Annotated in this window: 50 protein-coding genes (2 of these 50 only partly in view); 5 read left to right on the forward strand and 45 right to left on the reverse strand. The window is 56.3% G+C overall.

What is annotated here, in order from left to right; all coding sequences use genetic code 11:
- Positions 1-1,414 carry the 5' end (the start) of an excinuclease ABC subunit UvrA gene (gene uvrA, locus FLZ89_RS05055; protein WP_141304548.1) on the reverse strand. 1,502 nt of this gene lie to the left of the window's left edge, so the window shows 1,414 of its 2,916 coding nt (coding positions 1-1,414); the start codon lies at positions 1,412-1,414; its stop codon lies beyond the left edge, outside the window.
- A gap of 388 nt (positions 1,415-1,802) precedes the next feature.
- On the reverse strand, positions 1,803-5,570 hold the full coding sequence (locus FLZ89_RS05060) for a UvrD-helicase domain-containing protein (protein WP_172613450.1): 3,768 nt from the start codon (positions 5,568-5,570) through the stop codon (positions 1,803-1,805).
- A 139-nt stretch (positions 5,571-5,709) separates the two neighbouring features.
- Between FLZ89_RS05060 and FLZ89_RS05065 the strand changes: the two genes are divergently transcribed.
- Together FLZ89_RS05065 and FLZ89_RS05070 are read left to right on the forward strand one after the other, a co-directional pair.
- On the forward strand, positions 5,710-5,967 hold the full coding sequence (locus tag FLZ89_RS05065; RefSeq protein ID WP_141263820.1) for an AbrB/MazE/SpoVT family DNA-binding domain-containing protein: 258 nt from the start codon (positions 5,710-5,712) through the stop codon (positions 5,965-5,967).
- The gene (locus FLZ89_RS05070; protein ID WP_141263819.1) at positions 5,946-6,419 is read left to right on the forward strand and encodes a type II toxin-antitoxin system VapC family toxin; all 474 of its coding nucleotides are present in this window, start codon (positions 5,946-5,948) and stop codon (positions 6,417-6,419) included. Before FLZ89_RS05065 ends, FLZ89_RS05070 begins: the two co-directional genes overlap by 22 nt.
- Positions 6,420-6,465: 46 nt before the next feature.
- Here the strand turns inward: FLZ89_RS05070 and uvrB are convergent, their stop codons facing one another.
- From uvrB to FLZ89_RS05160, 17 genes are all read right to left on the reverse strand, one after another.
- Positions 6,466-8,460 carry an excinuclease ABC subunit UvrB gene (uvrB, locus tag FLZ89_RS05075; RefSeq protein ID WP_141263818.1) on the reverse strand — a complete coding sequence of 665 codons (1,995 nt, stop codon included), beginning with the start codon at positions 8,458-8,460 and terminating at the stop codon, positions 6,466-6,468.
- 98 nt (positions 8,461-8,558) lie between these two features.
- On the reverse strand, positions 8,559-9,329 hold the full coding sequence (locus FLZ89_RS05080) for a hypothetical protein (RefSeq protein WP_141304549.1): 771 nt from the start codon (positions 9,327-9,329) through the stop codon (positions 8,559-8,561).
- Between the two features lie 264 nt (positions 9,330-9,593).
- Complete coding sequence (locus tag FLZ89_RS05085; protein WP_141264108.1) at positions 9,594-11,027, reverse strand: RtcB family protein; 1,434 nt, start codon at positions 11,025-11,027, stop codon at positions 9,594-9,596.
- A gap of 67 nt (positions 11,028-11,094) precedes the next feature.
- Positions 11,095-11,652 (reverse strand): cysteine hydrolase family protein, encoded by a 558-nt coding sequence (locus FLZ89_RS05090; RefSeq protein ID WP_141263816.1) that lies wholly within the window; start codon positions 11,650-11,652, stop codon positions 11,095-11,097.
- A 148-nt stretch (positions 11,653-11,800) separates the two neighbouring features.
- The gene (locus FLZ89_RS05095) at positions 11,801-12,973 is read right to left on the reverse strand and encodes a S41 family peptidase (protein WP_428846041.1); all 1,173 of its coding nucleotides are present in this window, start codon (positions 12,971-12,973) and stop codon (positions 11,801-11,803) included.
- 58 nt (positions 12,974-13,031) lie between these two features.
- The gene (locus FLZ89_RS05100) at positions 13,032-14,165 is read right to left on the reverse strand and encodes a murein hydrolase activator EnvC family protein (protein ID WP_141263814.1); all 1,134 of its coding nucleotides are present in this window, start codon (positions 14,163-14,165) and stop codon (positions 13,032-13,034) included.
- Between the two features lie 25 nt (positions 14,166-14,190).
- The gene (ftsX, locus tag FLZ89_RS05105) at positions 14,191-15,078 is read right to left on the reverse strand and encodes a permease-like cell division protein FtsX (protein ID WP_141304551.1); all 888 of its coding nucleotides are present in this window, start codon (positions 15,076-15,078) and stop codon (positions 14,191-14,193) included.
- Positions 15,068-15,760, reverse strand: coding sequence for a cell division ATP-binding protein FtsE (gene ftsE / locus FLZ89_RS05110; protein ID WP_216363844.1), 693 nt, complete (start codon positions 15,758-15,760; stop codon positions 15,068-15,070). Before ftsE ends, ftsX begins: the two co-directional genes overlap by 11 nt.
- Positions 15,761-15,913: 153 nt before the next feature.
- Positions 15,914-16,984 (reverse strand): Rpn family recombination-promoting nuclease/putative transposase, encoded by a 1,071-nt coding sequence (locus FLZ89_RS05115; RefSeq protein WP_141304552.1) that lies wholly within the window; start codon positions 16,982-16,984, stop codon positions 15,914-15,916.
- A 285-nt stretch (positions 16,985-17,269) separates the two neighbouring features.
- Positions 17,270-18,619, reverse strand: a complete 1,350-nt coding sequence (locus tag FLZ89_RS05120) for a YjiH family protein (RefSeq protein WP_216363845.1) — start codon at positions 18,617-18,619, stop codon at positions 17,270-17,272.
- 157 nt (positions 18,620-18,776) lie between these two features.
- The gene (locus FLZ89_RS05125) at positions 18,777-20,021 is read right to left on the reverse strand and encodes a CynX/NimT family MFS transporter (protein WP_141304553.1); all 1,245 of its coding nucleotides are present in this window, start codon (positions 20,019-20,021) and stop codon (positions 18,777-18,779) included.
- A gap of 420 nt (positions 20,022-20,441) precedes the next feature.
- Entirely contained in the window at positions 20,442-21,734 is a 1,293-nt protein-coding gene (locus FLZ89_RS05135; RefSeq protein WP_141304554.1) for an FAD-dependent oxidoreductase, read from the reverse strand.
- A gap of 23 nt (positions 21,735-21,757) precedes the next feature.
- Positions 21,758-22,678, reverse strand: coding sequence for an electron transfer flavoprotein subunit alpha/FixB family protein (locus FLZ89_RS05140; protein WP_172613451.1), 921 nt, complete (start codon positions 22,676-22,678; stop codon positions 21,758-21,760).
- A gap of 1 nt (position 22,679) precedes the next feature.
- Positions 22,680-23,456: an electron transfer flavoprotein subunit beta/FixA family protein gene (locus tag FLZ89_RS05145; protein WP_141263807.1), complete on the reverse strand. Its 777-nt coding sequence runs from the start codon at positions 23,454-23,456 to the stop codon at positions 22,680-22,682.
- A 29-nt stretch (positions 23,457-23,485) separates the two neighbouring features.
- Positions 23,486-24,622: an acyl-CoA dehydrogenase family protein gene (locus tag FLZ89_RS05150; RefSeq protein WP_141304556.1), complete on the reverse strand. Its 1,137-nt coding sequence runs from the start codon at positions 24,620-24,622 to the stop codon at positions 23,486-23,488.
- A gap of 46 nt (positions 24,623-24,668) precedes the next feature.
- Complete coding sequence (locus FLZ89_RS05155; protein ID WP_253256411.1) at positions 24,669-25,808, reverse strand: acyl-CoA dehydrogenase family protein; 1,140 nt, start codon at positions 25,806-25,808, stop codon at positions 24,669-24,671.
- Between the two features lie 7 nt (positions 25,809-25,815).
- The gene (locus FLZ89_RS05160; RefSeq protein WP_141263805.1) at positions 25,816-27,387 is read right to left on the reverse strand and encodes an acyl CoA:acetate/3-ketoacid CoA transferase; all 1,572 of its coding nucleotides are present in this window, start codon (positions 27,385-27,387) and stop codon (positions 25,816-25,818) included.
- A 276-nt stretch (positions 27,388-27,663) separates the two neighbouring features.
- Between FLZ89_RS05160 and FLZ89_RS05165 the strand changes: the two genes are divergently transcribed.
- A complete protein-coding gene (locus FLZ89_RS05165) occupies positions 27,664-27,921 on the forward strand; it encodes a TIGR04076 family protein (RefSeq protein WP_141263804.1) in 258 nt (85 codons plus the stop codon).
- A gap of 118 nt (positions 27,922-28,039) precedes the next feature.
- A complete protein-coding gene (locus FLZ89_RS05170; RefSeq protein ID WP_141263803.1) occupies positions 28,040-29,467 on the forward strand; it encodes a sigma-54 interaction domain-containing protein in 1,428 nt (475 codons plus the stop codon).
- Between the two features lie 203 nt (positions 29,468-29,670).
- Here the strand turns inward: FLZ89_RS05170 and FLZ89_RS05175 are convergent, their stop codons facing one another.
- From FLZ89_RS05175 to FLZ89_RS05250, 16 genes are all read right to left on the reverse strand, one after another.
- On the reverse strand, positions 29,671-30,621 hold the full coding sequence (locus tag FLZ89_RS05175; RefSeq protein ID WP_141304557.1) for a transketolase family protein: 951 nt from the start codon (positions 30,619-30,621) through the stop codon (positions 29,671-29,673).
- Between the two features lie 22 nt (positions 30,622-30,643).
- Complete coding sequence (locus tag FLZ89_RS05180; protein WP_141304558.1) at positions 30,644-31,459, reverse strand: transketolase; 816 nt, start codon at positions 31,457-31,459, stop codon at positions 30,644-30,646.
- A gap of 86 nt (positions 31,460-31,545) precedes the next feature.
- Positions 31,546-32,394 carry a YitT family protein gene (locus FLZ89_RS05185; RefSeq protein WP_373995601.1) on the reverse strand — a complete coding sequence of 283 codons (849 nt, stop codon included), beginning with the start codon at positions 32,392-32,394 and terminating at the stop codon, positions 31,546-31,548.
- Between the two features lie 89 nt (positions 32,395-32,483).
- The gene (locus FLZ89_RS05190) at positions 32,484-32,735 is read right to left on the reverse strand and encodes a 4Fe-4S dicluster domain-containing protein (protein ID WP_141263799.1); all 252 of its coding nucleotides are present in this window, start codon (positions 32,733-32,735) and stop codon (positions 32,484-32,486) included.
- 52 nt (positions 32,736-32,787) lie between these two features.
- Positions 32,788-34,452, reverse strand: coding sequence for an ABC1 kinase family protein (locus tag FLZ89_RS05195; RefSeq protein WP_141263798.1), 1,665 nt, complete (start codon positions 34,450-34,452; stop codon positions 32,788-32,790).
- A 59-nt stretch (positions 34,453-34,511) separates the two neighbouring features.
- Positions 34,512-35,183, reverse strand: a complete 672-nt coding sequence (locus FLZ89_RS05200) for a hypothetical protein (RefSeq protein ID WP_141304560.1) — start codon at positions 35,181-35,183, stop codon at positions 34,512-34,514.
- 42 nt (positions 35,184-35,225) lie between these two features.
- A complete protein-coding gene (locus FLZ89_RS05205; RefSeq protein WP_141304561.1) occupies positions 35,226-36,617 on the reverse strand; it encodes a radical SAM protein in 1,392 nt (463 codons plus the stop codon).
- A gap of 151 nt (positions 36,618-36,768) precedes the next feature.
- Positions 36,769-37,876 (reverse strand): peptide chain release factor 2 gene (gene prfB, locus FLZ89_RS05210; RefSeq protein ID WP_141263795.1). Its coding sequence is split into 2 segments (ribosomal slippage): positions 36,769-37,806 and positions 37,808-37,876, totalling 1,107 coding nucleotides; the frame shifts between segments, so codons are not numbered across the junction.
- A 307-nt stretch (positions 37,877-38,183) separates the two neighbouring features.
- Positions 38,184-40,871, reverse strand: coding sequence for a preprotein translocase subunit SecA (gene secA, locus FLZ89_RS05215; protein ID WP_172613681.1), 2,688 nt, complete (start codon positions 40,869-40,871; stop codon positions 38,184-38,186).
- A gap of 128 nt (positions 40,872-40,999) precedes the next feature.
- Complete coding sequence (locus tag FLZ89_RS05220) at positions 41,000-41,689, reverse strand: hypothetical protein (protein WP_141263793.1); 690 nt, start codon at positions 41,687-41,689, stop codon at positions 41,000-41,002.
- Between the two features lie 153 nt (positions 41,690-41,842).
- Positions 41,843-42,367, reverse strand: coding sequence for a ribosome hibernation-promoting factor, HPF/YfiA family (gene hpf, locus FLZ89_RS05225; RefSeq protein WP_141263792.1), 525 nt, complete (start codon positions 42,365-42,367; stop codon positions 41,843-41,845).
- 117 nt (positions 42,368-42,484) lie between these two features.
- Positions 42,485-42,682: a cold shock domain-containing protein gene (locus tag FLZ89_RS05230; protein ID WP_054936189.1), complete on the reverse strand. Its 198-nt coding sequence runs from the start codon at positions 42,680-42,682 to the stop codon at positions 42,485-42,487.
- Positions 42,683-42,959: 277 nt separating this feature from the next.
- On the reverse strand, positions 42,960-43,685 hold the full coding sequence (locus FLZ89_RS05235) for a ComF family protein (RefSeq protein ID WP_141304563.1): 726 nt from the start codon (positions 43,683-43,685) through the stop codon (positions 42,960-42,962).
- A 13-nt stretch (positions 43,686-43,698) separates the two neighbouring features.
- The gene (locus tag FLZ89_RS05240) at positions 43,699-45,501 is read right to left on the reverse strand and encodes a helicase-related protein (protein ID WP_172613452.1); all 1,803 of its coding nucleotides are present in this window, start codon (positions 45,499-45,501) and stop codon (positions 43,699-43,701) included.
- A 77-nt stretch (positions 45,502-45,578) separates the two neighbouring features.
- Positions 45,579-46,649: a sensor domain-containing diguanylate cyclase gene (locus tag FLZ89_RS05245; protein WP_141304564.1), complete on the reverse strand. Its 1,071-nt coding sequence runs from the start codon at positions 46,647-46,649 to the stop codon at positions 45,579-45,581.
- Between the two features lie 13 nt (positions 46,650-46,662).
- Positions 46,663-47,157, reverse strand: coding sequence for a hypothetical protein (locus tag FLZ89_RS05250; protein WP_141263789.1), 495 nt, complete (start codon positions 47,155-47,157; stop codon positions 46,663-46,665).
- A gap of 54 nt (positions 47,158-47,211) precedes the next feature.
- Between FLZ89_RS05250 and FLZ89_RS15635 the strand changes: the two genes are divergently transcribed.
- The gene (locus FLZ89_RS15635; RefSeq protein WP_172613453.1) at positions 47,212-47,376 is read left to right on the forward strand and encodes a hypothetical protein; all 165 of its coding nucleotides are present in this window, start codon (positions 47,212-47,214) and stop codon (positions 47,374-47,376) included.
- On the opposite strand, the gene FLZ89_RS05255 is transcribed toward FLZ89_RS15635, so the two are convergent.
- The 10 genes from FLZ89_RS05255 to FLZ89_RS05300 form a co-directional block, all read right to left on the reverse strand.
- Complete coding sequence (locus FLZ89_RS05255) at positions 47,366-48,811, reverse strand: phosphoglucomutase/phosphomannomutase family protein (RefSeq protein WP_253256412.1); 1,446 nt, start codon at positions 48,809-48,811, stop codon at positions 47,366-47,368. The two genes, FLZ89_RS15635 and FLZ89_RS05255, sit on opposite strands and share 11 nt — an antisense overlap.
- Positions 48,812-48,863: 52 nt before the next feature.
- Positions 48,864-49,628 carry a DUF421 domain-containing protein gene (locus FLZ89_RS05260; protein WP_141263787.1) on the reverse strand — a complete coding sequence of 255 codons (765 nt, stop codon included), beginning with the start codon at positions 49,626-49,628 and terminating at the stop codon, positions 48,864-48,866.
- A 227-nt stretch (positions 49,629-49,855) separates the two neighbouring features.
- Positions 49,856-50,095: a hypothetical protein gene (locus tag FLZ89_RS05265; RefSeq protein WP_172613454.1), complete on the reverse strand. Its 240-nt coding sequence runs from the start codon at positions 50,093-50,095 to the stop codon at positions 49,856-49,858.
- A 10-nt stretch (positions 50,096-50,105) separates the two neighbouring features.
- Positions 50,106-51,155 carry a glycosyltransferase family 4 protein gene (locus tag FLZ89_RS05270; protein ID WP_141263785.1) on the reverse strand — a complete coding sequence of 350 codons (1,050 nt, stop codon included), beginning with the start codon at positions 51,153-51,155 and terminating at the stop codon, positions 50,106-50,108.
- A gap of 174 nt (positions 51,156-51,329) precedes the next feature.
- Positions 51,330-51,761, reverse strand: a complete 432-nt coding sequence (gene fabZ, locus FLZ89_RS05275; protein WP_141263784.1) for a 3-hydroxyacyl-ACP dehydratase FabZ — start codon at positions 51,759-51,761, stop codon at positions 51,330-51,332.
- Positions 51,762-51,842: 81 nt separating this feature from the next.
- Positions 51,843-53,444 (reverse strand): murein biosynthesis integral membrane protein MurJ, encoded by a 1,602-nt coding sequence (gene murJ / locus FLZ89_RS05280; protein WP_141304565.1) that lies wholly within the window; start codon positions 53,442-53,444, stop codon positions 51,843-51,845.
- 12 nt (positions 53,445-53,456) lie between these two features.
- A complete protein-coding gene (csaB, locus tag FLZ89_RS05285) occupies positions 53,457-54,560 on the reverse strand; it encodes a polysaccharide pyruvyl transferase CsaB (RefSeq protein WP_141304566.1) in 1,104 nt (367 codons plus the stop codon).
- The gene (locus FLZ89_RS05290) at positions 54,548-56,458 is read right to left on the reverse strand and encodes a DUF5693 family protein (protein WP_141304567.1); all 1,911 of its coding nucleotides are present in this window, start codon (positions 56,456-56,458) and stop codon (positions 54,548-54,550) included. Before FLZ89_RS05290 ends, csaB begins: the two co-directional genes overlap by 13 nt.
- Positions 56,459-56,598: 140 nt before the next feature.
- Positions 56,599-57,546 (reverse strand): aminopeptidase, encoded by a 948-nt coding sequence (locus FLZ89_RS05295; protein ID WP_141304568.1) that lies wholly within the window; start codon positions 57,544-57,546, stop codon positions 56,599-56,601.
- A 13-nt stretch (positions 57,547-57,559) separates the two neighbouring features.
- Positions 57,560-57,671, reverse strand: the end of a protein-coding gene (locus FLZ89_RS05300) for an AroM family protein (RefSeq protein WP_141304569.1). Its footprint extends 560 nt past the window's final position; 112 of the gene's 672 nt are visible here — the last part of the coding sequence; its start codon lies beyond the right edge, outside the window; it ends in the stop codon at positions 57,560-57,562.

Genomic DNA, 57,671 nt, shown 5'->3' on the forward strand with positions numbered 1-57,671 from the left:
CATCCAGCAAGAACTGCAGCCGGGCCAGGATTTCTTTTAAAATCTGGCGGGCGATTATCTCCTCGCGTTCGCTTAAATTTAAACTGCGCAAAAACCCGGCAGCCGCCCGGACATTCAGGGCCGCGACTTCGCAGATGTTAAGCCCCCCCACCCGGACGGCCAGGGCTTCCGGTTTCAGCCGCGCCCCCTTGCAGGCCGGGCAGGGCTGCTGGCTCATATAGTTTTCAATCTCCGCCCGCGACCACTCCGACTGGGTTTCCTGGTAGCGCCGCTCGAGATTGGGGATGACCCCCTCAAAGGGAGCTTCGTAAGTGCGCCGGTCGCCAAAACGGTTGGTGTAGCGGAATTTAATCCGCTCCTGCCCGGAGCCGTAAAGGATGACCTGCAGGTGCTCCGGCTTGAGCTCCCGCACGGGCACGTCCAGGCTGAAACCGTAGTGTTCGGCCAGGCACTCCAGTATCTGCTGGTAGCCGTTATTGCTGCGGCTCCAGGGCGCAATGGCCCCTTCCCTTAAGGTCAGGTCGCGATCAGGAAGGACCAGGTCGGGATCGACCTTCATGGTTACACCCAAGCCGGTACACGCCGGGCAGGCGCCGTAGGGATTATTAAAAGAAAAAAGACGCGGCGTGATTTCCGGCAGGCTGATGCCGCACTCGATGCAGGCGAATTTCTCGCTTAAAAGCAGCTCTTCCTGGCCGACGATATCGATAAGGACAATACCATCGGCAAGCTTTAAGGCCGTTTCCAGGGATTCGGCCAGGCGCGTGGCCACCCCCGGCCGCACCTGGAGGCGGTCCACGATTACTTCTATGGTATGTTTTTTATTCTTAGCCAGGTTGATAGTCTCGCTCGTTTCCCGGATCTCGCCATCAACACGGACGCGCACGTAGCCCTGCCTGCGAATCTCCTCCAGGACGTTGCGGTATTCCCCTTTGCGGCCCCGGACAATGGGAGCCATTATCTGGAAACGGGTCCCTTCCGGGTAAGCCAGGAGACGGTCCACCATCTGGGAAACCGTCTGGGGCGTAATGGGCCGGCCGCACCGGGGGCAATGGGCGCGGCCGATATGGGCAAAAAGCAGCCGCAGGTAGTCGTAGATTTCCGTCACCGTGCCTACCGTGGAGCGTGGATTATGGCTGGCCGTTTTCTGATCGATGGATATGGCCGGGGAGAGTCCCTCGATTAAGTCAACGTCAGGTTTGTCCATCTGGCCTAAGAACTGCCGGGCATAGGAAGAAAGGGACTCGACATAACGGCGCTGCCCCTCGGCATAAATGGTATCAAAGGCCAGGGAAGACTTCCCCGAACCCGACAGGCCGGTAATGACTACCAGTTTATCCCGGGGGATAGTGACGTTGATATTCTTCAGGTTATGGGCCCGCGCCCCCTGGATGACAATTTTATCGGTGGCCATACTACACCCCCTCGGGAAATTCACTGGACTTGCGCCAGGCGTAAAACCTGGCCAGGGTAATACCTTGCTTCCCCGCCATATTATATCATAAACACCATGTGGGGCATACATGTCCCCCTTAAACGCCGGCAGCTTGCAAAAAAGCCGGGTATTCAACCCGGCCGGGAAAAAACGACTTAACTTAAGCGGGGGGGGGCCTATTATACCCCCTGCATTAAGCTCCATTTTACTACTTGCCATACTTCTTAATGGCGTCCCGCATAGCCAGGGTGTTTTCCAGCTTGAGTAGCCGGGCAGGCTGTTGGCGCTGCTGCAGATATAACCGCCACCCGGAGGCGTTCCTTAACCTGGTAATTCCGTTAAGGGTGTTGGTTTTTAAGTCTCATTTTTAAAACAGGCTGAGTTGTTTATATTTCCCTTCGTCATCATCATGCTTCCCCTGTGCCTTTCCGGTCCAGACCTTTTTCTCCAGGCACTCCGGAGGTATTTCCAGCAGGAAAGGAGAGGGCCGGGAAGGTACCTTTCTGCCAGCAATAGTCCTGCTGCGGGATGATACCAGGATCAATATATCCCGCGCCCGGGTAAGGCCGACGTAAAACAGGCGGCGTTCCTCGGCCAAAATTTCCCCGCTTCCCTGGGTAGGGCTCACCACTATAGAAGGCTCCACGTCAACATCTCCTCCATCATCCGGAGGAACGCCAGGGCGCTCTTTGAGGGGCAACAATCCGTCTTCTACACCGGCTATAAAGACCACGGGAAACTCCAGCCCCTTGGCGGCATGGAGGGTCATCAGGCTTACTGCTTCGGGGGCAGTTACATTCCTGCCCCAGCGCTCATGGTCAGCTTCGCCGGCCAGGACGACCCCGCGCAGGAAGGCAGAAAGGTCGTTAAAACGCGCTGCCACCCGCAGCAGGCGGTTCATGCTGGCCACTTTCTGGAGGTTATGCTCCTCAATCCAGCGGGCCAGAAGGCGCTCAGGAGGTTCCTGGCGCATTATGGTCCTCCAGGTCTCCACGGCATTCCTGAAGGCCAGCAAACCCTTCCCGGCTGCTGCCCCTGGCGACGCCTCGCCTGCCGTTAACCTTTCTATGGCCTGCCAGGCCGGGCAATGCATTTGCCTGGCTGTCTCCCGGACCAGGGCGATATCTCTTTTATCCTGGCCAAAGGGGCCCCCACCGAGGCAGCGATAAATATGGAAATCGTCTTCCGGGTTGACCAGGCACCAGCAAAAGGCCAGAGCCTCCCGGACCGGCCGGTCTTCCAGGAAGCTTTCGCGGCCTACCAGCCGGTAGGGTATCCCCTCCTTCAGGAAACATTCTTCCAGGGTCTCTAACTGGCGCCCCGTCCGGGCCAGGACGGCTATATCGGCAAAACCGAGGGCTTCTCCTTCCCTGCCCCCCGGGACTTCCACAGGTACCATGCCTCCCTGGCCGTGGGCCTGGAGCATGGTGGTGCCGCCTACCAGGCGGCCGATCTCCCTGACAATGGCGATGCCCTCAGCCATCTCACCGGGGACCTCCACGTGAAGGATCGGGGGCCCCTCCTCCTTTGCGGCGACAAGAACCTTGTCGCCCGGAAGTTTAAGGCCAGGATGCGGGTTATGGGCGATTACGGCCGCAGCCGCCCGGAGGATGGTGGGCGTGGAGCGATAATTGCGGGTTAGCCGGAAAACCCGTGCTGCCGGGAAGTCCTCCTGGAGCTGCCGGAAAAAACGGTTGCTGGCCCCGCGAAAGCCATAGATGGCCTGGTCGGGGTCGCCGATGACGAAGAGATTGCCGCCATCGCCGCTCCACAGCCTGATCAGCCGGTACTGGACCGGGTTGACGTCCTGGAATTCGTCAACGAGGAGGTAGGTAAACCGGGCCAGCAACCTTTTAACCTCCGGTGTGTCCTCCCCGGCAGCTATCCATCTCTCCAGCAAATCAACCGCCAGAAGCAGGAGATCATCGTAATCGAGGACACCGTATTCGGCCAGCCGCTCCTGGTAGGCGCTGTAAACTGGCCGCAGGTCTTCCGGGACGCCGGGGGATGAAGGAAGCAGGCCACGGCTTTTGAGAAGGGAAATCTGCCGCTGCAGCTTCAGGGCCCGGCGGGAGCCGCCCCTCCCGCTTTCCTGCAGGATCTCTGCCAGAATGCTCCTGGCGTCGGTTTCATCAAGGACGGTGGGCTGCTCCCGGCCGGCAAAGGCCGGAGCTATCGCCCGGTCCTGTTCCGGCCAGCACCGCAGCAGGTCCAGGCAGATGCTGTGAAAGGTGCCAATGGTTAAATCCTCAATCCCCCCGGCCTCCCCCAACAGTTCAACCACACGCTGTCGGATTTCGGCGGCCGCTTTATTAGTAAAGGTGACGGCCGTAATCTGGCCGGGGGCAATGCCTCGCGTCCCTATTAAGTAGGCCAGGCGGTGAACCAGGGTGCTGGTCTTACCCGTACCCGGGCCGGCCAGGACAATAACCGGCCCCTCTGCCGCGGTGACTGCCAGCCGCTGTTCCTCATTGAGGCCGGCCAGGGGAACGCCAGCGCCTGTTGCCGCCTTAACCGGAACAGGTTCCCCACCGGCAGGGCCTGCCGGCTGGCCCGGGTCCGCCGCTATAGATGGCTTCACCCCTCCCCCTGCCGGCACGGCTAACCCCTCCGGAGCTGCCCGCCGCCTCGCCTGCGCTGCCGCATCGCTGCCCTTTGCCGCTGCATTCTCCTTTACGGCCTTACCGGGTTTAGTCTTTTTCCCGGCTGTACTTGCCTGGCAGGTACTTGTAGCTGCTGCGGCAGCAATTTCCCCGGCTTCCCCAAACAGGCTGGCCTGCCCTACGAAATACTCCCTCTCCTCCGGCCGGAGCAGCAGGATCCGGCCATACTCGCCATCAAAGCCCGGCTGCCTCTCTACCTCGCCGGCGCGCATGCGCCGGATGGCTTCAGCGACCGACGCCCCCGCCACCCGGGCGATGGCCTCCAGGGGAGCCTCCCGCAGCACTACCAGTTCCGGGCCCAGGCGGCGGAGCAGGTCAAAGTAAAGGGCGGCGACTTTTTTAGAAGCGGTACCCCTCCCCAGGGCCGACGCCAGCACCTCCGGCAGGGGAACCAGGCTCTCGTAAGGGCGGGCGCCCTGCGGGCGAACACCCTCTTCCCGGTCGGCCAGTACCTCCACCCGGTGCAGCACGCCGACGGTCACCTTGCGGCCGCAGACGGGGCACACTCCACCTGCCGCCCGCGTCCGGGCCGGCGGCCAGCAGATATTACAGGCCCGATGGCCGTCATAGTGATACTTGCCTTCCTCGGGGAAGAACTCCAGCGTTCCCAGGAAATTGGCTGCTTCCCTTTCCTGCAGGGCCCGGCGGATGGCCGGGTAGGAAAGCTCGGTGTTGAAGATGTTGGCCTCCCTGGCCAGGTGGCGAGGAGAATGGGCATCGGAATTGGAAACCAGGGTAAGGCGGTCCAGGGCGGAAAGGCGCCAGTTCATGGGCGGGTCGGAGGAAAGGCCCGTTTCCACGGCGTAGATGTAACCGGCCAGGTCCTCAAAACACTCTTCCATACTGTCAAACCCCGAGTTGGCGCCGAAGAGGGAGAAATGGGGGGTCCAGATATGGGCCGGGATAAAGATGGCCTGCGGGCAGGCCTCGAGGGTCATCTCCAGGAGCCGGCGGCTGTCCAGGCCGAGGATAGGCCGGCCGTCAGAATGAAGGTTGCCGATCCCTTCCAGGCGGCGGCTGAGGGCTTCCGCTGCCTCAAGATCGGGCAGGAGGATGAGGTGGTGGACTTTACGGGTGCGCCCGCCTTTTTTATAGATGGTGCTGATCTCCCCGCTGATGATAAAGCGCACCACAGGGTGTCCGTCAGCGTCAACGGGAACATAACTTGAGTAACCATTAGGGAAGTAGCCGCCCAGGTTGCTACCCTTATGCCCTAAAAGCGGCAGCCCAGAGGAAGTATTTTCCTCTACCGCCCGGCAGAATTCCTCCTTCAGGCGGTAAAGGCCCTCCTCCGCCAGCTCCAGCTTATTTTTCAGCTCCTCCCGCCAGGCCGGGTGGGTAAAATCGCCGCTGCCCACCAGGGTCACGCCTTTATAAACAGCGTAGCGGTAAAAGTTCTCCGGCGTGGCATCCCTGCTGGTGGCCCGGGAGTAACGGGAGTGGACGTGGAGATCGGCGATAAAATGCAACATTATCACCCATAATAATTGATTTTGGCACCTGTCCTGCTACCTCACAGGCAGAATTAAAATCATTTATCGGTAAGTTGTTGTCAGAGTACACTTACCGGCCGTATAATAGTAAGTAAGAAAATGATTTGGAGGAAATGAAATGGATCAAGCCATCATAAAAATTTCCAGTAAGCGCCAAATAACCATACCTGCCGCCATTTATAAAAAGCTTGGTATCCAGCCGGGACAAAAATTATTGTTGGAAGTACATGGGGATAAGCTTATCATATGGCCCAAAACTAAAAGTTATACTGAATTGCTGGCCGGATCATTAAAGGGTATCTACGGACAAACCAAAGAAGAGATAGACGTCTATGTCGGGAAGGAACGCGAAACATGGGAAAAGACGCCTTCTTAAACAAGATTGCCGGTTTCCAGCGCTTACTCCTCGATACAAGTACCATAATCTATTTTTTGCAGGGTATTAGCCCTTACGATACTATCTTAAATCCTTTATTTGGCCTTTTTGAACAACAAAATCTAGAAGCTGTCATTTCTGTAATTACCGAAACAGAACTCCTGGTTGGGCCTCTAAAGCAAGATAATCAAGAAGCGCTAACTATGGTAAAATTATTCCTGGACGATTTTCCAGGCCTCAAGGTAATCCCTATTTCGCGCCAGATTGGCCAAATGGCTGCAGCCATCCGGGCAAAAACAAACTTGCGTCTTCCTGACGCCCTTATTATTGCCACAGCAAAAACAGCCGGGTGTGGGGCAATTATCGGTAATGATCGTACCTGGTCTAAAATTAATACAGCGGTAGCAACTATACCGGAAGTAATTCTACTTGACCTCTATGTCGATGGTTGATAAAACCTTGTCCTGCCGTTACCGGGATGCGGCAGCTCGCCTCAATTTACCCGGCTTGTAGCCGTAGTTCCAGGATAGCGTCGCGGAGTTCGGCAGCGCGTTCAAAATCCAGTTGTTTGGCAGCAGCGCGCATCTCTTTCTCCAGCTGGCTAATCAGGGATTGCAGCTCCCGTTTACTAAAGTGGCCCTTCTTCTTTTTCTTAGCCTGAGATTGGCTCGCCTGGTACCTGGCCGGCTCCTCGACCACCGCTGTTTCAATAATATCCCGCACCGGTTTGCTGACGGTCCGGGGGGTAATGTCGTGCCGGCGGTTGTACTCAATTTGTATCTGGCGGCGGCGGTTGGTTTCATCTATGGCCCGCCGCATGGAGGCGGTAATGGTATCAGCGTACATGATGACCTGGCCGTTGGCGTTGCGGGCGGCCCGGCCGATGGTCTGGATCAGAGAGCGCTCCGAACGCAGGAAGCCTTCCTTATCGGCATCCAGGATGGCCACCAGGGAAACCTCCGGCAGGTCCAGCCCCTCCCGCAGCAGGTTGATCCCCACCAGGACATCAAAAACCCCCAGGCGCAGGTCACGGATGATCTCCATCCGCTCAATGGCGCCGATATCGGAGTGCATGTAACGCACCTTGATGCCCACTTCGCGCAGGTAATCGGTTAGATCCTCGGCCATGCGCTTGGTCAGGGTCGTCACCAGGACGCGCTCATTTCGGGCCACCCGCTTATTTATCTCGCCCACCAGGTCGTCAATCTGCCCCTTTACAGGCCGCACCAGGACCTCGGGATCCACCAGGCCGGTGGGCCGGATGATCTGCTCCACCACCTGCTGGGAGTGTTCCAGTTCATAGGGACCCGGCGTCGCTGAGACATAAATTACCTGCTTAATGCGCTGGCAGAACTCCTCAAAGGTCAGGGGCCGGTTGTCCAGGGCCGAGGGCAAACGAAAGCCATAATCTACCAGAGTCTGCTTGCGGGAACGGTCGCCTTCATACATACCGCCGATCTGGGGCACGGTGATATGGGACTCATCGATGATCAACAGGAAATCGTCGGGAAAGTAATCCAGCAGGGTATAGGGCGGCTCCCCAGGCGCCCGGCCGGTCAGGTGGCGGGAATAGTTTTCGATGCCTTTACAAAAGCCAACTTCCCGCATCATCTCCAGGTCAAACCGGGTCCGCTGCTCCAGGCGCTGGGCCTCTAAAAGCTTTCCCTGTCGCCGCAGTTCCTGCAGGCGTTCCTCCAGTTCGGCCTCAATGCTTTTTAACGCCCGCTCCATCTTGCTTTCTTCCACCACATAGTGGCTGGCCGGGAAGATGGCCACGTGGCGGCGCCGGGCCAGGATTTCTCCCGTCAGGGTGTCGATTTCCAGCAGGCGTTCGATTTCATCGCCGAACATTTCCACCCGTACGGCCTTTTCATGATAGGAAGCCGGGAAAATCTCTATAACGTCGCCGTGGACGCGGAAAGTACCCCGCTTGAAATCGTAATCGTTGCGGCTGTACTGGATGTCCACCAGCTTCCGCAAAATGGCATCGCGGTCGTATTCCTGGCCCTCCCGTAAGGAAAGCATCAGGGTGCTGTAGTCCTCCGGCGAACCCAGGCCGTAGATACAGGAGACGCTGGCCACAATGATGACGTCCCGCCGCTCAAAAAGGGCGGCGGTAGCCGAGTGGCGCAACTTGTCGATCTCGTCGTTGATGGAGCTGTCCTTTTCGATATAGGTATCCGTCTGGGGTACATAGGCCTCCGGCTGGTAATAGTCATAGTAGCTGACAAAATACTCGACGGCGTTGTCGGGAAAAAACTCCTTGAACTCGCCGCAGAGCTGGGCCGCCAGGGTCTTGTTAGGGGCCAGGACCAGGGTGGGCCGCTGCACGGCCTGGATGACCTGGGCCATGGTGTAGGTCTTGCCGGTACCCGTCGCCCCCAGCAGGGTCTGGTGGCGGTAGCCTTTCTGCAACCCTTCCACCAGGGCGGCAATGGCCTGGGGCTGGTCGCCCCGCGGCTGGTAATCTGACTTCAGGATAAAGGGCGGCATGGCGCTTCCCCCTTCCGGGAGCTATTATAACACAGCGGCCCGGGGTATACTACCCAGGCCGATCATACTGTGTCGAGGGTATATTGTGACAGTCATTTTTAGCGTTCATAAGAAGCTACCAGGATTATCCCTTCCCGGCTCGCTAATTCCGAAGCCGATGGGTGAATCAGGTAGCCGAACATTACTTTTAGTATTTCGCCCTCGAGTGATGCTCGTACCCTGGCCACCTTACGGGCAAAGGCTTTTACTTCCCGGCTGTAGATGCGTGCCTTTACCTCGCCAATCACCGTCACCGGTCGCCCAGCTTTTGTCCCGGAGCCAAAAAGATCGATTTCCACCGGTTCGCCGCCGACGTCTACATATTTCCTGGTAAGCTTATCTATCTTTACACCCTGGTTACGTTCCAGATAACCTGGTAGGCAAACCCTGGCTATATCCTCCAGGCCAAAACCCATAGTAGCGGAAAGGGAACCCACCTGACGCGCCAGCTGCTGCAATTCCGTTTCCGTTCGTTGCTGGGCCTCGGCCAACTCCTCCATCCTTGCCTCGGTGCGCTTCTGCGCTTCGGCCAACTCCTCCATCCTTGCCTCGGTGCGCTTCTGCGCTTCGGCCAGCTCCTCCATCCTTGCCTCGGTGCGCTTCTGCGCTTCGGCCAGCTCCTTTAATCTTACCTCAGTACGGCTCTGGGCCTCGGTCAGCTCCTCTAATTTATATTCGGTACGCTTCTGCGCTTCGGCCAATTCTTTGACTACATCTTTGAGATCATCGAAATCTGCACGGGTAACCTTGATTTCCGCCATGCGCTGATCAACTATAGCTATAATGGCATGGTATAATTCCGGAGTTATACCTCTAAATTCCGTTGCCATCGCGTCTAACCCCCTTTCTTTAACTCGGCAGCCCTCCCCGGCACGCCTTTTTCGTAACAACCGGCGACTCTGTCCATGATAACTCAAATTTCTCCTGCCCTGGTTCTATTATACCTCAACAAATTGCCTTTTTTATCTAATCATACCTACTCACACGACTTTTTATAATACCATTGTTCTGCCCCCGCCGGTAGACGACGGCCGACCCTTATTCAATGCTATATCTACGGTTCATACGTCCACACTAACGGCCATCTCGCTTTCTTAAGCTTCCTCCCCTTCACCCTTCAGCACCCCCAGGGGCTGCAGCCTGACCACCGGCCGGGTCAGGCCGGCTTCCGCCAGGGTAGCGACAACTACATCGATATCTTTATAGGCCAGGGGCGCTTCATCTTTTAAGAATTTAATATCCCGGGCAGCGACAACGACACCGCCGAGCTGGTTCAATAAATCCTCCCGAGAAAATTCCTGCCGGGCTTTTTTCCGGGACATAACCCGACCGGCGCCGTGGTTGACCGAGCAGAAAGTCTTCCCTATTGCGCTGGTCCCTACCACTACATAGGAGGCGGTGCCCATGCTCCCCGGGATAATAGCCGGGTGGCCCGTCGCCAGGTAACAGCGGGGATTACCCTCATGCCCTGCGGGCAGGGCCCGGGTCGCCCCCTTGCGGTGGACTAAAAGCCACCTGGCGCCGTGCTTTTCTCTTTTGGCAATGTTATGGGCCACGTCATAGAGAAGGTCCAGGCCCAGTTCTTCCTCCGGCTTTTTTAAAACTTCAACAAAGGCTTCCCGGACAAAGTGGGTAATGAGCTGGCGATTGGCAAAAGCATAATTGGCAGCCAGGGCCATGGCCTTGAGGTAATTCTGGCCGTCGCGCGAATGGATGGGGGCGCAAGCCAGGCCCTTGACCGGCGCCCGGGTGCCGTTTCGTTCCGCATTGGCCCACATGAGGTTGCTGTAATCGGTGCAAATCTGGTGGCCCAGGCCCCGGCTGCCGGTATGGATTAAAACGTAGAGGCGGTCCTTATAGAGCCCAAACCTGACGGCCGTATCCTCCTCCAGAACGGCCGCCACCTTACCGATTTCCACAAAGTGATTGCCGCCGCCGATGGTGGCCAGCTGGTCGGCCCGCTCCCGCGCCGCCCTGCTCACGGCAGCCACGTCGGCACCCGGGAGGCAACCGCCGTCTTCTATTCTCTCCCTATCTTCCCGGCGGCCAAAACCCTCCTGGATGAAGTACCCGGCACCGTCGGCGGCAACGGCTTCTAAATCGGCCCGACGCAGTTCTTTGACCCGGCTTGCGCACCCCACCCCCGCCGGTACTCTCCGGGCAATCGCCGCCAGCAACCTGGATATTATGTCACCACCTGCAGCCGCGGCCGGGATCCTGGTAGTCAATAAACGCACGCCGCAGTTGATGTCCATTCCCACCGCCCCTGCGGAGACGACGCCGCGCTCATAGTCGGCAGCCATCACCCCGCCGATGGGCAATCCGTAGCCGGTATGGATATCGGGCATGCCGATTACCGGCCCCACTACCCCGGGTAAAAGGGAGGCATTATAAAGCTGCTCGAGGGCTTCAGTTTCCGTAAAGGCGGATAGGAGTTTTTCATTCAGGTAAATATGAATCGCTACCGGGCTGTCTTCCCAGCGATATACATAACAATTTAGAGCTACTCTTTTGAGCTTTTCCTTCATGGTAACCTTCACCACTGGCCATACTGCACTGCTCCCGGCTAACCGACCTCACGACTATCCCGGTACTTTATTCGACTACCTGAATACCTAAAACGCTCTGCATCTGTTCCAGGGCAAATCCATGCGCGGCAGGGTCGAAGGAGGCCATGCCCCGAGCAAAGGCTTTAACAGGGATATCGCGATTGGCCAGTTCTTCCGCCGTAAAGAAGCAGCATATGTTAGTACACACGCCCACCAGATCGACCTGGCTCACCTTTTCCTTAAAGCTGCCCGTCACCAGCCCCAACCAGGCGTCTAAATCCGTGTTAAAGAAAGCGCTATAGCGGTTCTTCTTGAGCAATTTAATCTGCCCTGTCTTCTCATAAGGGGCAATTAGCGCCTGTAACTCAGGAATCAGGGCCTGGCCGGGGGTTCCTTCTAAACAATGGGGCGGGAATTTTTGAAATTCGGCATCACCGGGGACATGGGAGTCCAGGGTAAAAAGCACTTCCCGGCCCTGGGACAGGGCTTCTTTCACTTTGCCTGTTATGAAAGGTATTATTTCCCTGGCAGCGGGAAAACTTAAAGCCCCACCTTCGGCGACAAAATCATTCTGCATATCGATGACAAAAAGGATGCGGCGCATATCAGTTTTCCTCCTCCCTGTTCCGGTTATAAAAAAGGGGCACCTTCTCAATTATAACATGTGCCCCCTGGGAAGTCTTTTTTCTTCCAACTCCGTTATCTGACCTGCCACCGGTCAGTAGTTTTCGAGATGCTGTCCGTTATATGACCTATTTCTCCAGCACCTCCAGCGCCTTCTGCAACTGTACATCCCGCTCCAGGTCAGGAGCGTGGGCCAGGACCTGCTGTTCCAGCTGGGGGTCCATGGGTACTACGTAATCAGGGGTAATCCCCTTCTTATTTATATCATGCTTGCCCGGTGTCAGGTATTTGTGAGTAGTTATCTTCACCGCGGCACCGCCGGGTAAGGGGAAGATCGTCTGTACTATACCTTTACCAAAAGTCGTCTCGCCCACCAGGGTGCCGCTGCCCGTATCCTTGATGGCTCCGGCCACAATCTCCGCCGCGCTAGCGCTGCCTTTATTCACCAGGACCGCCAGGGGCAGGGGTTTAGCATACCCCCGGGCCATAAGAGCCTCGGTATTTTTCTGGTCGGCGATATAAACCACCGGCCCCTCAGCCACAAAATAGCTGGCTACGTCGACGGCAGCGGGCAGGGCGCCGCCGGGGTTATTGCGCAAATCCAGAACTAACTTCTGCATCCCCTGCCGGCGCAGCTCGTCCAGCTGCCGCCCCAGGTCGCCGGCCGTCTGTTCATTGAACATGGTCAGGCTGATATAACCAATGCTGGGATGGCCGGGAAGTATTTTGCCATCCACCGTCGGTACCTTGATAATCTCCCGGGTCAGGGTTACCTTGCGGGGATTAGTCTCGCCTGCTGAAAGGATAGTGAGTTCTACCTTGGTACCCGGTTGTCCCTGCATCAGGTTGGCGGCCGTCTCCAGGTCCATACCGGTAGTATCGCGGCCGTCGATTGCTATGATATAATCCCGGCTTTTAATCCCCGCCCGCTGGGCCGGCGTACCCTTAAAAGGAGAAACCACCATCAACCTCTTATCTTTCTCATCCAGGGTGATAAGAAGGCCGACGCCGCCGTAACTGCCGCTAACGCTTTCCTGGAGGTGCCGGTAGGTATTAGCGTCAAGATATGTAGAATAAGGGTCATCAAGGGCATCCACCATGCCCCTGATGGCCCCTTCCATAAGCTTGTCCGTATTGATGGGCTCCAAGGCCTGGAAGCGCAGCAAGGTATAGGTCTTAACCAGCTGCTGAACTTCCTGGAAGTGGGTGACCACTCCAAACCCCAGGGTCAAGGTGACAAGGACACAGAGAGTCACTAACCCGCTCTTTACCTGCCGCCAAATCCTTGGCAAGCCAACCACCGCCTGCTTTTTAACTTTACTTTAATCCTCACCCAATTATATGTAAGAAGAGTAAGGATTAGTAATAATTCATGGGGTTGGTGGGCTCACCCTGGAGGAGGACCATAAAGTGGAGATGGGGGCCTGTACTCCAACCCGTTGAACCTACCCTGCCAATCACCTGGCCTTTCTTTACCTCCTGGCCATCCCGGACCAGAATTGCCGACAGGTGGGCGTACATGGTGGACAACCCCCCGCCATGATCGATGACAATGTGATTGCCGTATCCCCCCAGGTAGCCGGTAGATATGACCTGGCCGTCTAACGGGGCAATGATCTCCGTACCCGCAGGAGCCGGGAGGTCAACGCCGTCGTGGAAGCGCCTGGTCTTCAGCAGGGGATGGATGCGCCAGCCAAAGGGAGAAGAAATTGCCGTATAACCCGGCAGCGGCCAGAGCATACCCTTAGTGCCCTCGGGTGATAGCTGGCGCTTGCTTTTGGCTTGCTCAGCCCGAATTTTGGCGGCAATCTGGCGGGCCAGGGCTTCCATTTCATCCAGAGCCGCGGCGACTCGCTTTTTCTCCGCCTCGACCTGGGCCAGAAGCTGCCGCCGGCTTTCCTGGCGGGAAGCCAGCTGCACCCGTTCACCGTCAGCCTGGCGCCGTAGCTGGGCAATCTTATCCCGCTCGGCTTCCAGCTCCGCCTTTCGGGCGGCAATCTTTTCCTTTTCAGCCTTGATTTCCTGAACGAGCTTTATATCACCCTGGGCAATCTTGGACAGGAGTTCCATGCGCACCAGGAAATCTTCCAGGCTGGTGGAATGGAGGAGGACTTCCAGGTAATTTACCTGGCCAACCTGGTAAATATCCTTGAGGCGTCTCCGCAATATATCCATGCGTTTTTCCTGGGCCGCTTCCGCCTGCTGGAGCTCAGCCGTCACTTTACGGACTTTTTCTTGGGCTGCCGCCAGTTCCCGGTCCAGCCTGGCTATCTGAGCCTCCTTTTCCTTGATCTCCTGTTCCAATTGCTGTAGCTGCCGGAGGAGGGCTTCCCCTTCATCATTCTTTTGCTCCAGGAGCTTTTGCTTTTCCTCGATATTCTGCTGGATTTGCTGCTGCTGCTTTTTCAGTTCATCCAGGGTAGCACCGTAGGCTGGTAGCATACCCAGGGCAAAAAACGCCAGCATCAACCAGGCCGTAATTTTATTGCGCATGGCTTCACCTCCCTTCTGCGCTTGATCAGGCTTTCAGGAAACGCCTGATGGATAGAAGGCTGCCCAGGGCACCTACCAGGGCACCCCCGGCCACCAGGCTTAAAACGCTGTTTAATAACAGTCCCCGGTCATTAAGGAGGGGTATGAAAACCAGGGCCGCCCCCGCCCTGGTTAAGAGCAAGTTGTAACCGGTATAAACAGTCAGGGCCGCACACCCTGAACCCGCCAGCCCTAAAAAAAGGCCTTCCAGGAAAAAGGGCCAGCGAATAAACCAGTCGGTAGCGCCTACATACTTCATGATGCTGATTTCCCGCCGGCGGGAGTAAACTGTCAGGCGGATGGTGAGGATTATCAGGAAGAGGGCCCCCAGTCCCAGAACGAGGACAATACCCGCTCCCAGCCAGCGCAGCCAGCGTACCACCGCAAAAAGGCGTTCGACAACCTCCTGGCCGTAATTTACCTTTTCTACCCCCGGCAAGGTTGCAATGATCCGCGCCGCTTCGTGAATGGTTTCCGGGTCGTCCACCCGGACCCGTAAATAGTCGGGCAGAGGGTTGACGCCACCGGTAGCTTCCAGCAGCTCCTCCTGCCCACCAAATTGCTGGCTCAATTGCTTTAAACCCTCTTCTTTTGGTACCAGGGTTACCTCCCTCACACCGGGTATGGTCTTAACCTGGTCCCGGATCTGGTAAGCTTCCTGGCGGGGGGTATCAACCTGGAGAAAAGCGGCGATTTCAACATTGGATTGGAGGCTAGAGGCAATATAATTGACATTAAAAACCAGGAGCAAAAAGGCTCCCAGGAGAAACATAGAAATAGCTACGCTGGCTACTGCCGCCAGGCTCATCCAGAAATTGCGCCACAAAGATATACCGGCCTGTTTAAAGAAATAACCGGCCGTTCTAAGCTTCATAACCGTAGGCCCCCTCCCGGTCGTCCCGTACCAGCCGGCCCTGTTGCAGGGCAATAACCCGCTTGCGCATGCTGTTGACAATATCCCAGGCATGGGTGGCCATAATCACGGTAGTCCCCTGGTAATTTATCTCTTCAAGGAGCTTCATTATCTCCCTGGACGTTGCCGGGTCAAGGTTGCCGGTAGGTTCATCGGCCACCAGGATGCGAGGATTGTTGACGATGGCCCGGGCGATAGCCGCTCGCTGCTGCTCGCCGCCGGACAGCTGGTGGGGAAACATCCGCGCCCGGTGGCTCAGGCCCACCCGTTCCAGGGCCTTTTCGACCCGCGGTTTAATTTCCCGGGGAGAAACTTCGATTACGCGTAAGGCGAAGGCTACGTTTTCAAAAACAGTCCATTCGGGTAGTAAGCGGAAATCCTGGAAAACGATGCCGATATTGCGCCGCAAAAAGGGCACTTCACTCCTTTTCAGGCGGGCAATACTCCGGCCGCCAATGAGAATCTGCCCCCTGGTGGGCGTTTCTTCCCGGAAAAGGAGGCGGATAAAGGTCGTCTTCCCGGCCCCGCTGGGTCCTACCAGAAAGACAAATTCGCCTTTATCTATCTTCACGCTGAGGTCATCGAGAGCGGTAATATTTGGCGGGTAAACTTTGGTGACATTATAAAACTGGATGAAACTCAAACCTGCACCTCCAGGGGAAAAAGAAAAACAACCACATGGGTTGTTTTCGACACAACTAGCAAAAATCCTTTTGGTTGGTGGTTATTGTTATAATTTGTCTGGCACTATAATAAGTTAGGTGCCCGGCACTCCAATCGACACCGTCCACCAGGACTACTGAAGGGACTTATTGATACCTTCCCGGATGATGTCCCCGGCTTCTTCCAGTGTGTTGGCGGCAAATAATTCCTCCATGACGCTGTCCAGCACTTCCAGGCTGGTCATCTCCCGGACTTTCTGCTCCAGGCCGGCTGATGCATCGCCAAACCTCCTCTTGAGGTATTTGCAGATGGCATCCTGTGTTGCTTCAACCTTGCCCCTCGCCTCGCCTTCAGCCCTGCCTTCAGCCCTGCCTTTAATTAACCCGCGCATCTCTGCCTGCTGTTGCATCTCTTCAAGGGTTATTTCCAGGTTCGTAATCATCTTTTCCACCTCCCACGGATTGACTTCGCCAATAATCCTGTCAACCTTTTCCTGTACCGGCTCCGGCAGCCTGGCTTTGAATACATGGGAAAGCCAGGTGGCAAATTGCCTGAATTCATCCCGGCCCAGGTTCTTCAGCCCGCCGGCCAGCTTCCGCAGCCGCCTGATCAATTCTCCCGCGTCCATCTTCTGGTCCAGCGCAAATATGCTGGCAACCAGGTTGGCCGCCTGGTAAAGTTCTTCTACATCGTACCTGTTTATGTCAAATAGGATGTACCGGAAGTCTAATACGTGCTCCTCAAATTGCCGGTACCCGGCCAGTATTTCTTTGAAGTGCAGGGCGGCGGTCCAGTTGTTCGCCCCGTTGTACAGTACCGCCGGGACGACGGCGGGCAGCCGGAATCCCTTGCGCTCCCGCTCGCCCTCCGGCGTGTTGTTGTAAATGTCCCGCCATATCTCTACCATGTACAGCAGCAGCCGGAAGGGCATCAGGTAGTCCACCGTGGACTGCAGTTCCAGCAGAACATAGAATATCACGTCGTTACCTTTCGTCTTCAGACGGTAGACGATATCTGCTTCTTTCTCGCTAAAGTCCTGCAGAATGTAGGATTTCTCCACCCGTACCAGGCTATCTTCATCTATGTCTTTCGTCCATTCCTCATGGACAAAGGTTTTGAGCAATTCCAGAAATGCCCGCTTGCTGGAGAATAGCTGCTTGTATCCTTTGTCGTGGGAATGGTGGGGCTCTCTTTTATCCGGCACGAGTTCATCCTCCTGTAGCTGTATTATACCACATCCAGCAGGGGATTGACATGAAGCGGAACTGAACCGTGTACCGCCGGTGAAAAGAAAAAGCCCACCGGCGCGGGGCCGGAGGCGCTCGATAAGTTAATAAGTTAGGTGCCCGGCACTACCTTTATAATTGTGGTATACGCCGAGTTCGACAGTTGCCAGGTGAACAATAAGCGCAACAGCTTGTTGCGCAAGGGTTTCAAGGATTTGGTTTTTCACAACGCTATTAGAGAGGATCTTCGACACTATAGGGGTCTAGAAGAGTATCATGCTGAGCAAACCCGCTATTACCAAAGAAAGAATGATTCTCTCGATCATGATGAGCACAATGCTACTCATTGAAAGCTTCACATCGGTAGACACCACGATAGGGATGGTTCCGGCAAAAAACAGGATGGTCGATATGGATACCACACCTACGGTATACTTTGCTGCAAGGGGAGCACCGGCTGCGGCGACAATGGAGTTAGGAATGAACATTTCAGCCATGGCAATGGTGCATGCCTTGGAAACCAGAAGCGGTTCTGGTAAGCGCAACGTTGCGGCAAAGGGGTAAAAGATGTAACCCAGGAAATCGAACACGGGTGTCATTTTGGCCAGCACCAAGGCAATCAACCCTACCGGCAATGCAACCGGAAGGAAACGCATGGCCATGACAACAGCGTCCTTGAAGTTGAGCCCTATATGGCGCCACAGATTGCCAGCTGTGGCTGCCTGCTTTATACCCCGGTATAGCGCAGCTCGCCATAAATTATCACTTACCCATTCTTCCGGGGAGGGCTTGCCTATATACGCATCCGGAAGAGTACTTAAAGGATAAATACGCGCTGTTATTGCTGTTACCGCATAGGTCACCAAAAGGGAAGTCCAGAAAAAGGTGTTCCATAACTGCATCAAACCGATGGTCTTGGCTACGATAACCATAAACGTCACCGAAACCGTAGAGAAACCAGTGATAATGACGGCAGCCTCTCTAATGGTATATTTTCCTTCTTTAAGGAGCCGGTTGGTCAGAAACATGGCTATAGAGAAACTACCGACGAACGAAGTTACGGCATCTATTGCGGCCCTACCCGGTAAACGCCACACAGTACGCATAACCGGGCACATCAGAGTGCCTACTGCCTCCAGCAAGCCATAATTAATGATAAAAGTTAGCAACGCGCCTCCTATTGGAACTATGAAACCCAGCGGTATACATATCTTTTTAAAGAGGAAGGGTAGCATGTCAGGCTGTAACAGACGGGCAGGACCGATCTCAAAGTAGGCCATCAGCCCCAGGGGTATGCCACATAATTTGATAAACGAAAACACCGTGTCGGCCGTACTGCGCCTCCATGTTCCACTATAAAAAGGTTGAATTGCCCCAGCGACGATTAGAGCCAGTGCGGCAAGTGGTGCAATACCGGGCAGAAGCCTGATTATACCCGTCACCAGGTGGTCCAGGGTAATCGAATTGGCGCCCCGAAAATTAAATGGAACGAAGAACAGGAAAATCCCGAACAGGTTAAATAGAAGGAACCTCACTACATTTGGCCAGGACATTACATCATCTTCATGTAATTGCTGCTTTGCTTCGGCTTTAAAGGCAGGTGTGGCGCTCACTCCCGCACAACCTCCTAATTCCGATCTAGTATATCCGTTAGAAATTACATGTATAATTACTATCTTAGAGGTTTTGCGAACTCCTTCACTAACTTGGCCAAGTAAAACCGGACGGAGGACATACGGTCCCACGCCCGGTCATAGTTGCAAGTCACTACTAAGCGTTAGTCTTCGCGGGGGGCTTAGCAAAGAAAATTGCTACGATCGCCAGCAGACTGATCAGTATGTGGATGGTAAAGGCCGGTGTGTAACTCTTGTATGCATCGTAGAGATTGCCGGCTATTAACCCGGACCATACGGCGATAATGTGGCTTATGGTCAGGAGGGTTCCGTTAAGCTTTGGGAATGCCGCCGGACCGAAGTAATTGCCGATCATGGTGGATTGAGTAACGTAATTCCACCCAAAACCTACACCCAGGAGGATCGCCGCTGCTATTGCCAAAGGTAGCTGGGAGGCACCTATGGCTATATAGGAACCCACCAGAGTAGAGCAGGTGCCGATGATAAAGACGTACCGGGCCGGCAAGTAGTCTACCAGAACTCCACCGAGAAGCCTGCCGCCGATGCTGGCAAGGGTGAACAATCCCATGGCCCAGGCAGCGCTGGCGGGCGAAATCCCCAGGCCTTTGAGATGAAGAACCCAGTGGGCGGTCATGAAAAAGAAAGGATAGAAGGTGCCTAAAGCCGCCACGACAATGAGCCAGTAGGAAGCCGTTCTGTAGGCTTCTTCGGGTTTCCATTGGTAGGTGGTGTGCAGGCCGGATTTCACAGTGGATGAATCTTCGATCATTCCGTCCGGAACCTGCCCCATATCCTCAGGCCGCTCCCGTACCAAAAGGTAAGCTATCAGGCCCGCTACCACGGCTATTCCTGCGATGAACAGCCAGGCAGTCCTCCAGTTGCCGCCGGTGGCCGCAATGAACCTGTTGACCAGAGGGGAAGCAATAAAACCGCCAAACCCGGACGCTGTCATGGCGATGCCCATGGCCCGGCCACGATAGCGCTTGAACCAGCTGGTTATACAGGTGGTAATGGGCATTATGGTGCTGAAACCTATTCCTGCTCCTATAATACCACCGAAAGCTATCAGATAATGCCAGGGCTGCTTGACCAGGAAAGACATAGATAAGCCGCCTAATAGGATAAGTGCAGAACCTACCATAAAGGTATAACGGGCGCCGATGGCGCTTACACACGCCGCGACAATAAAGGCAGGAACGCCGACAAAGATATTAAGAAGTGTAAAAGCAAAACCATAAGTGCCCCTGCTCATCTGGATCTCCTGCAGCATATAGCTGTTAATGATGGAGCCGCCGTACAGGGGGAACCCCATGTTTAGAAGATAGATAACCCACAGCACTGCTACAAGAGTCCACCCGTAAAACTTCCTGTTTTCACTCATGTTATTCGTCTGCCCCTCCCTTTCTTAATTAAAGTCCTTAGATATCACGCTGCCTACCTACTGCCATCTTGGATAAATCTTAGGCCGGGACCTTCACCTCCTCAAGCTAACTTTGAAATATAAGGCATTAACCAAATCTATACTGTACCCCGAAAGTAGCCCTGGGGTAGTTCCAGCTCGCGATCCCCTTATTTTTGCACATGACCCGGCACGTACCGCACTCAAGGCAGCCTGCGTGATCGAAGCTTACCTCCCCCTCTTGCTCTAGCCGATAGAGGCCTGCAGGACATACCACCAGGCAAGGCTTATCCTGACACGTCCTGCACTTGGACTTATCAAGCCTTATGTGAGGCTCTTTTTCATCCACGTTAAACTTGTTTATGCTTAGCAGTTCAGGAGTATCCATGGCACGAATAGACATCAGATCCTGATCCCCCTGTAGACATCCTTTAGAAGTTGCCATAAGCTCAGGTTAGCCGTACGGAGGGTACCTTTAACCACCTCCAGCAAGCGCGGAGGCACTTCACCGTCTACTGCGAACAAGCGCATAAAAAGCTCTACCGCCATCTGCGGGTATCGTTCATACAGGCGCGGTATGTCAAGCAGGTCCACGTAGCCTCGCACGGCCCTCATGGCCGGCAGGACCTTTAGCTTCTCTAACTCCGAGACATAAGCATCGCCCACTCTGGCCGGCTCGGCCTCAGATAGAACCGCCCTGGCAGCGGCAATACCGCTCAATATGGCCAGGTCCATGCCCCTGATAGTGTAACCGAGGTTGATGACGAAACCGGCGCTGTCTCCTATCAGCAGCATGCCGGTGCGAGAAAGTTTACCGGGAACCCCGCGGATGCCGGCTTCGCTAACCAGGTGAGCAGAGTACTCAACCGTCTCGCCGCCTTCGATAAGCGGATATACGGCAGGGTGCATTTTGAGCTCCTGCAGCAGCCGGTGGACGGGCTTACCCTTGCGGGCCACATCTTCGGGGGAAGCTACGCACCCTAATGATACGCTTTCCCTGTTGGTATAAAGGAAGGCTCCTCCCTTAGCCCCTCCGGTACAGCCGAGGATCAACAGGGCAGCTCCCTCATCCTCGCAGACCCGAAAACGCTCTTTTATAACGTTCGGCGGTAGCGCAATTACCTCTTTGACCCCTACCGCAACGTTGTGGGGGGGGATCTCATCAATTAGCCCAGCCTTCTGGGCCAGAAGAGAATTGACCCCATCCGCTGCCACAACTACGTCTGCGTAAACCTCGTCCTCTCCGGCCCTGACGCCCACTACCCGGCCGTTTTCCTCGAGCACGTCGTCCACTCTAATACCACAAGCCAGAATAGCTCCTGCCTCTTCCGCTTTAGAGGCCATCCAACCATCGAGGGTGGCCCGCAGGACAGTGTACGAATTTGGATGAGAAGCTCCTTCACGATTGAATGAAGGATCCTGGTAGGATAGGTTTACGGAGCGGTCACCTGACATGACCATAATCTCTTCGCGGGTTACCTTACGCTCCACCCCACCAGTTACATCAAATTCTTCTCCCAACTCCTTCAGTGCGTGACCATACAGCCTGCCGCCACTAACGTTCTTGGCGCCGGCCGCATCCCCACGCTCCACCAGGAGTACCGCCTTGCCCTCACGGGCCAGAACGTAAGCGCAGGCACTGCCTGCCGGTCCTGCGCCTACGACTATGGCATCAAATTTTTCAGCACTGCTCAATACAATCTCTCCCCTACACGATTTCAGCAATTCTTAAGTGCTTCAATCAGAGCAGGAACTACTTCATACAGATCACCGACGATACCGTAGTCTGCAGCCTTAAATATCGGTGCGTTTTCGTTAAGGTCGATGGCAGCAATGACACGGGAGTCGCGGATACCCACGACGTGCTGAACCTGGCCGGACACGCCTATGGACAGATACAAACGCGGTTTCACCGTTGCCCCGGAAATGCCGATGTATACGTCCGTCGGCAGCCAATTGCGCTCTTCGGCTACACTCCTGGAGCAACCGACTTCCGCACCGATAACTGCTGCCAGGTCAAAAGCCAGCTTCAGGTCTTCCTTCTTTGCGAACCCCATGCCAGCGCACACAATCTTTTCCGCACTACCGAGGTCGGCGCCCTGTTTTTCCACCGATGCGCGCTCTAGAAGAACGGTCCGCTCATCCGGCTGCGCTTCAAGGGTTACCACTTCCGCGCCTGCTCCGGAGGTAGCTGCCGGCTCAAATTTGCCAGCAGGTACGGTGACGACAGCCGGTAACTTAACTCTCTCCTGCTGCACCACGGCTCCACCATAGGCAGGTCGTTCGGTTACCAGCTCCTTTTCCTCGCACACCAACTTCGAGACATCACTGACGAGGGGCCATTCGAGGTAGCCGGCCACTCTAGCCGCCATCTCCCGACCCCTGACAGTGCTGCCTACAATAAAGCCTTCAGCCCCTTCCCGTTCAAGAACGCCGGCTACCGCCTTCGCGTAAGCTTCCGGAAGGTTTTGCCCGCATTCGATCAATAGCACCCTTTCGGCACCCCGGGCAGCGTATTCCTGCGCCGCAGCCGCATCGAAGGCCAGAGCTACAGCTCTCTTACCCGAACCGCGGCAGAATCCTATAAGCTCAATTGCTATCGCAGTCTTATCGGAATAAACCACAAAGGTTCCCGCCATGTTAGATAACCCCTTCCTTCTTGAGGTAGGTAACAAATTCCTTAACCCTGGTTGCAACGTCTCCATCTTTCAAGATGACGTTCTTGCGGTCCATTACGTAGGCAAGTACACCGGTCACGCTCGTCCCTGGCTGTAGTTCCTCCTCTTTCAGGCCCAGGCTTTGGAGTGTAAACTCCTGGGATGGCTTTTTGCCGGCAGCCAGGACCGCTTTTAAGGTGGGAACCGGAGCTTCGTTGATCTCGGGTAGAACGCTTATCACTGCCGGCAGGCTAACCTTTACCTTTTCTATGCAATCCTCAAGCTTGCGCGTTGCTATCAATTGTTCGCCGTCTATCTCCATATCGCACACCGCCGTAACCACCGGCAAGTCCAGCAACGCGCCCAGGCGCGGACCGACCTGACGGGCGTAAGTATCGCTCGCGCCCTCACCGCACACGATCAAGCTGTAGTCGCCAATTTTTTCAGCGGCAGCCGCCAGGACTCTGGCCGTCAACAGCCCGTCGGCCGTACCAGCTGCCGGGTGACCGATCCAGTACACGGCCTCAAGGCCCCGAGACAGAGCATCCTTCAAGGACTGCTTGGCTTCGGTCCCCCCAAAGGTCAAGCCCACCGGACTGGCTCCAAGTTTGGCCGCCGCTCTTATACCCGCCTCTATAGCGTTCTTGTCATATTCACTGATCTTGCGCTGAGCTCTGCTGGTATCGACACTGCGATCCGGGTTCATGCGAATATCTTTCTCATCGATTACCCACTTGTAACAGACAATAACATTGGCCATGTTATTCCCTCCAAAATAACGACTTTACCTTAAATCATGACGCTTCCGGCCACGATACGCTCCGGCTGTTCCATAAGGGTGTCTGAAATTAACACCCCTTTGACATCCCGGAAAAACCTCTCTACCGGAAGTTCCTGGCTGTAACCGTACCCACCGTGGACCTGAATGGCATCGATGCTGGCGGCCTGACCCACTTTGGCGGCGAGCATATGCACCATTGCTGCCTCCGCCTCAAAAGGCTCGCCCTTGTCCACCAGTTCGGCGGTGCTGTACACGGCCAGCCGCACCAAATTCAGGTTTGTCGCCATATCGGCTATCATCTTCTGGATGGCCGGGAACCTGCCGATGGGCTGCCCGAACTGGACGCGCTGCCCGGTGTACTTAACCGACTCAGATAGGGCGGCTTCCATGATACCGGCTGCCTGAGCCCCTGCCGCAATTCTCTTGATGGCAAGGATTTCCTTGACCATCTCCGCAGCCCCGTTCTCTGGTCCGAGGAGCCGGTCTGGTGTTACCATAACGCCCTCAAAGGCGATCTCTGCCGTTTGGCATCCTTTCAAGCCCATGGTTTCCACCTGCCGGACGACCCGCAAACCGGGTGCTTTCCCGTCCACAACAAAAGCGCTCATGCCTGCGGGGCCCTTCTCGGATAAGGTCTGGGCTACAACCACGTAGTAGTCGGCCACTCCACCGTTGGCTACGAAGTACTTTGTTCCCTCTAGAACAAAGCCGTCCGCAGTCTTGCGCGCCGTCAACCGGCGCTCACCGCAGCCCGGAGCAGCACCGGACTCGTAGAGGGCGAAGGCACCAAGTTTTTCCCCACTGCACATGGCCGGAAGAAACGATTCTTTCTGTCCGGCTGTTCCCCAGCGAAATATGGCGTAGGTCGCAACGCTATGATTGACGAGGATGGCGCCTACAGACGCGCTAGCCCTCGAAATCTGCTCCACGGCTAGAACGAAGCTGAGGAACCCCGCCTCCGCCCCGCCGTACTCCTGGGTGAACGGAAGCCCAAAGAAATCATGCTCGGCCATCTTCTTTACCAGCTCCCGGGGATGCGTCCCATCCCGGTCGATGGCCTGTGCTTCGGCTTCCACGTACCTTTCGGCAAACTCTTTGGCATTCTGTTGGATGAGGATGTGCTCTTCACTTAGCGGGTATCGCACGTTTACTACCTCCTTTGGCCTTCAAGCCCTGCCCGGCCAGTACACACTATCTGAGCAGGTGGTTGGCGATAACTATCCTCTGCACCTGGTTAGTGCCCTCATAGATCTGGGTAATCTTGGCGTCACGCATCAGCTTCTCGACCCTGGAATCTTTGCTGTAGCCCAAGCATCCCATAATCTCTACGGCTTCTGCCGTGACTTCCATGGCCACGTCACCCGCCAGGGTCTTGGCCATAGCCGACTCCTTAGAGTACGGCAGGCCTGCCTCCTTGAGGACCAGGGCCCTGCGCACCATCAGCCTTGCCGTCTCCACCTTGATGGCCATATCCGCAAGGCGGAACTGGATCGCCTGGTCTGCCGCCAGGGGCTTACCGCCGTCGGTTCTGGTCTTGACATAATTGATGCATTCTTCCAAAGCGGCACGGGCTATGCCCACGGCAATGGACCCGACGATGGGCCTGGCCATGTCCAGAGTCTGCATGGCGATCTTGAAGCCGTCACCCTCTTTGCCGAGAAGGTGGCTTGCCGGTACGCGCGTGTCTTTAAACCGTACTTCCACCGTGTTGGAGGAGCGAATGCCCATCTTATGCTCCTCGTGGCCTATGGCGATACCTTCCCGGTCCCGCTCGACAATGAATGCGCTCAAACCCCTATGTTTGAGAGAGGGGTTGGTAGACGCAAAAACGATGAACACGTCAGCCATGGCACCGGTGGTAATGAAACATTTGGTACCGTTGATTACGTATTCGTCCCCAACCTTCCTGGCTACAGTAGAAACAGCGCCTGCATCGGAACCAGCGCCGGGTTCGGTAAGGGCAAATGCACCCAGGCCTCCTGGCACCAGGATGCCAAAAAAGAGCTTCTTCTGCTCTTCGGTACCGGCTATGAGCACCGGATATGAGCTCAACCCGTTTCCACCCAGGGTAGTCGCGATACCGCCACAGCCGTAAGCAAATTCTTCCATAACAACCGATATGGTTACAGAATCCAGTCCCGGCCCACCATAATCCTTCGGAGCCGTCATGCAGTTAAGCCCTATTTCCTTAACCGCCTTTACGATCGGCCAGGGGAACTCTCCCTTACGGTCGTACTCGTCGGCAACGGGAAGTATATATTCCCGGGTAAACTTACGGGCTAACTCCTGATATTTCTGCTGTTCCGGGGTCAAGAGGAAATCCATCATCATAGTTCACCTACCTCTTTTTAGCCTCAAGTATACTGCGCAGCTTACCCCACTCGGGCAGGAATATCTCCTGTGGCATGCTCTTCAAATTCGGCGCAATGCGTGGGGTAAACTCCATCTTAGATAGAATGTCTTTCTCCAGGTCGACGTTTGGAGCGATCTCGATAAGGGTAAGGCCTTCATCTTCCAACTTGAATACGGCACGCTCAGTAATATAAAGGACATACTGCTTGGTTTTGCGCGCATATTTGCCGCTAAAGGTTATCTGGTCGACATGAGAAACAAACTTCCTTGCCTTCCCTTCCTGCTCGACAATCAGTTGGCCGTCTTTAATCCCCACTTTCAGGCCACCAGCGGTAAAAGTACCGCAAAAGATCACCTTCTTGGAATTCTGGCTGATATTGATAAAGCCACCACAACCCATGACCCTCTTGCCGAACTTGCTGACATTGACATTGCCCTCGGCGTCTACCTGGGCCTGGCCCAGGAAAGCCACGTCAATGCCGCCGCCATCGTAGAAATCAAACTGGGCATGATGCTCAAGGGTTGCTTCGGCGTTGTAGGCGTGCCCGAAATGGGGCAGGCTGGCGGGAACGCCTCCTATGCTCCCTGCCTCAGTAGTCAAGGTAATCAAGTCAACGGCTTCCTCCTCGGCCACCACTGCGGCCACATCGGAAGGCATGCCCACGCCCAGGTTTACCACCGCGCCCGGGATGAGCTCCATGGCGGCGCGGCGCGCAACAATCTTGCGCTCGTCCAAGGGCAGGGGCGGTATCGCCTGCAGGGGAACCTTTATTTCCCCTGCAAAGGCAGGGTTGTAATAGGTGCCCTCGGTCTGATAGTGATACTCCTGATTAGTGCAGACCACGATATAGTCGACCAGGATACCTGGTACCTTTACCTGTTTGGGGTGGAGGGTTCCAGCCTTAGCAACGTGTTCTACTTGAGCGATCACTATACCGCCGCTGTTCTTAGTTGCTTGAGCCAATGGCAACCCTTCAACCAGAATCCCTTCCTTGTCCATGGTCAGGTTGCCGTTTTCGTCTGCCACTGTTCCCCGTATTAAGGCTACGTTGATGGGAAAACTCTTATAAAAGAGGTACTCCTCCCCTTCAAACTCGACGACCTTCACTATGTCTTCCGTAGTTTTGGAGTTCATTCTTGCGCCGTCCACTCGTGGGTCTACAAAGGTCCCCAGACCGACCTTGGTGATGACCCCGGGCCGCTTGGCGGCTATTTCACGCCAGAGATGGATGATCACCCCTTGAGGCAGGTTATAGGCTTCGATCTTGTTTTCTTCCACTAACCTGCACATGTTGGGCGATGAACCTATGATCGCCCCGATCCACCTCTTCACCAACCCTTCGTGGCCTAAGCGGGTAGTGCCTTTCTCTCTCCAGTCGCCCACGGCCGAGCCGTGTACCAGGGTTAGGTCACGAGGATGCCCGGTAGCAAGGTAACGCTTTTCAATAGCTCGGGCAACCTCCTCCGGCCAGCCCGCCAATCCAAAAGCGGCAGCTGCTACTGTCGCCCCATCCGGAATTAGAGCAGCCACCTCGTCAGCGGTTCTGATTTTACTCAATTAGGAACCCTCCTTTGGTCCGTTTTGTGTTGCGCAGAACATGTTTATTCAAAAATCATGCCAGACCGTGAAAGAGAACACTATTATTCATCGGATGCCTCCTTCGCTCCGCAATTATGTACCTCTTGAGGTACATAATAGGTGTTGGGTTGTCGTCTATTATGTGCTATACTGTACTTGGAGCGGTACCATGCCGATGGAGTTGCTATGAAAGAGCGATATTCCCATACTATTGTGTTGGGTATAACAATACATTTATGGGGGAGGTAAAACGGCATGAGTAAGGTGATTGCGGAGATCATAGAGGTACGCGGTGGGAATTGTTCGGCCGGGCACAAAGTCGGGGAGAAATTTATTTTCACCCGTGAAAGAGCTCCAGAACTCTGCCCATGGGCCCTTGGCGCTCTCCTCCCTGCAGCCATGGTGCTCCTTAACAACGGTAATTTTTATTGGGCCAAAGAAGGTGAACCCACGCAATGGGGATGTCCCGATCCTAATACCACTGTAGTTTTTAGTCTCCGCCGGGAGGGCTAATGCGGGAGGATTAATGCATCGGCTGACAGCCATACGGGAAACCCGTTCGAACCAGACGTCGAACTCCCGGATCAAGAGATAAGGCGATGGGCCGGTTTAGGGGTGGTAGAGGTACATCATGGTATTACCTGAATTACTCGGTTCGGATTCTAAAGACGGTCATCACATCGAGCTTAATAAATCCAGTCTACGGGCCGTATTCGAAGGACTGCCGGACCCGATATTCATTATCGACCCATCGGGCACCGTACTGCTCTCCAACTCAACTACCGCCCTGACATTGGGCATGTCTCTAGACCAGTTGATCGGCGCGAATGTCCGTGAACTGGTGGATAAGGGAATTTATAATCGTTCTTACGCCCTCGAAGCCGTTCAAAAGAAGGCCCCCGTGAGCGGCCTGGTCCGAACCCGCCTGAACTTAACCTTTCTCAGCACCAGCACGCCTATCCTGGACGAAAACAACGAAGTCAAGCTTATTCTTACCACGGGCAAGTTCCTTGATTTGGACGACAAGTTCGGCAAGAAGCCGGGCGAAAGGGCCAGACAGGTGCAGGACGTAATGAGCCTGCCGCATGGGCCAAAAGAGCCCCTGACGGTAATCGCCGAAAGCCCGGTCATGCGGCAGGTCCTGCTCAAGGCTTATCGGGTTGCTCAGACCGATACCATCGTCCTTTTAACCGGAGAAACCGGCACCGGTAAGGAGGTACTGGCAAGATACATCCATCGTCACAGCAAGCGGGCCAATGAGGCTTTTATCACCGTTAACTGCGCCGCTTTACCGGAACACCTGGTGGAATCCGAGCTCTTCGGATATGAAAAGGGCGCCTTTACCGGCGCCAAGCCCGAAGGTAAAGCAGGGCTGTTTGAATGCGCCGATAAAGGCACCCTGTTCCTCGATGAGGTCGGTGAACTGCCCATAGGACTGCAGGGAAAGCTCTTACGGGTCCTCGAAACCGGTGAGGTCCGAAGGGTTGGGGGTAACCAGGTGCGGAGTGTAAACGTCCGGGTAATCGCCGCTACTAACAGAAACCTAGAGGATATGGTACGCAATGGTGAGTTCAGAAGCGACCTCTACTATCGGTTGAGCGTGTTTCCCATTCACCTGCCCCCTCTACGTGAAAGACCCGAGGATATTGTCGCCCTGTCCTTTACTTTTCTCGAAGAGTTTAACAGCCGATACGGAGCGGATTGTGAGTTGGACTATCAGGGACTGCAGTCCCTCCTGAGCCACGATTGGCCGGGCAACGTTCGCGAGCTGCGCAATGTTATCGAGCGCATGGTTATCAACTCCTCTATCGAAGGCGTTACCACCCCCCGTCCCGATTACCACGGCGAATCCCCCGCTCTGGCATCCTACAGGATTTTCAAGCTCCTGGGGTTGGAAGGAACGCTCAGAGAGGTCCTGCAAAAGGTTGAAGAACAGTATATCGAATACGTACTCCAAGAATGCGGTGGTAAGATAAGTAAGGCCGCAGAAAGGCTGGGTATATACCGGACCGTCCTGTACCGCAAGCTTAAAGCGTACAAGGAGAAGAAGACACAATAGGTATATTGGTAGTACCGGAAAAAGTATACGGCATGTCGATCAAACGAAGAACAGACCTCGTTGCATTCATATTATTCACCGCTCAAGCCAGCCCCTATACCTTATATTTTCCAAATTATCAATATTACTTTGACTGACCGCCAACTCTACCCTGGTATCCAGGGGGGCGCTTTGCCCCCGCGCAAAAAGTAAAAACCGCCTCCTCAGGGGCGGTTTAATGTCGATGCGCTTCCCTTCAACCTTTTCACAGCCGCCGCGATGTCTCGTGCCGTAAGGCCATACTTTGCCAGCAGCTCGTCCGGCTTGCCGGACTCGCCGAAAGTGTCGCGGATGCCGACCATGGCCAGGGGAACGGGTTTTTCCGTGGCCAGGACCTCGGCCACGGCGCTCCCCAGACCGCCGATGACGGTGTGTTCTTCGGCTGTCACCACCGCCCCGGTGGCCGCCGCCGCCAGGACAGCCTCCCGGTCCAGGGGTTTGATGGTGCTCATGTTGACGACCATGACTTCCAGACCCGCTGCCGCCAGTTCTTCCGCCGCCTTCAAGGCCTCATGGACCATGACGCCGCAGGCGATGATGGCCGCATCCTTCCCCTGTCGCAGGGTATGAGCGCGGCCGATCTGGAATTGATAATCCGCGTTATAAATAACCGGTATTGCCGGGCGGCCAAGGCGCAGGTATACCGGCCCCTGGTGGGCGGCGGCCGCAAAGACGGCCTGCCTGGTTTCCTCGCCGTCGGCCGGGACGATGACCGTCATGTTGGGTACGGCCCGCATGAGGGCGATGTCTTCGATGGCCTGGTGGGAGGCCCCGTCTTCGCCTACGGTGAGGCCGGCGTGGGTGGCGGCGATCTTAACATTTACTTTGGGATAGGCGATGCCGTTCCGCACCTGGTCGTAGGCCCGGCCGGCGGCAAAGACGGCAAAGGTGCTGGCGAAGGGGATCTTGCCGCTCAAGGCCAGGCCGGCGGCCGTGCCCATGAGGCTCTGCTCGGCAATGCCCATATTGAAAAAGCGCTGGGGAAATTCTTTGGCGAAATAAGCCGTCATGGTGGACTTGGATAAGTCGGCATCCAAAACTACCACCTGTTCGTTCTGCCGTCCCAGCTCCACCAGGGCCTTGCCGTAGGCTTCCCGCGTTGCAATCTTGGTCATATATATCTTCCTCCGCTAAATTTTAGGCCAGCTCGGCCAGGGCTTTTTCTACTTCTTCGGGCTTGGGGGCTTTACCATGCCACCCGGCTTCGTTTTCCATGAAGCTGACCCCTTTACCCTTGATGGTTTCGGCGATAATTACCGCCGGTTTGCCCTTCACTTCCCGCGCCCATTCAAAAGCGGCCAGGATCTGGCTGAAATCGTGGCCGTCAATGGTCTTTGCTTCCCAGCCAAAGGCGCGGAATTTATCGGCCACCGGCTCCGGCGACATGACGTCTTCTACCCGGCCGTCAATCTGGAGATGATTGTGGTCGACAATGGCCGTCAGGTTGTCCAGACGATAGTGGGCGGCGGCCATGGCCCCTTCCCAGACCATGCCTTCCTCCAGCTCGCCGTCGCCCAGGAGGACATAGACGTGGTAATCCCGTCCGTCCAGGCGGCCGGCCAGGGCCATGCCGTTGGCTACCGCCAGACCGTGGCCCAGGGAGCCGGTGGAAACCTCCACTCCCGGTAGGGCCTTACGGTCCGGGTGGCCCTGCAGGGGGCTGCCCAGCTGGCGCAGGGTGGTGATCTTTTCAAGCGGGAAAAAGCCCCTTTCCGCCAGGGCGGCGTAAAGAACCGGGGCGGCATGGCCTTTGGAAAGGACAAACCGGTCCCGCTCCGGCCAGTCCGGGCGGGCCGGGTCCAGGCGCATGATTTTAAAATAAAGGGCTGTCATGATCTCCACCGCCGACAGGGACCCGCCGGGGTGGCCGGAGCCAGCCGCACCAATCATCCTGATAATATGCCGCCGCAACCGTCGCGCTGTGGTTGTTAATTCCTGGTAATCATTAAGCAAGGGTTATCATACCTCCTGCGTAAGTTGAGATGGGGTAAGCTTAAGGGGGAACGCTATCCGTCCATGAGGGGCCCCTCCCGGCGCCGTTACCTGCGCCACTGGCGAAAACCTTCGCCCAGAACTTCATGGACATTGCTGACTATGACAAAAGCCTCCGGGTCAACGGCCGCCACCAGGCTTTTCAGACGGCTGACCTCGGACCGCTGCACCACCACCAGTAAAACTTCCCGTTCCTTGCCCGTATAAAGGCCGCGGCCAGCCAGGCCGGTTACGCCGCGGTCCAGCTCTTCCATTACCTGCCGGGCTATAGTTTCGGCATGATCGGAAATAATAATCGCTGCCTTGGCATAGCCGCCGCCCTCCTGGATGGCATCAATGGCCCGGCTGGTTAAAATCAGGGCCAGGAAGGCATACAGGGCCAGTTCTACATTAAAGGTGAGGCCCGCCAGGCTGATTACCAGGGCATCAACCAGGAGCAAGCCCACCCCCGAGCTTATATGGAGAAAATGGCCAAAAAGAAGAGCCGCCAGGTCGGTACCACCGGTGCTCCCGCCGGAGCGGAAAACAACCCCCAGCCCCACACCGCTCATGAGGCCGCCGTAAATAGAGGCCAGCAGGGCATTGGCCGTAGGCGCATGGAGCCACAGGGCCAGGGCGTCGGTAAATACGGAAAGCATAATGGTACCGTAGAGGGTCTTGAGGCCGAAGTTCCAACCCAAAACCTTAAGACCTGCCAGGAAAAGGGGAATATTGAGGACCAGCATGGTCAGGCCCACCGGCCAGCCGAAGACATAATGGAGAACTGTGGCCAGACCGCTGACGCCGCCGGCGGCAATTTTATTGGGAACCAGGAAAAGCACCAGTCCCAGGGCGGTAATCAAGGTACCGGTTGTAATGCCCAGGTAGTCAAGCCATTCCTTGCGCCGCAAAACCACTTACCCCCTGGAACGTTATTACTTTTCGTCAGAAAAGGCCATTTTCCTGCCCGGCAACAGCAATTTAGTCTGCTCCATACTCCCGCTGCCTAATCCTGCCAGATAATGGCCCCGGCCGGGCAAACTTCCCGGCAGCAGCCGCAAAGATCACAGTCAGCCGTTATCCGGAAAAAAGCGGCCGGATTTCCAGGGGAACCGGTCATAACCCCGTCGGCATCTCTCTCCTGGGAATTGCTGCCGCTGTTACCATGGGTACTGCCGTCCTCTACAATTGCCTGCCGGGGGCAAACAACCGTGCAGTCACCGCAGGCAATGCAGGCATTGGTTATTCTGTAAGGCATGGCCATCCCCCCGCTTTTTACCTCCATTGTTCGCCTTTACAGAAGACATTATTCAATCACGGCCACCCCGCCACATGGCCGCCAGCAGCCACAAAAGCATTAAACCGGCAGCGCCAAAACCGATCTCCAGGGTGGGCAGGCGGAAGAAGAGGCTATTCCCCGGCGCTCCCAGGGCCGTACTGATAATCAGGCTGGCCATGATGATGCTAAAGGCCAGGAGGACTACGCTCATGGTTAGTTTATTAATAATCCGGTCAATCTGCCGCACCAGGGAGCGTAAATTGAGGAGTTCAATTTTAAGGGTTAATTCTCCCCTTTCCAGCATTTCCACAATATGCTGGAGCTGGCGGGGCAGGTGCTGCAAAATCTCCCAGGTCAAAGACAGGTTATCAACCAGGGCCTGCCAGAGGGCCCCGGCGCTGAAGCGCCGACGTAAGAGTTCCCGGCCATAGGGCTCGGCCAGCTCGGCCAGTTCCAGGGTGGGGTCCAACTCCCGACCCAGGCCTTCCAGGGTAATGAGGGTCTTGGCCAGCATAGTTAGTTCCGGCGGCAGGCGTAAACGATATTTGAAGGCCAGCTTGAGCAGCTCTTCAACAGCCCGGCCCAGGCTGATCTGGCTTAAAGCGAGGTGGTAATAGCGATCGCGTAGGGTTTCAATGTCATGCTTCAAGGCAGCCCTATCCACCCCGTCCGGCACCACGCCCATGGCCAGAAGGGTCCGCAGGACATCCTGGCTGCGCCGGCGGATGATGCCCAGCATCAGGTTGACAAACTGCTCCTGGCGCTCCTCGCTTAAAACCCCCATCAGGCCAAAATCCATGAAGACAATCACTTCCCCCGGCAGTACCGCCAGGTTCCCCGGGTGGGGATCGCCGTGGAAAAAACCATCCACAAAGATTTGCTGGTAAATGGCCCGGGCCAGATTGATGGCTATCCGCCGGCGGTCATAACCCCGCCGGTCGATTTCTTCCAGATCGTTTAGTTTTACCGCCTCTACATATTCCTGGGTAAGCACCCGCACAGTGGTATAATCCCAGTAAACGGCCGGAATATAGACCTGGGCGTTGCCGGCCAGGTTTTCCCGCAGGCGATCGGCATGGCGGCCTTCCCGGGTATAATCGAGTTCTCCCTCCATGGATCGGGCAAATTCTTCTACCATCCGGGTGAAGTCATAGATCTGGCCGTAAGCCGTATGGCGCTGGGCCAGGCGGGCCAGGTCAAAGAGAATTTCCAGGTCCACCCGCACCTTTTCTGCTATACCCGGCCGCTGGACCTTGACGATGACCTGGTCGCCCCCGGGCAGGGTGGCCCGGTGCACCTGGCCAATGGAGGCGGCCGCCAGGGGCTCGGGATCAAATTCGTGAAAGAGCTGTTCCAGGGGCTGGCCCAGCTCCTTTTCTACCATCTGTTTAACTTCGGCGAAGGGAAAAGGCGGCACCCGGTCCTGGAGGCGGGCCAGCTCGGCAATGATATCCGGTGGCAAAAGGTCGGGACGGGTGCTCAAAATTTGCCCCAGCTTGATAAAGGTAGGACCCAGTTCGGCCAGGGCCAGGCGCAGGCGCGCTCCCGGAGATATGGGGGCTTCCCGCCGCGGTCGCCTTAAGATTAGCTCGCCCAGCCCCAGCTGGTCAAGGAGATAGCCAAAACCATAGCGGGCCAGGACATTCACTACCTGGCGGTAACGGTGCAGGTGAATATAGCGGCGCCGCAGGGACATAGGCTTAAGCCTCCATTTAGTTTAAAAGCCCGGGCTGATACAGCACCGGGCTTTGTCTTTTAACTGGCCCGTTCCAGGGCTTCATGAAGAAAATCCAGCAGCAGTTTGTGCTCGCCGCCGGTTAAATTTTCGATCTGCTCCTGGAGGCGGCTTAAATAAGCAGCCAGCTGTCCGGCCAGGTTACCCTGGGGCAGCATATTGGCGGCCAGGCCCCATCCCGTACCCGTCGCCAGGAGCAGCCCGGCCTCCGGTCGCGGCGCTTTTTTGAGGGCACTGCGCACCAGCTGCAGGGCCTTTTCCCCCAGGGATTTTAAATACACCAGCAGGATAGTCAGGGTGTAGGCGCTGGTAATTACCGGATGGGCCTTGCCGGGCATCTCATCTAACAGTTCCCGCGCCACCCGACCGGCCTCCCTGGGTAAGAGGTTGCTTAAGGTTTCCAGCAACCTGGAGCGGGCCTCCTGCCAGTCGAGGGCAAAAGTAGCATGACTTTCGGCCAGGGGGGTCGGAACAAACATAATCATGGAGCGGCCCGGCGTTTTTTCGTTACTGTTGACGACATACTGCCGTTCCAGGAAACCTTCCTTCTCCAGCTCCAGCAAGACATCGTAGGCTGTCCACTTGCTGACCCGCAAAGCTTTAGCTACGGTAATATAATGAACTGGCTCCCCTGTTTCCTGGTAGATTTCCCTTATTCTCTCCAGGAACTGGGATCGTCGTCTGGTAAGCATAGGCGTCCCTCTCCCATAACTTGCTACCCCCAGCATATCCTTTTATTTCCCGGCTGTCAATTCTTTTTCTGCTTCCACTGGATGGCGTTCCTGCCAGATTCTATCGGCAACTGCGGCCCAGCGAGCGGCATTGGTATCCAGGTAGGCGCCAATGGGTCCGCTTAAGGCCGTTTCCGCCCCCGGGTGGGTAGGTCTGGCTCCTGTGGCGGCAATGATCTCCCTTAAGGCTCCGGGAACGTCGATTAAGGGGCAGGGACGCAATAAATTATCGCTGAAGGGCTGGCGCTGCTGGTAGGCCCGGAAGAGGGGCGACTGGAGCACCTCCATTAAACTTTTTTCTTTGATATTATCCAGGGAGAAGTGAATGAAGGCGCAGGGTTCTACATCCCCGCTGGCGGTAATATGGAAGTAGCGGCGGCCGCCGGCGATGCAACCCAGGGTCAGTTCGCCGTCATTCCAGAAATCGGCCAGCTGCAGGCCTTTGTGGTTGCGGATATAGGCCACGCGCTCCACCAGGTAGGCCCGCTGCTCGGGAGTGATCATGAGCTCAGGATTGGGTTCCCGGCCGATGGGAATGTAGTGGAAACTCCAGCCGTAAACAACACCCTTCTCCAGCAGGAAATCAATAAAGGCATCGCTGGTCACTTCCTCGACGTTTTCCCGGGTAATGGTAAGGGAAACGCCGAAAACCAGCCCACGTTCCCTTAAAGCGTCCATGGCCTTCATGACCCGGTCAAAGACGCCTCTACCCCGGCGGGCGTCGGTGCGTTCCCGCCACCCTTCCAGGCTGATGGCCGGCGTAATGTTGCCCACTTCCACCAGGCGGTCGGCAACGGCGTCATCAATCAACGTACCGTTGGTGTAGAGCATGAAGGCCATATCCGGGTGCCTTTCTGCCAGTTCAAAGAGGTGGGGCCAGCGGAAGGGTTCGCCCCCGGACATGGCCAGCCAGTAGATGCCCACTTCTTTGGCCTCCCGGCAGAGGCGGTCCACCAGGTCCAGTTCCAGGCTGTCATGGTGGGCATACTCCCCGGCCCAGCAGCCGTGGCAGCGCAGGTTGCAGTCGCTGGTGGGGTCCAGAAGGAAAAAATTGGGGATATGTACTCCCGTCTCCTTTTCCACCTGTTGCTGGCGAGGGATACCCAGGAGCATGGCGTTGACAAACCAGTTGTAAATAAGGCGCTGCTTGACATTGGGGTGCAGGTTAAAAAGGCGGTTCACATAGGCGTGGATGCTGGGGTTTTGCCGGTAAGCCTCCAGGACTTTGGCGATCTGCTGCTTATGTACCTCTTTCCGGGCCAGCATCCGGGCCACATGTAAGAGGCGGGGGAAATTCTCTTCTGGATTTTTTTCCATGTAACCGAAGGCTTCCCGTAAAACTTTTTCGGCCACGTACCTTTTGGCCAGGTCCAGGTTGGCACGCACAGCGACCATTACTTAACCCCTCTCCTTTCCTGGTATAGTTTCCTTTAGCAATGCCCAGAAACCCAAATATTATACCCAAAAGACCCAAATGACCCAATTTCATCGTACACTAAACCGCCCGCCATGTCAAGGTAAAAGCCCGGCTTTAGAAGCCGGGCTTTTAGCCATTCTGGCGCCGCTGCCAATGTAAATAGGCGTGGATAAAGGGGTCAAGCTGGCCATCCATGACGGCCTGGATGTTGCCTGTTTCCACCTCGGTACGGTGATCCTTGACCAGGCTGTAGGGGTGAAAGACGTAGGAACGAATCTGGTTCCCCCAGGCTATCTCCCGCTGCTCACCCCGGATCCGGGCCAGCTCCTCCTCCTGCTCCTGGCGTTTCAGGGCCGCCAGCTTGGCCTGGAGGATTTTCATGGCTGCAAGGCGGTTGGCGTGCTGAGAACGCTCGTTCTGGCAGGTAACGACTATGCCCGTGGGCAGGTGGGTAATGCGCACCGCCGAATCCGTCTTGTTGACGTGCTGGCCACCGGCACCCTGGGAGCGAAAGGTATCGATCTTTAAATCGTCGGGATTAATGACCACTTCCTCATCGGCCGTCACCTCGGGGATAACGTCGACGGAGGCAAAGGAAGTATGCCGGCGACCGGCGGCGTCAAAGGGAGAAATACGCACCAGGCGGTGGACGCCCTTCTCGGCCTGGAGATAGCCATAGGCATTCTCGCCCTTGACGAGGATGGTGGCGCTTTTAATCCCCGCCTCCTCCCCTTCCAGGTAATCCAGGAGTTCCACCTGGTAGCCATGATCTTCGGCCCAGCGGTTGTACATCCTGAGGAGCATGGCGGCCCAGTCCTGGGATTCCGTGCCCCCGGCACCGGGATGCAGGGAGAGGATGGCATTGTGGCTGTCATAGCGGCCGTTCAAAAGGGTGGCCAGGAGCTCTTTTTCTACCTGGCTTTCCACGGCCGCCAGTTCTTTGGCGATCTCTTCCTCCATGGAAGTATCTTCTTCGGCCAGGGCCAGCTGCCAGAGTTCACGGACGTCGGTGTATTTCCTCTCCAGTTCCTGGTACCGGGCCAGTTTCTCTTTAAGGTAGTTGAGGCGTTTGCCCACAGCCTCGGCCCGTCCCCGGTCTTCCCAGAAGCCGGGTTTAAGCATCTCTTTTTCCAGGCGCTCTATTTCTGCCGCTGCTGCTTCCAGGTCAAAGGGAAACCCTCAATTCTTCCAGCCGCCGGGCTAAATCCTCCAGGCGGCCTTTATAGTCCTGTAGCATGGCTGATCACCTCTAGAAAACTATTTTTTGACGGGAAGGCTTTAATTTGGAGCGAGCGAGCTTAAACCGAGTGGCAAAGCGGCCGCAGGCTGTGCCGGAGAGCGAGGGCGGGGCCGAGGACAGCGAGGCCTTCGGCCGGATTCTAAAGGCAAGGATGCCGAATAGGCCGGGAACCCCGCCCGAGCCGAAGGCTGACCCAGCACTCAACTCGCAAAGGTTTTGTTAGCGAAGAGACACCTATTACAAACAAGTTGAGTGCTGGGCGCTCCACAAGGGCCACGGAGCGAGCGAAAATAAAGCCAGCCCCTCACTTCCCTGCCCCGCAGCACTTTTTGTATTTTTTGCCGCTGCCGCAGGGGCAGGGGTCGTTGCGGCCGATCTTTTGCTCCCGGCGCACCGGCTGCCGCGGGCCAGTTTCTTCTCCGGCATAACGGTTTTCTACCACGTGACGGGGCCGTTCGGTCTCCGGCTGGACAACCTTGACCCGGTAGAGATAGCGGACGACGTCTTCCTGGATGGAGGCAATCATGTCGTTAAACATCTGGTAGGCCTCAAACTTGTAGGCTACCAGGGGGTCCTGCTGGCCGTAGGCCCTGAGACCGATGCCGTGGCGCAGCTGGTCCATGGCGTCCAGGTGATCCATCCACTTGATGTCCACTACCCGCAAGAGAACCAGGCGCTCAATGGTGCGCAAATTTTCCGGACCCAGTTCTGCTTCCCGCTGCCGGTAGGCCTCCATCGCCTTTTCCCTTAAGAACCCGTAGACTTCTTCCTTTTCCATTTCCCGGATGGCCTGGATTAGCGCCTCGCGGTTGCAGTTGGGTAAAAAGAGCTGTTCGGCGTAGTCCAGCATGCCGGCCAGGTCCCACTCTTCGGGGTACTTGCTCTCGCCGGCAAAGCGGTCGACGGTCCGGTCTACGACGGTGTTAATCATGTCTTCAATAGTTGGGCGCAGGTCCGCGCCGGTTAAAACTTCCCGCCGCTGGCGGTAAATAATCTCCCGCTGCTTATTGATGACGTCGTCATATTCCAGGACGTGCTTGCGGATGTCAAAGTTATGGGCCTCCACCTTTTTCTGGGCCTGCTCCAGGGAGCGGGACACCAGCGGGTGATCGATGGGTGTCGTGTCATCCATCCCCAGGCGGTCGAGAATCCCCGTTAAACTATCGGAGCCGAAGAGGCGCATCAAGTCGTCTTCCAGGGAGACGTAAAAGCGGCTGGAGCCGGGATCGCCCTGGCGGCCGGCGCGGCCGCGCAGCTGGTTGTCAATGCGCCGGCTTTCATGGCGCTCGGTGCCGATAATGTGGAGACCTCCCAGGGCCACTACTTTTTCCCGTTCGGCTTCTGTCTCCTTTTGGGCCTGGGCCAGGAACTCCTGGTAGGCCCGGCGGGCCGCCTCTACCTCCGGGTCTTCTCCTTCCACTTTAAACCCGGTTGCCGCGGCAATCAGTTCTGGGTTAAAACCAGCCTTCCGCATCCTTTCTTTGGCCAGGGCCTCCGGGTTGCCTCCCAGGATGATATCGGTACCGCGGCCGGCCATGTTGGTGGCAATGGTCACCGCGCCCAGCCGGCCGGCCTGGGCAATAATCTCGGCTTCCTTTTCATGGTACTTGGCGTTCAGTACCTGGTGTGGTATGCCCCGCTTTTTTAGCATCTCGCTCAGGCGTTCTGATTTTTCAATAGAAATGGTACCCACCAGCACAGGCTGCCCTTTAGCATGCCGCTCGCAGATCTCGTTTACTACCGCCTCGAATTTACCCTTTTCCGTCCGGTAGACGACATCAGGGTAATCCTTGCGGATCATAGGCTTATTGGTGGGAATCACCACCACATCCAGGTTGTAAATCTTCCGGAACTCTTCTTCCTCCGTGGCTGCCGTACCCGTCATGCCGGCAAGTTTACGGTACATCCGGAAGTAGTTCTGGAAGGTGATGGTCGCCAGGGTCTGGGACTCCCGTTCAATCTTGACGCCTTCCTTGGCTTCAATGGCCTGGTGCAGGCCTTCGCTGTAGCGCCGGCCGAACATGAGGCGCCCGGTAAATTCATCGACGATAATAACCTGGCCGTCCTTGACCACGTAATCCCGATCCCTTTTCATCAAGGTGTGGGCTTTGAGGGCCTGGTTGACGTGGTGGGAAAGCTCGATATTGGCATCGTCGTAGAGGTTGTCCACCCCCAGCATTTCTTCCACCCTGGCCACCCCGGCTTCCGTCAGGGTGGCTACTTTGGCCTTTTCATCCACTGTATAATCTATCCCCGGCCTTAAGCGGGGAATAATCCTGGCCACGGTATAATACATTTCCGTGGGCTTTTCGGCCATGCCGGAAATAATGAGGGGCGTACGGGCCTCGTCGATTAAAATGCTGTCCACCTCGTCGACAATGGCATAATTCAGCTCCCGCTGGACCATCTCCTCAGGATGCAGGGCCATATTGTCCCGCAGGTAGTCAAAACCGAACTCGTTGTTGGTGCCGTAGGTTATATCGGCGGCATAGGCTTCCCGCCTGGCGGCCGCGTCCAGACCGTGGACAATCAGGCCTACCTTCAGCCCCAGGAAGCGGTAAATACGGCCCATCCACTCGCTGTCCCGCCGGGCCAGGTAGTCGTTGACGGTGACAATATGCACCCCACGTCCGGTGAGGGCGTTGAGGTAGGCGGGCAGGGTGGCCACCAGGGTTTTTCCTTCTCCGGTCTTCATTTCGGCAATGCGACCCTGGTGGAGGACAATTCCACCCATGAGCTGGACATCAAAGTGACGCTGGCCCAGGACCCGCCTTGAGGTTTCCCTGACCACGGCAAAGGCCTCCGGCAGCAGTTCATCCAGGCTGGCGCCGTTGTCCAGCCGGCGGCGAAACTCGGCCGTTTTGGCCTGGAGGTCGTTGTCCGCAAGGGCCTGTATTTCCGGCTCCAGGGCGTTGATAACCTCGACCTGACGGCTTAATTTTTTTATCTCCCGGGCATTATCATCAAGCAGATTACGCAATATTCCCAGCATTAATTTCGTCACCTCAATACAAAAGGAACCATAACGGTTCCTTTCCATAAAGGATAAACCTTATCGTCTATATTGTAACATGAATCGGGCCCAGGAGCAATTAAGGTTTGGCCTCGCCTTCGGAATTTTTACCCTGCCGGCCTGTATCCACAGGAGCGGCACTTAAGGGCCTTCAAGATAGCCTCAGCGGCAGCCTGGCGGTCATCCTCTTTAACCAGGGCCACACCGGCCAGGTATTCATATCCTGCCTGGCTAACTAAAACAGTAACGCACACGACGGCCCGGCGATGGGCTACTTCCACCAGCAGTAGATCTTCCAGGGCCAGATGCCACATGCCGCAGCTCGACTTTTCAATGGCATTCAGGGTAGCATCTGCCACCAGCCAGAGATGGCGCGCCGGCGTATTGGGCCCGCAGGCATACCCCTGGTAGATAGCACCACCAAGGCCGGCTTCCAGTTCAACTGTTGCCTCGGCTTCCAGTCCCCGGGTAAAGAGATTTATGCTCACAACGCGCAGGGGTATACATGTTGCTCGGTAAGGGGCCTTATCTTCAGCCACCTCTCCCGTTAACTCCCGTCCCTCTACCTGGACTACACTGATCTTTTTATGGTCGACGGTAACTCCCAGCTGAATAAGAAGGGCCGATTCTACGTCGCGGACAATTTGTTTGGGATTACGGTTGCTAGCGGTCATGATATGTATTTCACTGATAGTCCCATCTGGAGCTGTTACCAGCCGCGCCCCCAGGACATCCTTTATCTGGCAGATTACCCTTTCATAAGCGGCAACCCCCGGTGCCTGCTTCGCCTCCGCCAAATCCCTCACCTATTTCTCTAGTTTCCGGATCTATAATTCGCGGGCGGGATAAAATTCCCTGCTAAAAAAGGGAAAAGTACGGACAAAAAAGAGAGATATTGTTAATTTGCGACCAATATCTCCCAAAATCACCAGATTTCTTTTGTTATTGTATCAATATTCCGGCTCAATTAAACCGTAGTTACCATCCCGGCGGCGGTAAAGGACGTTAACCTCTTCCGTTTCCGCATTGGAAAATACAAAGAAATTATGTCCCAACAAGTTCATCTGCAGGATGGCTTCTTCCACCGGCATGGGTTTGATGGGAAAGCGCTTGGTCCTGATTAATTTCGGCTCGGGAGTGACTTCTTCTGGATTTTCGGCCGGTAGCTCCTTTATGGTGCCGTTCTTCAGCTTCCTGGCCAGTTTGGTTTTATATTTTTCAATTTGCTTTTCCAGCTTTTCTACTACCAGGTCAACAGACCCGTACATGTCACCGGTAGCCTCTTCCCCCCGCAGCAGGTAGCCATTGAGGGGAATAGTTACTTCCACAACATGGGAGTCCCGATTCACTGATAGATTAACCTGGACCTCATCCACTCCTTCCAGGTACCGCTGAATTTTGCCCAACCTTTTTTCGATATACTGTTTTAAGGCGTCGGTTACCGGAAAGTTTTTGCCGCGGATGACAATCTTCATCCTTCACAAGCACTCCTTTCTGGTCCGTATAGATATTATTCCTCACAGGAAGGCAAATTCCTGCCTCCTGCCCTTAAAATACCAGCAAGGCCCCGGCACAAGCCGGGGCCTGGTAGGCTACAGTTTAATCACATTGGCTGCCTGGGGACCGCGGGGTCCTTCGACAATATCAAATTCCACCGCCTGCCCCTCAGCGAGGGTCTTAAAACCTTCACCCTGGATGGCGGAGAAATGTACGAAGACGTCCTTGCCGTCTTCCTTCTCAATAAAACCGTAACCTTTCTCCGGGCTAAACCATTTAACCTTGCCGAGCATTATATCAGCATTCCTCCTAAAATATTCTCCCTTGAGGCCGGGAGCACCCTCAAGCAATTCCATCTTAACATGGTTATAGTTGGCTGTCAAATCATTCTCAAAAGAATTTGCCATATTTTGGTTGTCGAAACCTACTTTCGTAAGCTTGTTTTTTAATCCCTAAACCTGTGGATAAAGTGGATAACTCTGTTAATAAGTTGCAATCTCTGCCCTGGAACTGTGGAAGGAAATGTGGAAGGCCTAAAATTTTGTCGATATAAGCATTCGCTATGACTATCTATGCTGAAAAGCAGGGAAGATTTTCGATCCCCGTAGCCAGGGTAACTACAGCCACACCGTCGGCTCCGGCAGCCAGCAGGGCATGGGTACAGGCGCTGGCCGTTGCCCCGGTGGTCAGGACATCATCCACCAGGAGCAAACGGCGGCCTGTTATTTTACGCGGTGCTGTTACCTGGAAAGCGCCGGCTAAATTCTGCCACCTGGACCTCCGGGAAAGGTTGACCTGGGGCGCCGTTTCCCTGATCCTGGACATTACATCCCCGTCAACCGGCAGGCCCAGCTCCTGCCCCAGGGCCAAAGCCAGGAGCTCAGCCTGGTTAAAAGCCCGCATCCGCAGGCGGGCACCGGTGAGGGGGACCGGAATTACCAGGTCAGGACGTCCCGACCCCAGTTCCCTGACAACTACCCCGGCTAAAAGGCGTCCCAGGGGGTTGGCCAGGGAGCGGCGACCCTGGTACTTGAAGGCCCAGATCATTTCTTTCAATAACCCCTGGTAAGGGCCCGCAGCCCGGGCCCTCTGGAAGGGGGGCAATTCCTCCCGGCACTGGCGACAGGTCGTCTCCTTTCCCAACGGCAGGAGGCGGCCGCAGTAAAGGCAGGGACGGTAGTGCTGCCGCCAGGCCAGGAGCTGCTGCCGGCAGGCGGTACAAAAGCATCCCCCGGGGGCCGGCCGGCCGCACCAGACGCAGGATTTAGACCGGGGAAAGAGCCAGGAGAAAAGCATAAGACGCCTCCCCTCACTTCTCATCAGCCAGTAAGTAACCCCGCCGGCGGGCGAGATGGTTGAACTCCTGTATCTGGCGGCGGGCTGCGGCCATGGCCGGGCTAATGCGCCTGGCCAGAAACCATACCCGGCCGGTGGGATAGGCCGACGAGCGCCCGGCCCGCCCGGCCATCTGGATCAGGGTATTGACAGTAAAAACCCTTTCTTCATCGGCATAAAGGACCAGGACATTAAGGCGAGGAATAGTAATCCCCCGCTCCATAACAGTAGTCGCCACCAGCACGGGAAACTCTCCCCGGCGAAAGGCGGCGATAATTGCATCCCGCCTGGGGTGGGCGGCATAACAACCCTGTACCCAGGGCCGGTTGGGGTCCGGCCCCGGGCGTTCCTGTAAGAGCCAGGCAACCACTTCTTCTACCAGTTTAACAGCCGGGACAAAGATAATGAGCCGGGCCTTTTCCGCCAGGGTCTGGTCCAAACAATTGACCAGGAAGCGAGGGAGATGCCTGGCTCCAGGCTGGCTTAAAAAAGGGTCCCGGAGGATTTCCGGTACCGGCAGGGGATGGCCGTGGTGCCTGGCCGGCAGGTAAATCACCTTGACCTGCCGGCGCCTCACCCGGGCTACCAGCCCGGGCGGTGGGGTAGCAGTCAATAATAGGGCCTGGCCGTCTTCCCGGCGGGCCCGTTCAACAGCATAATAAAGCATGGGGTCTTCGGACAGGGGAAAGGCATCGACTTCATCGAGAATTACCAGGTCAAAACGACGGTAAAAACGTAAGGATTGGTGGGTGGTAGCCAGGATAATGTCGGCCTCGCCGAATTTATCCGAACTCCCGCCATAGAGGGCAAGAATACGGAGCTCCGGCCAGATAGATGTTAGCCGTACCTGCAGCTCCCGGATAATCTCCCGGCGGGGACAGGCATAAAGAATGGTTTTCCCCAGGCTCAAAGCCGCGGCAATAGTCCCGCAGGCCACCTCCGTTTTACCGGCGCCGCAGGCGGCCCAGAGTAAACACTCCTTTTCCCTTCCCTGGAAAACAAAGTTTTCTGCTTCCCGGCAGGCGTCCACCTGGGCCGGTGTCAGGGTAAACTTGAGCCGGGGACGGGCATCCAGGCCGGGCCTTCCCGTTGCCCGCCGGGCCGGCCAGGGACGGGCATACAGGGGGCGGCAACGGCGGGCCTGTCCCATGGTAAGGCACCCTTCACAGACAAGGCAGTCCCCACTCCCGCAGGCACTGCAGGCTACCTTTAATAACCTTGAGGCCTGGCCACAGCGCCGGCAGCGGGGCTCACCATTGGGGTCATAACCAACTCCCGGCAGGAGGGTTACCTCCCCCGCCAGGTAGAGCCAGTGAAGAAGGTCTTCCAGGGGAGTAGTTACTGCCTCTTTCTTTTCCGCCAGGGCCATGGCTATTTCTTCCCGCCAGAGGATCCGGCCGGCCAGGTTTTTTTGCACCAGGGCCAGCTCTGCTTGCGCCGGCGCCGGGCGGGGGGAGGGCAAGCCATTAACCGGCAAAGGCCAGGGAGGCAGGCCCAGTTTCACCCGGGCTTTGTTTATCAGGGCCCTGGCCTCCTGCCACGGCGGCTCTCCATTTAAAGGCAGATAGCGCTGCAGCCATTCGCATAAAAAAGCCGCCGTACCCAGGGGTAATGGCGGCGTTAACAACGAAAACTGCCGGTAGCCGTATTGCAGCCAGAAAGTACGGTCCAGCCCGGGGTTATGGCTGATCCCCACCCGGCCGGACCGGTCTCCCCAGGCCAGGTATACAAATCCCTGCCAGCAAAAAACCGGGGTATAACTCCCCTCCACAGTCATCCCCACCTCCTCGGAAATAACCTGAAGTGATTCCTCCGAAAATAATCCTGTCACAGGTTCCTTCAAACCAAGCAGGGTTACGGCCCGGCTTCGGCTTTAAGCATACGGTACGGGTAGACGCTGTTGCGCCCCGTAGTCTTGGCCTGGTAAAGGGCGAGATCGGCCCGGGCGACCAGTTCCTCCTTATTGAGCCCGTCTTCAGGCCAGATGGCTATGCCAGTACTTACTGTCAGACGAACGGGCGCCCCTGCTTTATTGAAGCTATGCTCAGCTATGGCCCGGCGTATCCTTTCCGCCACCTGAAGGGCTCCCCGGTAGTCGGTACCGGGCAAAATAATGGCAAATTCTTCGCCGCCGAAACGGGTAACAATATCCTGCTCCCGGGTATGTTCTTTTAAAATGGCCGCCAACTCCACCAGTACCCGGTTGCCAACCAGGTGGCCGAAAGAATCATTGATTTCTTTGAAATGATCGATATCTATCATTAAAACAGCCAGGGACCGCAGCTGTTGCTGGGGACTTAACAACCGCTCCAGGCTCTGCTCAAAGTAGCGATAATTAAAAAGCCCGGTCAAGTCGTCGGTCACGGCCATTAGCTCCACAGCAGCCAGCTGGGAAAGGGAGCGTTTATATTCCCGGTGCCAGTGGTCCACCTCAGCCTGGAGGGAAGAAACCTTAAAAGCTTCATCGAGTATTTTGAGCCAGGCAAAAAAGCAAAAGCCTGCCAGGGTAATCCAGCCTCCCCAGAGGGCCAGAGAATGGCTGTTTAATGGCAGCCCAGCCTTAATATACCAGTACAGTCCAAGAAATAGAACCATCACCAGGCCTGCAACAACAACCTGCTTCTGGCCCAGGTAAAGGGGCACTAGCAGGGGCAAAAGCAGCAGGAAAGGAAAAAGAGGGGTACCCGCCCCGCCCCCGGCAAATAACCAGCTGCCGGCCAGGACGAGGTTGACTCCCAGGAGGAAGAACTGCCCCTGCCGGCTCCTAAAAAAGGTTCCGGTTACCAGGACCAGACCGTTGATTATACTCCAGCTTAAACCCCACCAGACAGCCGGGCCCGGTGGACCTGCCAGGGTTAAAAGTACCCCTCCTACCGTCAGGGTTAAACCCGCCAGCCACCCCTCCCGGCTGCGCCCTTCGTCCATGAAACCGCTCTCCTTAAACTTGACTCTGGCTGTCTATTTCGCCATCAGGTTTATTTTTTCCTTCCGTCAATTTATTTTTTAGGCAGGCCCGGTAAATCCTGGTCCAGGTAGAGTTAAAATCTTTTTCTGTCCGAATATCTAAAAAGTGCGCCTGCCGACCGCCAGAGCCAGTCGAAAATTCCCACGTTAAAAGCCCTTTTTCCCGGGCGCAAATTACTCGCAAAAAGGGATAGGGATAAAAAAAATAGTGCAAGATAGCAAGAGACGCCTGAGCCTGCGCATCGATAATTACCACTAGCCTCCAGGGCAAACCGTACCAGTAGCACCACCACCAGAACCGTCGCAGGAGGCCTTCGAGAAAATCTTCCTGGTTACCCACCAGGAGTGCCAGTGAGGGATAGGTTAAGGTTAATTCTTTTTGCCGCCACCAGAACAAACCATAGACTAAGACCAGTAACATGACAGCTGCCAGCAAGATTACCGGTGCCTGGTAGCCCACGTCACTCACCCCTGCTCTATCTTATGCGGCAGGGGCAGCCTGTGGTGAAAGGAGGTGACCTTGATGCCGGCCGCCAGCGATGCCTGCCTGCGCTGCGGCGCTTCTTTAAGCTTTATGGAGCGCTTCGGCCTGGAAAATGCCGTAGAAGTTCCCGGTAAAGGGGCATTATGTCCCAGCTGTTACCGGGAACTTTCGGCCGACGAATATAACAGATACTTTAAAGCTTAAGGGCGGAAATTATGTCTTCCTGGAGGAGATGGAGGCGCTCGTCGTCGGGCGCCTCCACATACAACCGCAGGAGGGGCTCCGTACCCGACGGCCGCAGCAAGACCCAGCTGCCGTCAGCCAGAAGGAATTTAACCCCGTCAACTGCCAGGCGCCCGGTCACCGGCATGCCGGCAATCTTGGCCGGGGTAAAATCCGGCAGTTCCTTTAAAACCCGCGCTTTGACCTCCGGCGCTACCTTCAGGTCCAGCCGCCGGCTGACCAGCCGGCCGTGGCGTTCCTGTAAATCCGCCAGGATACTTTTAAGGCTGCGTCCCTGGACGGCCCGCAGCTCGGCAACCAGGGCCGTGGCCAGAATGCCGTCCTTTTCCGGGATGTGGCCGCGGATGCTTAATCCCCCGCTCTCCTCGCCCCCCAGGATACAATCATGCTTCCTCAGGGCCTCACCAATATACTTAAACCCCACCGGAGTCTCAATAACTTTCAGGCCATGGGCCGCGGCCAGGCGATCCAGGTTGTGGGTGGTAGCAACCGTCCGGGCTACCGGTCCCCGGTATTGCCGGTGGAAGAGCAGGTGGGCCAGGACCAGGTAAAGGACTTCATTGGCCGTAAAGTAAGTACCGTCCCCGTCGACAACGCCGAAGCGGTCGGCATCGCCGTCCAGGGCCAGCCCCAGGTCGGCTCCCGTTTCCCGGACCTGCCAGGCCAGCTCGCTTAAGCCGCGGGCGCTGGGATCCGGCAGGGAACCGCCGAAAAGGGGGTCACGGTAGTTATGGAGGGTATGTACCTGGCAGCCGGCCCGCTGCAAAAATTCATCCAGATAGTCGAGCCCCGCGCCATACAGGGGGTCAACGACAACTTTTAACCTGGCCTGCTTGATGGCTGCTACATCAACCAGACCCTGCAGGTATTCCAGATAGGCTTCTCGGGGGTCCAGTTCCTTTACCAGCCCCCTTTGCCGGGCCTCAGCCAGTTCCAGGCGTTTAATATTACCTCCAGCCATTACAGCCGCTATTTCTTTTTCAATAGCTTCAGTAATCGCCGGCACGGCCGGCCCGGCATAATCGGGTATAAACTTGAGCCCGGAGTAAGCAGGGGGGTTATGGCTGGCCGTAAGCATTAATGCTCCTAAAGCCCCATACTTTTTAATAGCCCAGGCCGTCACCGGCGTTGGTACGGCCCGGGAAGGCAGGTAAACGGTAAAACCGTTGCCCGTCAATACTTCGGCTGCAGCAGCGGCAAATTCCGGGGCCAGGAAACGGTTATCAAAACCGATAACGACTTCCCCCTGCCCTTTCTCGCTCTGCAGGTAATTGGCGACGGCCTGGGTAACCAGGCGGACATTGGCAAACGTGAATTCCTCGGCAATGATGGCCCGCCATCCATCAGTACCAAATTTGATGGTCAATACTACCACCTCCGAAAATAACTTTGTCACAGGCTGGCATTGTCCGGCACGCCCCAGATCCTCGCGGAAGCGGCCTGAGGCTTTAGGAGGGCCTATCCTGTTCTTCCTTCTCCTGCTTCACCGGGCTTTCCGGGGCGTCGGTGATATCCACCGGGTTGACAATGTCGTCTTCTTTCATATTGACATACAGGGAGCCGTCGCTCCTCAAAACGGCATAGTCAACCTGGCTGATATCCTGGACACCCTGGGCCTGGAGCTGCTGGATGAGCCACTTTTCATCCAGTTTATTTTGCTTCAGGTTCTGGAAGAGGATCTCCCCATCCATAATCAGTTCCGTCGGTATCCCCTCGTACTGAGTCGGCAGCTGGAGGTCAGCCGGTGTCAGGGGGCGTTTCTGGGATTTCAGCAAAACGCTCAGGTCGCCGTCAGGCTCCAGAATAGCATATTCAACATCAGCAATATCAAATACATTTTTTTGCCGCAGCTGCATGGCCAGCTCATCAAAATTATACCGCATTTTTTTCATATTTCCTTCCAGGATTTTTCCGTTATGCACGACTACAGTAGGTTCACCGGAAATAAGCTTGCGGGCTGGGCGGCTTAGCATAACGGCATAACCGGCTACCCAGGTAAGGAAAGCAAAAAGGGTAAGGCCCAGGAAGTGAATTCCTGTCCGTTTGGGATCTGTATCGGTTGCCAGCACGGCAGCTATACTGCCAAAGGTGATGCCGTTAATGTACTCAAAAAAAGTCAGCTGGCCAATCTGCTGTTTGCCGAGAATCCGGGTGTAGATCAGGATGGCCGCAAAGGCCAGGATGGTCTGGAGAAATACCTCGAGGTACTCCATGAATTCCCCCCCTAACTAAAGTAAGTTTAGAGTAATTCCCGCTTGTGGAGATAAAAAAGGAGGCCAATGCCGGCCACGATAAAAGCCAGGATTAAGAGCGCCTCAATGAGCAAGTCGTTCATCTGTATTCCCCCGTTATTCCAAGACTTCATTTCCGTATTATTTCCCAATAAGCTCCATAAATGCAAAAAGGCCGCGAGTTTAAGCTCGCGACCGCCAGTGCCGTTCTACGGCACCAGGTTATTTACCCGTTGCTGCAGGGCGGCCAGGCGCTGTTGCGCCCGTTCAATTTCTTGCTGCAGGGGTGCTAAGCGGCTGTCGACGACTTCCTGGACGTAACTCCGGGTAACTACCGGGTCGGCCTGCAGTCCGGCCGTAGAGGCCGTCGCGCCGGCGCTGCCCGCCAGGCCGAGGGCCAGAGCCAGGAGGAGAACAACAACGACTAAATAATAGTTGCGCACAGCCATCACCTTGCCCCTACAGTATGTGTAAAGAATTATGCCGGGCCTTAACCCTGGTAAGGTGCCTTCTACCAAGGACCCCCAGTTTATCGCAACCCACCAGGATTATCACGGCCAGGCCCACCAGGATAAGCATGCCCTGATCCGTGGCCAGCCTGGTAAGGAGCACAGCACTGCCCCCCAGGCAGGCATCCACCAGGTAGATGACACCAACGGCCTGGCGTTGGGTTAAACCCTGGGCCAGCAGGCGGTGATGCAGGTGGCCTTTGTCGGGGGCAAAGATGGGCTGGTGGTTGAGAAAGCGCCGGATAATGGCCAGGGTGGTGTCCAGGATGGGCAAACCTAAGATGACTACTGGCACAAACAGGGAAACCACTGTCGCGCTCTTGGTCAGGCCGATGGTAGCCAGGGCCGCCAGGTTGAAGCCCAAAAACATAGAACCGCTGTCTCCCATGAAAATCCGTGCCGGGTGAAAGTTAAAGGGCAAAAAGCCCAGCACACTGGCCGCCAGGGCCAGGGAAAGAAGGGCTACTACTACTTCCCCGTTAAGCCAGGCCACCATGGCAATGGTCACGGCGGCGATAAAGGAAGTCCCGGCGGCCAGGCCATCCAGGCCGTCCACCAGGTTTAAAGCATTGGTAACGCCTACTATCCAAAAAATAGTTACGGGAATGGCCAGTTTGCCCAGAATAAAAAGCCCGTCAAAGGGGTTGGTGAGAAATTCCACCCGCACGCCGAAGGCTACCAGGATGGCTGCAGCGACAATTTGCCCCATTAATTTCAGCCTGGGACTTATATTTTTAATATCATCGACCAGCCCCACCAGCATGATAAAGGTACCGCCCAGCAAGAGGCCCAGGTATTTCTCGCCATGGTAACCGAGCAGGTAAAAGGCCGCCAGGAAACCGGCGTAGATGGCCACGCCTCCCAGCCGGGGCATGAGAGTACGGTGAACTTTACGGGCATCGGGTTTATCGACGGCCCCCAGGCGGGGCGCCACCCGGCAAAGTAAAGGTGTAAGCAAAAAACTAATTACCCCCGCTAGAGCAAGGGCCAGGATATTCACCTTCGGTTCCTCCTCCGAAAATAACTCTCCCGCAGGCTGGCATAGTCACACCCGTACCAAAACCCCTAAGGAGCGCCCAGCACGCAACTCGTTTGTCATAGGTGTTGCAAGTTGAGTGCTGGGTCACCCAGGGCGGCGGCGTGCCGCCGTGAAGGGTTACTCTGAAATAGCTCCCTACTCTATCTTTTCGCCTACAGCAAAAAGCAGCTCGCCTTCCGCCGCCATCTCTTCCCCCACCCAGGCGCGGCCGTAGCCTTTGCCTACCCGTCCTTTGAGCTTGATAATCTCCGTCTCCAGCCTTAACACATCACCCGGGACTACCTGGCGGCGGAAACGAACCCCGTCCATGCCGCCAAAAAGGACCACCCGCCCCTGGAATTCGGGAAGGCTCAAAAGGGCCACCGCTCCAACCTGAGCCAGGGCCTCCATGATTAAAACCCCGGGCATTACCGGCTGCCCGGGAAAATGGCCGCTGAAATACCATTCGTTGCCGCTGACGTTTTTTTGTCCTACCGCTCGCCGACCTGCCTCTACTGCCAGAATGCGGTCAACCAGCAAAAATGGATAGCGGTGCGGTAATACTTTCTGTATTGCCGTCAGGTCCATGACGTCACTTCGCTTTTAGGGTTTTGATTTAGACAATATTACTTGGTTTTATTCGCCATTTATCCCCATATTCCTGCTTGTCTAAAAAAACCTGTGCAGCCGGCGGCGGAGCATAAAGCTGATGAGATTGACCTCTTCAATCCGTAATAGCAGGGCTAATCCCCAAAAGATGAAAACTCCGATGGCTATTAATCCGGTTAACCGGATAAATAATCCCAGCAGGGATTGTGACCAGGCAAATACACCCAGGCCCCTCCCGGCCAGCCAAACCAGCAGGCCCATTCCTACGGCTGCCATACCGGTGCGCAGCGTAGAGCCCAGCAGGGCAGCCGCCTTTAGCTCCGGCAGGCGGCGGTACAGGGCCAGGTAAAGCAATAGAGAATAGAGGCTGGCAGCCAGGGAATTGGCCAGGGCCAGGCCGCCATGTCCCAGGTACGGTACCAGCAGGTAGCTGAAAATGATATTTAACGTCACGGAGAAAAGGCCAGTCGTTACCGGAACGACTACCTCCTGGAGGGCATAAAAGGCCCGGGTCAGGATGGGGTGCACGGCCTGGGCCAGGAGGCCCAGGGAATAAAATAAAACTGCAACAGCCGTCATGGTCGTCGCCCGGGGATCAAAGGCCCCCCGCTCAAAAACCAGCCGCACCAGGGGTTCCCGGAGGACAATGAGCCCGGCAGCCGCCGGCATGATAGTCAGGGCCACCAGCCCCAGGCCCCGATCAACCAGGTGGGCCATTTCCCGGCGATCCTGCCGGGCCGCCTGCTCGGCCAGAGAAGGAAAAACAGCCGTAGTAACGCTGGCCACAAAGATGCCCAGGGGTAAAGTTACCAGACGATTACCAAAGTCCAGAGCCGTAATACTCCCCGCTGCCAGCCGGGAGGCAAAAAAGCGGTTTGTGGCCAGGTACAGCTGGACCACTGCCAGGCTCAAAGATACCGGTAACAAGTTGCGGCCTATTCTCTTAACTGCCGGATGATGGGAGAGCAAGCGCCACGAGTAACGGAACTGCAAACGCGGTAAATCGGGTAACTGTATAGCCAGGTAAGCGGCAAAGCTTAAGACTGTCCCTACGGCCAGCCCGGTAATGCCAAAGGCTTGCCCGGCCAGGACTACGGTAGCAATGATGACCAGGTTGCTGACCGCCGGTGCCAGGGCCGGGGAGGTAAAGATATAGCCGGCGTTTAAAATGCCGCTAATGAGCATCCCTGTACCCATAAAGGGTAAGGAGAGGAACATGATGCGTGTAAGTTTCACCGTCAGGTCATAAACAGGCGCCGCAAATCCGGGGGCCAGGACCTGGACGAGCCAGGGAGCCAGGCCGGCACCTGCCGCCGCCAGCAGGGTCATGATTAAAAACGTCCAGTTGCCGACAGCGCTGGCTATTGCCCAGGCCTGGTCGCGGTCATCCCGGACCAGGTAAGCAGTCACAACCGGCACCATCACCGTGACAAAGGCCATCCCCAGGATGGTCTGGAGGAAAAAAGGAATAGTATAGGCTACCAGGTAGGCGTCGGTAGCCGGGCCGGCGCCAAAACGGGCGGCAATGCTGGCATCCCGGACAAAACCCAGCACCCGGCTCAACAGGTTCAAGAGCAGGACGATACTCGCCGCCTTGGCCATGCGGGCCACCGGTGTCCCTGCCGGTACCCGGGCATACTTGCCGTTACTTTTTGCTGCCATTTTCTCTAGCTGTCAGCCGTCTATGGCTCCTTTCTTCAGGTACTCTGCAACCAGGCGGGCGGTATCCAGGGCCCGGGGCCGCAGTTCGGCCGCTGCCGCCCTGACCCTCTGGCCGTGCTCTTCCCGGCGAGCCAGAGCCTCCTGAACTGCCGCCGTGAGGCCCTGGCAGGTTACCCCTGCCAGGGAACCCACGGCCGGCTGTTCCACCAGCCGGGCAAAGGCAGCCACTTTGGGATCGTAGGGCAGGGCCAAAAAGGGCACTCCCATAACTGTTGCCAGGACCAGGGCGTGCAGGCGCATGGCAATTAAAAATTGCAGCCGGCCCATAAGGCCCATAATAGTCGCCAGGTCCAAATTTTCCCTTAAAATGGCTGCCGGCTGATGCATCAAGCGGGCCACCTGGCGGCAGGCATCGACGTCGGCGGGAAAGTGGAAAGGTAAAAATAAAACCTGCCACCCGCCGGCCACCAGGTCATCAGCCACCTTGGCCAGCGCCGGCCAGCAGTTCCCGGTCCCTGGCCAGGAGCGGACAGAAATACCAATTACCGGTCCGGTCAATCCCAGCTCCTGCCATTTTTTCTGCCCGTTTCGCAAATCCAGGTTCTCCGGTTCCAGGCCCAGAACCGGGTCGGCCGTAACGTAGACCGGCGGCCGTCTCACCCCGAGCTCCTCCAGGAGCTGCCGCGACTCACTGTCCCGCAGGGTTATAAGCTGGACGCTATTTAAGACTTTGCCGGCCAGCCGGCGGCTAAAAGTGCGCTTTAACGGTCCCAGGCCCTGGGCATAGACCACTACCGGCTTGCGCAGCAGCCGGGCCAGGACCACCACGCCCAGGTAGTAGAGAAGGCTCTTCCATCCGGTAACATCCTGGAAAAGGCTGCCACCACCGCTGATAACCAGGTCGGCCCGGCGCATGGCCCCGGCTACCGCCGTCAACTGCCAGCGGTTTACCGCATCAACGTTCAGGCTCGCTGCTGTTTGCTCCGGGCAGTGAGATAGGACAGTAATTTCCAAACCGGGCACAAAGGAACGCAAGGCCTGGACCATGCTGTAAAGGACGGCCTCATCACCGGCGTTCTGGAAGCCGTAATAGCCGGAGATAACTACCCTGGCCATGCCCTGTTCCTCCTTAAACTTCCCGCCCCCAGCTTTACGGCTGTAACCAGCAGCGAACCAATCAGAAGCCCCAGCCACAGGCCGTTAAAGGTCCGTAATAACGAAATGAGGAAAGGAATATGAATGTGCGAGAAAGTATTAACCAGGGAGATCTGGCCCACCAGGCCCAGGAGCCAGAAGAGAAGATAACGGTGCTGGTAACCCAGGCTCAGGCTTAAAAGCAAAAAGGGATAGCCGAGGAGGAACTCTTTGGTCCGCGGCCGGGCAAGTAAAACGTTCCCCAGGAACGAGCGCATCTGCCCTTCAAAAGGTAACAGCCCCACCCCTTCATTACCGCTGCGGCTGAGGTAAAGGACACCGGCAGCGGCCACCACCACGGCCAGAAGTACCAGCTTTACGGTGAGGCCGGCATCAAGCCAGCCCTGCAGGGCAGCGCCGGCCCCCCGCCCCTCCTGCCGGATAATCACGGCCGCCGTAAATAAAAACAAGGGAGCGACAAAGGCAATTTTAACACCGCTGAATTCATTAATCTTTAAGATAAAGGTATTATCGGCCAGAATGGCAGCAATATACAACGCCCCCAGGAAGGAGAGCAGGGCCGTGCGCAAGGTGACGGCTATCCCGGCCTTTAAACTGCGCGGTACCGGGGACCAGGCCATGAGCACGGCCAGGGTGGGAAAAATAATGGCCGCCCCCAGGGCCATTACCTTGCGGGCTAAAAGCACCTGGTGATTCAGCCCCAGGGCCCCCGTCCAGATCACAAGGCCCAGGAAACCTAAAGCTAAACCCAGGCGAAGTAAACCAAACTGCATCATTAAAAGAACCCCGGCAGCCAGGACACCCAGGCCGGTTAAATACAGCCACAGGCGTGAGAAAGGAAATGATGAGAAGGGCTCCGCCCGGCCTATGGTCAGGCCGCCGGCGAGGATTACTCTTCTTAATTCCCCAACGAAATGGAGGTTATCCTCCAGCCAGTTTGTCGATCCCGGGGTAAACTTAAAACGGGCGATGAGAATGCGGTTATTCCTTTCCCTGGCTGCCAGCTCCAGGCGTTCCAGGGCCGCCGCCGGGGGCAACGTGGCCATTTCATCACCACTGATGCTGTGTACCCGCAGAGCCCTTTTATCCAGAAGCACGACCAGCTGACTGAGGCCCTGTTGCGGGAAAAATTCAATCAGGCCCACCGGGACTTTGAGCTGCTCCACCTGGGCCGCCAGGTTAAACAGGTAATGGGGGTAACCGGGAAGGTTCTTATCATTGAAAAGCAAAGCAACGATGCTGTCCTGGTAGGCAAAAAGGGGCCTTAAAGTGGCGGCCAGGGAAGCGGCGTTGGCGCCATACCACCACCGCACCTGGGGAATGAGGAACAGACCCAGTTCCCGCGCCATGGCCATCTCCCGTTCCGGGAAGCCCAGGCCCACTTCCTTTAGCTCTGCTGTGGAGAGGGGTATACCCAGAGCTACGAAGTCGCTGCCGGCCAGCACCTGCACCTCGCCGGGGATTTTATTTTCCAGCTGCAGTTCCAGGCGCTGCGCAAGTTTCCTGTCGCTGGTAAAAAGGTAGGTATACTCGGGGCGTACTTCTTTCTGTACTGCAGCCGGGAAGTATAGGACAGCCTCAGTTCCCGGCCGGACCCAGACCTGCTGCTGGAGATCCTCTATAGTCTGCTCCTTAAAAAGGACGGCATTGGCTCCCTGCTGCTGCAAACGGCTTAAAGTTTCCCTGGTAGTCAAACCACTCCACTGGGCTAATTTTTGCACCTGCTGGAAGTCAACCGCCAGGGTAACCGTCCGGTTGGCTTCTTCCAGGCGTACCCGGTTCGTAATTACCACCCCGGCGGCCAGGGTGGCGATAATCAGCATTGCCCAGAGGACTGGCTGGTAACGCCGGCGCAACAAAAAAATCCCTTCTTCCCTTGAGGTTACAGAAGGGATATATTCGCCACCCGGTGACCGAATCCTCCTGGAGAAGGCCGGCAACTTGTGGTTACGAGATACTGCAACCCGCCTTGACAGGCGGGTTGCAGGGGGGAAGAACATTAAACTATGAGTTTTCCTTGAGAAACGACCAGTTTCCCGTCCAGGTACAGGTCGGGGGCCATAATAACACCGTCAATATGCACTCCCGCCCTGACCGTGCCGCCAAAGGTTGTATTATTACCAAAGGCAAGATGAACGGTCCCGTATACCTTCTCGTCTTCTAAAATGTTGCCTGAGACCCTGGCGCGGTCATTGGTGCCTAGGCCCAGTTCGGCCACGTTTCTGGCTTCAGGAGCACTCCCCAATAGCTCCAGCAGCCGCTGCCCTTCCGGGCCCTGAGCAGCCGTTAAAATTCCCTGGCGAATAGTTACTCTGACAGGGCTCCTCAGCCGGCCAATACCCGCCACGGAGCCGTCAATAATCGTTTCACCTTCCGCGCTTCCCTCCAGGGGAGCGATGTATGCCTCGCCGGAAGGCAAATTACCCGCTTCACCCGGCTGGCGGTACAAGCCGGTACTGGCTATACCCCGGCGCCCGACCAGGGAAAGCTGCAATTCCAGGCCTTCTTTGACCAAAACGGCCGTCCTGGCTTCTGTAAGCAGCCGGGCAAGTTCTGTAGCCAGCCGGGCCACCTGATCATAGTCGGCCGCCACCGCCCCGGTAAAAAACATATCCTCGGTAATACCGGGCATGGTGGCCACCCGCGCCCCGGCCTGGCAGGCCTTGATCCGGGCCTGGGTATGAGTTAAGGAATTCCTGGTAGGACAAATAACCACGTCGGCCCTGGCCATAGCCGCCGCCACGGGCGGGGGCGGCTCGGCCCCGGGCCTGTCCGTGGGAGGCATCTTGATAAGTGTCGCGAGGGCGCCGCTTTCTTCACCGGCCTGGAAAATCACTTCGCCAATAGTGCTTGTTGCCGTATCGGTCACCACCAGCAAAGTTTCACCGGGCTTTAAAGCCATATTGGTACGCAAAAGCTCCCTGGCTACTGTTTTCAGGTCTTGCAAGCCGGCCGCCTCCTCAGGATAATAATTCCAGAATGACACGCGCGGCAACCGTGCGCGGCAGTATGGTTGGAATGCCGGTACGCTTCATGATTTCTTTTTTCATGTCCATATTGAAGCCCATGCAA

Origin of the sequence: Moorella sp. E306M, from assembly GCF_006538385.1 — a bacterium.
In the GTDB taxonomy this organism is placed as follows: domain Bacteria; phylum Bacillota; class DSM-521; order Neomoorellales; family Neomoorellaceae; genus Neomoorella.

What these genes read in the sequence shown, in the direction of transcription:
- FLZ89_RS05060 (WP_172613450.1), bottom strand. Translation starts at nt 5,570, where the DNA reads ATGTTGCATTTTATCGCCGATCTCCACGTCCACTCCCGTTACTCCCGG.
- FLZ89_RS05065 (WP_141263820.1), top strand. Translation starts at nt 5,710, where the DNA reads ATGGATCAAGCCATCATAAAAATTTCCAGTAAGCGCCAAATAACCATA.
- FLZ89_RS05070 (WP_141263819.1), top strand. Translation starts at nt 5,946, where the DNA reads ATGGGAAAAGACGCCTTCTTAAACAAGATTGCCGGTTTCCAGCGCTTA.
- uvrB (WP_141263818.1), bottom strand. Translation starts at nt 8,460, where the DNA reads ATGCCGCCCTTTATCCTGAAGTCAGATTACCAGCCGCGGGGCGACCAG.
- FLZ89_RS05080 (WP_141304549.1), bottom strand. Translation starts at nt 9,329, where the DNA reads ATGGCAACGGAATTTAGAGGTATAACTCCGGAATTATACCATGCCATT.
- FLZ89_RS05085 (WP_141264108.1), bottom strand. Translation starts at nt 11,027, where the DNA reads ATGAAGGAAAAGCTCAAAAGAGTAGCTCTAAATTGTTATGTATATCGC.
- FLZ89_RS05090 (WP_141263816.1), bottom strand. Translation starts at nt 11,652, where the DNA reads ATGCGCCGCATCCTTTTTGTCATCGATATGCAGAATGATTTTGTCGCC.
- FLZ89_RS05100 (WP_141263814.1), bottom strand. Translation starts at nt 14,165, where the DNA reads ATGCGCAATAAAATTACGGCCTGGTTGATGCTGGCGTTTTTTGCCCTG.
- ftsX (WP_141304551.1), bottom strand. Translation starts at nt 15,078, where the DNA reads ATGAAGCTTAGAACGGCCGGTTATTTCTTTAAACAGGCCGGTATATCT.
- FLZ89_RS05125 (WP_141304553.1), bottom strand. Translation starts at nt 20,021, where the DNA reads ATGAGTGAAAACAGGAAGTTTTACGGGTGGACTCTTGTAGCAGTGCTG.
- FLZ89_RS05140 (WP_172613451.1), bottom strand. Translation starts at nt 22,678, where the DNA reads ATGGCGGGAACCTTTGTGGTTTATTCCGATAAGACTGCGATAGCAATT.
- FLZ89_RS05145 (WP_141263807.1), bottom strand. Translation starts at nt 23,456, where the DNA reads ATGGCCAATGTTATTGTCTGTTACAAGTGGGTAATCGATGAGAAAGAT.
- FLZ89_RS05155 (WP_253256411.1), bottom strand. Translation starts at nt 25,808, where the DNA reads ATGATGATGGATTTCCTCTTGACCCCGGAACAGCAGAAATATCAGGAG.
- FLZ89_RS05165 (WP_141263804.1), top strand. Translation starts at nt 27,664, where the DNA reads ATGAGTAAGGTGATTGCGGAGATCATAGAGGTACGCGGTGGGAATTGT.
- FLZ89_RS05170 (WP_141263803.1), top strand. Translation starts at nt 28,040, where the DNA reads ATGGTATTACCTGAATTACTCGGTTCGGATTCTAAAGACGGTCATCAC.
- FLZ89_RS05175 (WP_141304557.1), bottom strand. Translation starts at nt 30,621, where the DNA reads ATGACCAAGATTGCAACGCGGGAAGCCTACGGCAAGGCCCTGGTGGAG.
- FLZ89_RS05190 (WP_141263799.1), bottom strand. Translation starts at nt 32,735, where the DNA reads ATGCCTTACAGAATAACCAATGCCTGCATTGCCTGCGGTGACTGCACG.
- FLZ89_RS05195 (WP_141263798.1), bottom strand. Translation starts at nt 34,452, where the DNA reads ATGTCCCTGCGGCGCCGCTATATTCACCTGCACCGTTACCGCCAGGTA.
- FLZ89_RS05200 (WP_141304560.1), bottom strand. Translation starts at nt 35,183, where the DNA reads ATGCTTACCAGACGACGATCCCAGTTCCTGGAGAGAATAAGGGAAATC.
- FLZ89_RS05205 (WP_141304561.1), bottom strand. Translation starts at nt 36,617, where the DNA reads ATGGTCGCTGTGCGTGCCAACCTGGACCTGGCCAAAAGGTACGTGGCC.
- secA (WP_172613681.1), bottom strand. Translation starts at nt 40,871, where the DNA reads ATGCTGGGAATATTGCGTAATCTGCTTGATGATAATGCCCGGGAGATA.
- hpf (WP_141263792.1), bottom strand. Translation starts at nt 42,367, where the DNA reads ATGAAGATTGTCATCCGCGGCAAAAACTTTCCGGTAACCGACGCCTTA.
- FLZ89_RS05230 (WP_054936189.1), bottom strand. Translation starts at nt 42,682, where the DNA reads ATGCTCGGCAAGGTTAAATGGTTTAGCCCGGAGAAAGGTTACGGTTTT.
- FLZ89_RS05235 (WP_141304563.1), bottom strand. Translation starts at nt 43,685, where the DNA reads ATGCTTTTCTCCTGGCTCTTTCCCCGGTCTAAATCCTGCGTCTGGTGC.
- FLZ89_RS05240 (WP_172613452.1), bottom strand. Translation starts at nt 45,501, where the DNA reads ATGACTGTGGAGGGGAGTTATACCCCGGTTTTTTGCTGGCAGGGATTT.
- FLZ89_RS05245 (WP_141304564.1), bottom strand. Translation starts at nt 46,649, where the DNA reads ATGGACGAAGGGCGCAGCCGGGAGGGGTGGCTGGCGGGTTTAACCCTG.
- FLZ89_RS15635 (WP_172613453.1), top strand. Translation starts at nt 47,212, where the DNA reads ATGCCGGCCGCCAGCGATGCCTGCCTGCGCTGCGGCGCTTCTTTAAGC.
- FLZ89_RS05260 (WP_141263787.1), bottom strand. Translation starts at nt 49,628, where the DNA reads ATGGAGTACCTCGAGGTATTTCTCCAGACCATCCTGGCCTTTGCGGCC.
- FLZ89_RS05265 (WP_172613454.1), bottom strand. Translation starts at nt 50,095, where the DNA reads ATGGCTGTGCGCAACTATTATTTAGTCGTTGTTGTTCTCCTCCTGGCT.
- fabZ (WP_141263784.1), bottom strand. Translation starts at nt 51,761, where the DNA reads ATGGACCTGACGGCAATACAGAAAGTATTACCGCACCGCTATCCATTT.
- murJ (WP_141304565.1), bottom strand. Translation starts at nt 53,444, where the DNA reads ATGGCAGCAAAAAGTAACGGCAAGTATGCCCGGGTACCGGCAGGGACA.
- csaB (WP_141304566.1), bottom strand. Translation starts at nt 54,560, where the DNA reads ATGGCCAGGGTAGTTATCTCCGGCTATTACGGCTTCCAGAACGCCGGT.